Below are 57,265 nucleotides of genomic sequence, written 5' to 3' on the forward strand. Positions count from 1 at the left end.
CAGTACGCCCATGCCTACCAGGTTGGCGCGGTGGATGCGCTCGAAGCTTTCTGCGATAACAGCCTTGATGCCGAGCAGGAAGGTGCCTTTTGCCGCCCAGTCGCGGGAAGACCCTGTACCGTACTCTTTACCGGCCAGAACAACCAGTGGAGTACCGTCTGCTTGATATTTCATGCACGCATCGTAGATGGACATGACTTCGCCCGTCGGCAGGTATTTGGTTACCCCGCCCTCGGTGCCAGGTGCCACTTGGTTGCGGATACGGATGTTGGCAAACGTACCGCGCATCATGACATCGTGGCTTCCGCGACGAGCGCCGTAGGAGTTGAAGTCTTTGCGTTCTACGCCGTTTTCTTGCAGATAGCGGCCAGCCGGGCTGGTCGGCGAGATGTTTCCGGCAGGGGAGATGTGGTCAGTTGTGACAGAATCACCGAACAGCGCGATGGTGCGTGCTTTCAGTACTTCGTCGATGTGACCTGCGTCTCCAGCCAGGTTTTTGAAGAATGGAGGCTCCTGGATGTAGGTGGATTTTTCATCCCACTCGTACAGATCGCCTGTCGGAGCGTCGATTTTGTTCCACTCTTCGTTCTGTGTGAATACTTTTGCGTATTGCGCACGGAACAGCTCCGGATTCATCGCTTTGCCCATTGCTTCGTTGAGCTCTTGCGGAGTTGGCCAGATGTCTTTCAGGTAAACGGGTTGACCGTCGTTGCCGATGCCGATCGGATCTTTGGTCAGGTCGATGTTCACGTTGCCAGCCAGCGCGTATGCGATAACGAGCGGAGGAGAAGCGAGGTAGTTCGCTTTCACCTGGGCGTGAATACGGCCTTCAAAGTTGCGGTTACCGGACAGGACAGCCGCTACGGTCAGATCGTTGTCAGCGATTGCCTTGCTGGTTTCTTCCGGCAGCGGACCGGAGTTACCGATACAAGTGGTGCAGCCGTAGCCGACGACGTTGAAGCCGATGGCGTTCAGAGAGTCGATCAGACCAGCGTCGATCAGGTATTGGGTAACGACACGGGAACCTGGAGCCAGGGAGCTCTTCACGAACGGAGGCTTTTTCAGGCCTTTTTCAACCGCTTTCTTCGCCAGAATACCTGCGCCCAGCATAACGCTCGGGTTGGAGGTGTTGGTACAAGAAGTGATTGCCGCGATAACGACGGAGCCTGTTTTCAGGGTCGCAGTTTCACCGGTCGGATAGGTTACTTGCGCTTCAGCAGCGATTTTCTCTTCGGACAGACCGAAGCCGCCTTTTTCGATTGGCGTACGCAGGCTTTCGTTGAAGGATTCCTTCATGGAAGTCAGCTCTACGCGGTCTTGCGGGCGCTTCGGACCAGCCAGGCTCGGTACGACGGTGGACAGATCCAGTTCCAGTGTTTCGGAGAAGACAGGATCTGGCGTGTCGTCTGTACGGAACAGGCCTTGTGCTTTGGTGTAGGTTTCCACCAGATTGATCAAGGACTCTTCACGGCCGGTTTGACGCAGGTAGTTGAGCGTTTCCGCGTCTACCGGGAAGAAGCCCATGGTCGCGCCGTATTCAGGAGCCATGTTGGCAACCGTAGCGCGGTCAGCCAGCGAGATGTTGGACAGGCCAGGACCGTAGAACTCTACGAATTTGCCGACAACGCCTTTTTTGCGCAGCATTTGTGTTACAGTCAGTGCCAGGTCGGTAGCGGTAGAGCCTTCTTTGAGGGTACCGGTCAGCTTGAAGCCGACGACCTCTGGCGTTACGAAATAAAGCGGTTGGCCGAGCATTCCTGCTTCTGCCTCGATACCGCCAACGCCCCAGCCGAGTACGCCCAGACCGTTGATCATCGTGGTGTGGGAGTCGGTACCTACGAGGGAGTCAGGGAAAGCGACGAGCTCGCCGTTTACTTCGCGGGTAGCGATTACCGATGCGAGGTACTCCAGGTTTACCTGGTGAACGATACCGGTCGCAGGAGGAACCGCACGGAAATTGTCAAAAGCGGTTTGAGCCCAGCGCAGGAAGCGGTAGCGCTCCTGGTTGCGTTCAAATTCCAGCTTCATGTTGTTATCGAGAGCTTTGTCGTTTCCGAAATCGTCAACCATGACGGAGTGGTCGATAACGAGATCAACCGGTACGAGCGGGTTGATGCGCTTCGGATCTCCACCGGCGCGCTTCATGGCGATGCGCATAGCGGCGAGGTCTACGACAGCAGGAACACCAGTAAAGTCTTGCAGGACAATACGGGCAGGCATGAGCGGCACTTCTTGATTGCCGTCGCGTCCTTTTGTCCAGTTTGCCAGTTGTTGTACGTGTTCTTTGGTAATGGCGCGGCCGTCAAACTGACGAACTGCCGCCTCCAACAGGACTTTGATCGAGAATGGCAGCTTGGAGATCTCGCCGATTCCTTGTTCTTCCAGGCCTTGCAGGCGGTAGTATGCGTACGCTTTATCGCCCACTTGCAGGGAAGACTTCACGTTGTAAGCATCGTGTGTAGCCAATGTGCATAACCTCCCTAATTATTTCGGGGTTTCATCTGGTGAAACATAGTTTCGTTTCTTCATTACGAACCTATTATACTCGATTTGTTTCCCCGCTTCTACCCCAAATTTCATCCTTTATACACAAAATCACTCGGAAAAAACACGATGCCGCTTTGACGGTAGAGCTAGGAAAAATAACCAGACTCCATGTATTATCCCGTTTACATTCCGTTTACATTCATGCGGTATCGTTTCTCCATGCATAAAACCGGATGGGAAGTGAAACGAACGGGAAAATCGCCGCATTGCCAAAGAAATGGTGCAAGGGTGTTGGGGGAATCAAGCGGAAAGCTTTAGGAGAGGAGAAATCATTATTTATGGAACAGACACATACGCAAACGAAGACAAAAACAGGAAACTGGCGCTCTTTTTACGAGCTGATCAAACAGACCAACCCGTCCAAGCTGAAGTTGGGCGTGGCCTTGTTCATGAGCATCGCCACGACGCTTGTCAGTCTGGTGATCCCGCTGTTTACGCGAAATCTTGTGGACAGCTTTACGCTCGCTTCGATCACCACCGGACAGATTGTGCTGCTGGCCGTGGCCTTCATCGCCCAGGTCATCGCAGGAGGGCTGACCATCTATCTTTTGAATCACGTGGGGCAAAGCATCGTCGCCGCTCTCCGGGACAGGCTGTGGAAAAAGCTGCTCGTCCTGCCCGTAAGCTATTATGACAACCACCGGACCGGGGAAACGATCAGCCGGATGACGAATGATACCGGAGTCGTAAAAGGGCTGATCACGGATCACCTGTCCAGCTTTTTCACCGGGATCATCTCCATCATCGGTTCGGTAGCGACGCTTCTCTACCTCGACTGGCAGATGACGCTGACGATGCTGATTGCCGTTCCGCTGTCACTGCTCATTTTGGTCCCGCTGGGGCGGCAGATGTACAAAATATCGAAGGGACTGCAAGACGAGACCGCCAGCTTCACCACCATCATGAATCAGGTGCTGTCGGAAATCCGTCTCGTCAAGGCATCCAATGCCGAGCCGCACGAGTACCAAAGCGGCAAGCGGGGAATAGAGAACCTGTTCCGTTTCGGATTAAAGGAAGGCAGAGTACAGGCGCTGATCGGTCCGCTCATTTCGTTTGTCCTGATGGTGCTTTTGGTCGTCATCATGGGATATGGAGGAATGCGCGTTTCCACGGGCGCTTTGACGGCAGGAGAGCTTGTCGCGTTTATTCTTTATCTGGTTCAAATCATCATGCCGCTCGGGCAGTTCACCCAGTTCTTTACCCAGCTGCAAAAAGCGATGGGTGCGACAGAGCGGATCATCTCCACGCTGGAAGCCGATGAAGAAGACCACGCTTCGGGACGGCCGCTGGAGGATGCGGGGCTGCCGATCCATATCGACCGGGTGACGTTTGCCTACGAAAACGGGGAGACCATTCTCGACGATGTAAGCTTTCGGGTCGAGCCGGGGAAAGTGACGGCGATCGTCGGACCGAGCGGCAGCGGGAAGACGACTTTGTTCTCCCTGATCGAAAGGTATTATCAGCCGACTGGCGGAACGATCCGGCTCGGCGACAGCCCGATCAGCGACTATACGCTGTCGTCGTGGCGGAGCAAAATCGGTTACGTGTCCCAGGAAAGCCCGTTGATAGCAGGGACCATCCGGGATAACATCTGCTACGGAATCTCGCGTCCTGTCAGCGAGCAGGAGTTGAGGCAAGCTGCTTCGATGGCATACGCCGATCAATTCATCGACGAGCTGCCGGAAGGATATGACACACAGGTCGGCGAAAGAGGCATGAAGCTGTCGGGCGGACAGCGTCAGCGCATCGGCATCGCCCGGGCGCTGCTGCGCAACCCGCAAATTCTGATGCTGGACGAAGCGACCTCCAGTCTGGACAGCAAATCCGAGATCATCGTGCAGCAGGCGCTCAACAATTTGATGAAGGGACGCACGACACTCGTCATCGCCCATCGCCTGTCTACGGTCGTAGATGCCGATCAGATTGTCTTTCTGGAAAAAGGAAGGATTACCGGAAAAGGAACGCACGAAGAGCTGCTTGAAACACATGCGATGTATCGCGAATTTGCCACGCAGCAGCTGCGAATGAAACAGGAGGTGTAGGCAAATGGCCAAACTGCTGGTTGTCGATGACGATCCGCATATTCGCGAACTGGTCAGGGTCTTTTTGCAAAACGAAGGCTTCGATATCCTGGAGGCAGCCGACGGTCAGGAAGCCATGGCTATCATGGAGACGGACCAGGCGGATCTGGTTATCCTCGACATCATGATGCCCCGTATGGATGGATGGGAGCTATGCCGCGAGCTCAGGAAGCATTACGACATCCCGCTGCTCATGCTGACAGCCAAGGGAGAGACTGCGCAAAAAATCAAAGGCTTCGAGCTGGGAACGGACGACTACCTCGTCAAGCCGTTCGAACCGGCGGAGCTCGTTGTTCGCGTCAAGGCGCTGTTAAAGCGGTACCGGATCGCAGCCTCGCACACGGTACAGGCCGGTTCGCTGCAATTGAACCGGAAGACATTTGAAATCGGGATGGGCGGCCAAAAGCTGACGATTCCTCCCAAAGAGTTCGAGCTGCTGTTCAAGCTGGCCAGCTATCCGGGGCAGACCATCTCCCGCGAGCAGCTGATCGAGCAGATTTGGGGCTTTGACTTCGAGGGCAATGAGCGAACCGTCGATGTGCACATCAACCGCCTGCGGGAACGCTTTCCCGAGTCGGAGTGCGGCTTTCAGATTCGAACCGTTCGGGGGCTCGGGTACCGACTGGAGATCAGGCCATGAGAGTTCATCCGCACAGGAAGGTGATATGGCTCAGAGTCCTTGGCGTCATCGGCTTTGTCATCTACATCAATCTTTGCTGGTCTGCTGCGTATTGGATTACGCAAGGCCTGTACCCGAAAATCGGGATCGAGCCTTCCGAGTTTGTCAGGGGACTGGTCAACTCCTTTTTGGGCTTTCTCATCTTTTTTTGCTCTATGTTTCTTCTTTCACGGCTTGTCAGGCCGCGGCATGTGGAGCTTTTCCAACTGCTGATCGACGCATTGAAACGGATCGCCAAAGGGGATTTCAGCGTCAAGCTCGATATCAAAATGGAGCACCAGTGGGGGCAGCTCGTCGAGAACATCAACCATATGGCGGAGCAGCTGAACGAAATGGAGCAGATGCGCCAGGAGTTCATCTCCAACGTCTCTCACGAAATCCAATCTCCGCTGACCTCGATCAGCGGCTTCGCCCGCGCCTTGCGAAGCGAGCATCTCACCCGCGAGGAACAGCTCCATTATCTGGATATTATTGAAACGGAAAGCAAGCGCCTGTCAAAGCTGAGCGACAATCTGCTGAAGCTCACATCGCTGGAAGCGAGGCAGCATCCGATGGAGCGGAAGCGCTACCGTCTCGACGACCAGCTTCGGAGCATCATCCTGGCATGTGAGCCGCAGTGGCTGGAGAAAGGCATCGAGCTGGACGCAGAGCTGGAAAAAGTGGAGCTCGTCGCGGACGAGGACATGATGAGCCAGGTTTGGACCAACCTGCTCGGCAACAGCATCAAATTTACTCCCCCGGGCGGTACGATCAGCGTCCGTGCCCAGAGAATAGGGGGAGAGGTGGTCGTGCAGATTTCCGATACCGGCATCGGCATTTCAAGGGAGGATCAGGAGCGGATATTCGAGCGGTTTTTCAAGGCGGACAGATCGCGGAATCGGGCCGTTGGGGGCAGCGGACTTGGCCTTTCCATCGTAAAAAAGATTGTCGATTTGCATCAGGGAAAGATTGCCGTACAGAGCCGGCCAGGCGAAGGAACAACCTTTATCATCACATTCGCGGAGGACAAGAAAGTCCCCTCTCTTCCTTAAAAAGAAGGGGACTTTTTGCAATGCTCGCCGTGCGCTCAAGCTCCGATATACCTGGCATGGAGAGTGCGGGCCAGACTGACGTCATCCGTTCCTTGCACGAGCACCCGCCCGTCTGGAAAGACGACCAGCGTGTGCGGGTCTACGTGGAAGCGCAGGAGAAACTTGTTGCGTTCCACCTGGCCCAGCGGGGAAAGCCGTTCAGCGACCACATCCAGATCAAGCGACATATTGCCGGCAGGGGAGATTTGCACCGTATCCCGGCCGCACAGGGAGACGGCTTGGCCCTCTTGCGAATCCGGCTGCAAAAAGGAGAACTGCCGCTGGCCGCATGTCGGACAGTCATCGCGACGCCCGTTCGCCACCTTGATCTGGTGGTGGCGATTGTTCCACAAGTCGAAATGCTCCAGATTGGGGTTTAGCGCATCGGTGTCCCCGACCAGGATTTTGAGCGCTTCTGTCGCCTGATAAGAGGCCACGATGTGAATGATCGGGCCAATTACCCCGGCCGTATCGCAGGTCGCCATTTCACCCGGATTGGGCGGCTCCGGAAAGAGACACCGCAGGCAAGGCGTCACGCCCGGGCGAATGGAGGCAAACGTGCCGGTCGCGCTGACCGCTCCGCCGTACACCCAGGGAATGCCGTGTTTGACACAGACGTCGTTTACGAGATAGCGCACCTGGAAGTTGTCGGTGGCATCCAGCACGAGATCGACATCGGCGAGCAGAGACTCCGCATTGTAGGCGGTCAAGTCAGCCACGACAGGCTCGATCGCGACTTCGGAATTGATCCGCGTCAGCTTGGCGTGGGCTGCGATGGCCTTGGGCAAATGCTGCCGGGCATCGTCCTCGTCGTAGAGCATTTGCCGCTGGAGGTTGCTCGGTTCCACAAAATCGCGGTCGATGAGCCGGACAAAACCGACGCCTGCGCGAACCATGTGATTGGCGGACACCGTACCCAGCGCTCCCATGCCGACAATCGCTACACGGCTTTGCGACAGCCGCTCTTGTCCCGCGCGGCCGATAGGAGGAAACAGGATTTGACGGGAATAACGCGTATTCACGGTAGGTTAGCTCCTTTCCACGTCATCCGGAAGCGCTGTCGGGTTCCAAGGTCCTTGCTGATGGCCCTTCCACTCGCTGCCGTCCTCCCAGATTTCCTTCTTCCAGATCGGTACGATCTGCTTCAACCGCTCGATCGCGTATTCGCCAGCCTCGAAAGCCGCTTTTCGATGCGGCGTCGCTACGGCAGCGACCACCGCGATCTCCTCGATGGCAAGCTCGCCGATCCGGTGATGCATCGCCAGCTTCGTACCCGGCCACCGCTCTTCAACCTCGGACGCGATCTGCTTCATTTTTTCCACTGCCATTGGCTCGTAGGCTTCATAGGCAAGCAATACGGTACGCTGGCCGTGCGTGAACTCCCGGACGGTTCCGACAAAAGCGAGGACAGCGCCGGCATGCGGATTGGACACGAGCTTGACCAGTTTGTCAGCGCTCAGCGGTTCGGTCGTGATGGCAAAACGAGGGTCCTGACCGCCGCTCACAGGTGGCAATATGGCGATTTCGTCTCCGGCCCGGATGGCCGTATCCGGCTTGGCATACTCTTGATTGACGGAGATAAAGCAGCTGCCGAGCAGGGAGGACAGCGCAGGGTATTGGCTGGATGCGGCTTGCAGCAGGTCCTGTACGGTTGCTCCCTCCGGCAGTGTCAGTTGTATCGTTCGCTCGCCGGCCAGCTCGGCCAAACCGGCAAATAAAAGGACAGATATTTGCATGTAGCACTCCTCGTTTCCCAAGGGTTATTTATAGGAAGGAAAAGCTTCTCTCTACTTGTGACGATAACATAATTGCGCCTAACTGCCAAATCAGAGAGCGACTTCTTGCAGATTCCCGATTGATTTTCTACAGTGCTGAATGTAAGGTTAGATTATCGAAAAAGAAGGGCATTCCCAGGCGGAAAGCAAATGGGAGGAAGAAATGAACGACGAATTAACGCATTTTAACGATCAACAACGGGCCAAAATGGTGGACGTCTCCGAAAAAGAGGTAACCAAGCGGGTAGCGGTGGCTGTCAGCAAAATCACGATGAAGCCGGAAACGCTGCTGCGCATTCGCGAGGGGCAGATTGCCAAGGGGGATGTATTGGCTGTCGCACAGGTAGCCGGAGTAATGGCTGCGAAAAAGACGTGGGAGATCATCCCGATGTGTCATCCGCTGCCGCTGACGGGCATTGACATCCGCTTTTCGTATGCGGACAAAGCGACATTGGATATCGAGGCAACCGTCAAAACGACCGGCAAGACCGGCGTGGAGATGGAGGCACTGACAGCCGCAAGCGCAGCCGCGCTCACCGTTTATGACATGTGCAAGGCCATGGACAAGGAAATGGTAATCGGGCCGACGTATCTCCAGAGCAAAACCGGCGGGAAAAGCGGAGATTTTTATCGGAGCGAGGCGTAAACATCAGATGAGTCGACTATGGAATTCCTATCCGCGCAGCATCCGGCTTCTGGCCGTTGCTGCCGTTATTCATTCTACGGGCATGGCCTGTATCTGGCCGCTGGTGACGATCTACATCCACGATTTTCTCGGGAAGCCGCTCACCGTAGCGGGTGTTCTTTTGATGCTGAATCAGGGAGCGTACCTGATCGGCAGTCTGACAGGCGGGGTTCTCTTTGACCGCTGGGGGAAAATGCGCACAGTATACGCCGCGACAGCGGGAGCGGTAGCCGTAGCTGTGGCACTGGGCTTCACAACCAGCTTTCATACGTATACGGTCTTGCTGCTTTTGAACGGATTTTTCTCCGGCATCATGTTTCCTGTGCTCAATGCCCTGATCGGCCTCTTGTGGCCTGACGGCGGCCGCAAGGGCTTGAATACGGTTTATGTGGCACTCAATATCGGGGTAGCGATCGGTTCCGCCTCGGCGGGAATGCTGGCGAGCATTTCCTTTGCCTGGACTTTCTTTGGAAATGCGGCGCTGCAGCTGGCAGTTCTGTTTCTCTTTATCTTTTTGAGCCGCACGGTCGATCTTGAGCGCGGTCAGGAAAAAGAAGGCCGGCTCGTGGCAGCGTCGGCGAAGCACACAGAGGAAGGTGAGGGGGCACAGCTGCCTGCCGCGGGATTGGCGGAGAAGGCCGGCGGATCAAAAGGGGCCGCGGCGGCAATGGCGACGGATGCCGCTCAAGCTGCCGGTCGCCCGATGGCATGGCTAGCGCTCGGTCTGTTGTCGGCAGGGTTGTTGGTCTGCTGGATTATTTACTCGCAGTGGACGACTGTGCTGTCGGCGTATATGCAGTCGCTGGGCATCACGCTCAGGGAGTACAGCCTGCTGTGGACGCTGAATGGTGCTTTGATCCTGTTCGGGCAGCCGTTTATCTCCTGGGTGATCAGGCACTTCGCCCGTACGCTGAAAGCGCAGTTGCTGTTAGGCGCCTACGTCTTTTCGCTCTCCATGCTGATCTTGTCTCAGACGACGGTGTACGCCGGTTTTTTCGTGGCCATGTTTGTCATTACACTGGGTGAAATGCTGGTGTGGCCTGCCGTCCCGACCATCGCTGCCGAGTTGTCTCCACCGGGACGTGAAGGGTTCATTCAAGGCCTCATCGGGGGCGTAGGCTCAGGAGGACGCATGGTCGGCCCGCTGATGGGCGCCGTGATCTTTGAAGCGCTCGGAGCAAATGGGATGGTCTACTTCATGGCTGCTTTGGCTTTGGTCGCTGTCGCTTGCTTTACCGTGTACACGTCCTTTGTAAAGCGTCCTGAGATGAAGGCAGCTCTGCCTGCTCCGGAGAAGCTCGGGTCATGACAAGCAATGCTTGGACGGATACTCGTAGCTGTCAGGCGAAGACCAGCAGGCTTTCAGCCGAGGCCGCTCAGGCTGTCAGTCGAGGCCCCTCAGCCTGTCAGTGAGGCTCCTCAGTTTGTCAGTTGAGGACCGCCAGGCTGACAGTTGAGGACTGCCAGGCTGTCTAACGAGGCCCTGCAGGCTGCCGGGCCAGCAACAGCAAAGCAGCCCGGGCCATGGTTCGGGATATTGTATTGACACTCCCAACCTGCTCAAGTAGTATAGTAGACATTCAAAGTAAATAGGTTGCTGTTAACTTATCCAGAGAGGTGGAGGGACTGGCCCGATGAAGCCCGGCAGCGGATCTTGCAGGATATTCTGCAGATGCTGTGCCAATTCCAGCAGGAGCGATCCTGACAGATAAGAACGTGGAGACGCACGATCCGCCCCTTTTTCTGTTCAGGAAAAGGGGCTTTTTGCATGCCTGCTTCGATGTCTGGATTATTTTTGCGAAAGAAAGGATAGAAAGCCAATGCGCATCCAACCATCTGCCATGGTGGACCGACTGCCGACGCAGTTTTTTGCCACGCTGGTAGCGAAAACAAACAAGGCCATCGCGGCCGGACATGACATTATCAATCTTGGACAGGGCAATCCCGATCTCCCGACACCGCAGCATATCGTGGAAGAGCTGAGCGAGCAGGCCAAGCGCCCTGTCCATCACAAATACCCGCCGTTCAGCGGCAGGCTGGAGCTGAAGCAGGCCGTCGCCCACTGGTACAAGGAAGAGTTCGGCGTGGAGCTGGACGCGGAGGAAGAGGTAGCCATCCTGTTTGGCAGCAAGACAGGTCTGGTTGAGATTTGTCAGGTGCTGCTGAACCCCGGGGACGTCGCTTTGGTGCCCGATCCAGGTTATCCGGATTACTGGTCCGGCGTGGCTGTAGCTGACGGCCGCATGGTCATGATGCCGCTCAAGGCTGAAAACGCGTTTCTTCCGGATTACGGCCAGTTGAAGCCGGAAGATTTGGAAAAAGCCAAGCTGATGTTCCTCAATTACCCGAACAATCCGACGGCGGTCAACGCTCCGGTGGAATTTTTTGAAGAGACCATCCGCTTTGCCCGCAAGCACGAGATCGTCGTCTGCCATGATTTCGCCTATGGTGCGATCAGCTTTGACGGCAAAAAGCCGGTCAGCTTCATGCAGGTGCCGGGGGCAAAAGAAGTAGGAGTGGAGTTTTACACCCTGTCGAAAACGTACAACATGGCCGGCTGGCGCGTCGGGGCTATGGTCGGAAACAAGGAGCTCGTACGGCTGGTCAATTTGATTCAGGACCATTACTTTGTCAGTCTCTTCGGCGCTGTGCAGATGGCGGCGGCAAAAGCGATGACCGGCTCGCAGCAATGCGTACATGATCTCGTCTCCGTCTACCAAAGCAGGCGGGATGTGCTGTTCGCCGAGCTCCACCGGATCGGTTGGCAGGCCAAGCCTTCAGAGGGCTCGTTTTTCAGCTGGCTGCCTGTTCCCGAAGGGTTTACATCGGTCGAGTTTTCCGATTTGCTGCTGGAAAAGGCTCATGTGGTGGTTGCGCCTGGCGTCGGTTTTGGACCGACGGGCGAGGGGTATGTGCGCGCGGCGCTTCTTTCCAGCGAAGAAAGGCTGGCGGAGGCAGTGCGAAGGATTGAGAAGCTGGGGCTGTTTGCTCGGTAAGCTTGTTGGCGGGCTTCGGGTTATCTTGCTCCTTGTCCAGGGGCCGCGGTGGGGAGAAGCCTGGAAACAGGCTTCTCCTGCGATTCGGGGTGGCACAACAGGCTGAATCAAGCAGGATACTCACGGATAAAGCAGGCTTGATTCGAAATGATACTCACGGATGCCAAAACATAATGACGGCAATCTTTTCAAGAAAGACAGCCTTATTTTTCGTGAATAGCGGAAGCCATACTTGCAACATAAAGCATGGCTTCCCAAGCAAAAGGCCCGGAGCTATGATCGCTCAGGGCCTTTATGATGGCTTGATGGAATCAGGTGATACCCCAGGCCAGCTTTATGGACTGGGCGGGATCGGCGGTTGCCAGTTCAAGTCTATGTACCGTGTTTCGATGGTTTGCAAAGCGAGCTTCAGCTTTTGCGGAGGCTGCTCCATTCCTTTGACAATCAGGGTTTGGACCAATACGACTCCCTTGTCTGAATTCTCCATATACGTCTTGGCAAAATCGGTCCGAACGTCGAAACGCTTGCCGTTTTCGTCATACAGATTCCAGTAAGGGAAGCTCTCCAGTTTTCCCAAGCCCTTCAACTCGATTATCCAGACGGGCTCGAATTTGCCTACAAAAACCCGTCCCACCGTACTTTTGCTTTTTCTCCTGTTTCTTACCTCTACAGCCCGGTTTACCACCAAAAGAAAAGCAGGAAACATCTGCACAAGCATCGATACCCCCAACCAAAGTAGTCGCGAGTAAAATCCGACGATTTCGACCGAGCCATCGCTCGACATAGCTAAAACCTATTCCGCCGATAGATTTGTGAGATTGGACTTATGACGGCCGCAGTGATAAAACAGGTATAAGCGAAATCTAGGGGGAACCGAACATGGAATATTCATTTTCCAAATCAACCAGCGCACTCAGCTCCTCGGCCGTGCGCGAAATCCTGAAGCTGACACAGGGCAATCAAGTATTGTCTTTGGCAGGCGGCCTGCCGGCAGAGGATTCTTTTCCAATCGAAGAAATGAGAGAAGCCTTCAATCGCGCTCTGGATCACGGAGCAAAATCGCTGCAATACGGCTTGACTGACGGGTACATTCCGCTTCGGGAATGGGTTTCGTCCCGCATGAAACAAAAGCATATGAATGTTGGCGTAGAAAACATGCTGATCACTACCGGCTCCCAGCAGGCCGTCGACTTGCTCTGCCGTGTCTATCTGGACGAAGGCGACGTCGTGCTGGTAGAAAATCCAACGTATCTCGCGGCCGTGCAACTGTTCCAATTTCGCGGCATTCGAGCTATTCCGGTGGATGGAGATGCGGAAGGCATGGATATGGAGGACCTTGCCAGAAAAATCGCACAATATCGCCCGAAGATGGCCTATGTCATTCCGACGTTTGCAAACCCGACAGGAAAGGTTTGGAGTCTGGAAAAACGCTTGGGACTGCTGAAACAATGCCGGGAAAACAACATTTTGATTCTGGAAGACGATCCGTACGGGGAAATCCAGTTCGACGGCGAGGCGCCTTATCGCAGCATTTTTTCTCTCGATGAGCATCCGGACGGATCGGCTGTCGTCTACACCAGCACCTTCTCCAAAATCGTCGCTCCGGGTCTTCGAACGGGGTGGGCGATTGGAGACAGCCAGGTGATTCAGATGATGGTAAAAGCCAAGCAGGCAATCGACTTGCAGTCCAGCACAATCGACCAATTTGCTCTGTATGAGCTGCTGTCCCGGTTTGATTTGGAAAGCCATATTCAAAAAATCCGCGACTCGTACAAAGAGCGGATGGAGTGGATGCACGAGCTGCTCTGTCGTCAAACCAGCGGCATGAAGTGGAATAAACCGAGAGGCGGAATGTTCCTCTGGGTAGAGCTGCCGGAGCATGTACACTCCGAGAAGCTGCTGGCGCAGGCTGTCAAGGAAGGCGTCGCGTTTGTTCCCGGTATCCCGTTCTACGCGGACCAGCCTCAAACGAATACGATGCGCCTCAACTATACGCTGCTGGATCGGGAACATACCGAACTGGCGATCAACCGCTTGGGCAAAGCGTTTGCGGAGTACAGCCAGCTAGTCGCTCACTAGCGATAAATGAATACGTGGATCGAATAAAACAGGGTGTCCCGAAGTCTTTGACGACGGGGGCACCCTGTTTTTTGCAGCCTCGGTTATTATTCTTCTGTTTCCTCCAACGTGCAGATCGCACTCGGCCGCTTGATGCGGAGCACGACACACTCATAGACGCGGAACAGGCTGTTCATTTGCTCGTCTCCGAGGAAGGACGTATCGAAGTCTTCCGCAATAGCCAGGTCAAGGTTGTGACGGCCGGTTGCGACCAGGACGCCGGATCGGCCCTTGATGGTCGGGGATTGGAAGACGCCGTCGGTGACCAGATTGCGGACGTGCTCGATTTCCAGTACATTCGTTCCCTTGTGTACGCGGTGCAGAAGCGAGTACAGCTCAGGGGAGACGACCAATGCGTATGGACCGCTGTGTCCCATCTTCAACAGCTTGTTGCGCGCTTCCACGATGTCGGCAAAGGCATTGCCCGACTCCATCCAGTCGCTCTTCAAGTGGGTGAGACGCCCCTTCACATTCATCAAGCCCGGCAGGTCCAGACCCGGGGAGCCGTTGAAGATCAGGTCATCCTCCATGAGAGCACAGCCGGCTGCCGCATTCGCAGCGGCACTCATATCCAGCGGCATACCCAATGTCCGGGCTTGGGCCACATCCCGCCAGTACAGCATGAAGTCTTTGTACAGGATGGGAATGGTCAGGCTGACCCGTTTGCTGGGCTGGGTCATTTCCAGCGATTCGCCGCGCAGGTTCAATCCGCCAAAGCGGGACTCGTCGTAAATATCGTTGGTAATCGTCTGAATGCCCTCACCGAGCGGGCCGTAAATATCGAGAAAGCGGCGGCCAACCAGCTGGCGTCGCGCCATATCAACAACGGTTTCATCCAGTTGCTTCCATTCATCGTGAGTCAAAGGGGAATCGGGATATTTGCGGAGCTTGTCCATTCCACATACCTCCAAATCGTTTCTGTTTACCTGCCGGAATCTGCAAGCAAAGTTTAAAACATGCCTTTTAAGCTGCCTACAGTCAGGCCCTTTCTGCCTGTTTTGGCTGCTGGGGCGGCAGCAGTCTTGCCGGTATTGGCAACTGCCGGAGAAGAGGAGGCTTTCAGATGATCCACCTGGTGGATATCGTATCCCTCGTCATGATCGGTCAGATCAGGCCGGTGCACATCCGAGAAACGCTCGCTTAGCGCTGCCATGATTTCCTTTACGCGGAGGTAGTCCTCCTGGGTGGATTCGCGCATGCTGTTTAGGAGCTGGCGGGTTTCCTCGTCTTTGAACTCATACAAAGATAGCTCCAGATGCTCGCGAAAATTGTGCAAGCCGAACCGTTCGAGATTGATGTCGGATAAAAGGCGGGACAGTTCGCGGTCGCTGAGCTGTTCCGCTTTTTTTGCCTCGTCGAGCGAGCCTATGTAGGGAATCAGCTCCTGCAAACGGCCGAGGCGCTGTTCTTCTTCCTCCAGGATGTGGTGGTAGTAGAGTCGCGTATGCTCGTCCTGTGCAGCATCGATAATGGGCTGGATAATCTCCGCAAAGCGGTCGATATAGCCCCTGGTTCGAGAAAATATGGCGTGCAGTTGTGACATTTCTTGCACCCGACGCCACCTCCTTGCAGGTGATTTGTTTCATTATAACGTTGGAAAAATAAACCGGGCAACCTTTATCTGCATGTATCTCCTAGTTTGTGTCAGTCTGAAAAACTTATCATGGAGAGTATTGTCAAAGCTAAATGGGAATGATAATATTTATCAATAAGAGTGATATTCATTATCAATTAGAAATGAAAGCCATAGATATACACAACAAAAGTCGATAAACCAGGTTAGGAGGAAAAAACATGTCATCTATTCTCGTCATTGGCGGAGACCGCCTCGGAAATATTGTAGACTTTTTGGAGGAGCAGGGTTTTACCAATATTCATCATGTGACGGGGCGGAAAAACTCCCAGACCGGCGTAAAAATCCCTACTGGCATTCACATGATTTTGGTGCTGACGGATTTCGTCAACCACAATCTGGCCAAGACCGTAAAAAGTCAGGCAAAGGACAGGGAGCTGCCGATTCTCTTTTGCAAACGTTCCTGCTCGGCGATCGCGAAGGCTTTGGTTCAGGGAGCATAAATACATACCCCCCGCTGTGGAAAGACTACAGACTGATATGTACACCAAACGGGGGAATGAAAGGTGAAGCAAAACAAGCTTGACGAATTGCCGATTGCCAAACTGTCCGAGCAGCAGCTTCAGCATCTGCGAGCAGCGGAAGAAGAGATCACCAAAGAAGGCACAGATGTCTACCTGATCGCTTTTGAAAAACAGGCCCCGTCCCAGTGACGGGGTTTTGCTTTGAAATTGGCTCCGCCAGGCCGAGGGCTCCGACGGAACGGAGCCGGGGACTTGGCGGGACCTTTCCTCTAAAACACAAATTGATCCAACTGCTGTTTCAATGCATCGATTCCGATGGCAAATCCAAGGCATTGGCTGGACTGGATGATAAACGCGTTTAGCCCTACGACTTCTCCATTCAGATTGATCAAGGGACCTCCACTGTTGCCGGGATTGATGGCGGCATCGGTCTGGAAAATTTCGTCATACATTCGTTTGGCGACATGGAGACGGCGATTTTTTGCACTGATGATGCCCGCTGTGACGGAGTTTTCCAAACCGAGCGGTGAACCGTCTGTTCCTGTAGGAGCAAACATCTTTGCCGTTACCGGTAAAAAATGGCCCGCACTTTCACCGTACGCTGCTTCTTTTTTCCTTGGGTCGTCCAAGCCTCTGCCTCCACTCGCTCCAACAACAGCAGGGCCAAATGCCGGCGTTCTTCACGCGCAGCCTGCTGCCATATCCATTTCCAATCTGTCCATTGCCGCCAGTCGATTGCTCCGGGAGCAAAGAAAGCCTCATTTCCACCCGAAGACATCTCCTGCTCCAACCGCCTCAAGTCCTGCTGCCTTGCTGCGAGCTCCTCCAGCGTAATCACGCCTGCCTCATACGCTTTCATCCAGCGCTGCCGTTTTTTGGTAATCTGCTTGCGATCATCGGCAGCCGCTGTAGAGGACCTGCACCTCTCCTGAACGATGCGGCGAAAGACCGAGCCCATTTCCTCTTGTGCAGAAGAAAGCTGCCCAAGCACCTCGTCCTCCAGCCGGTCTTCCCGGAGTGCAGGCGCCTGACAAATGCCGTTGGCTCTGTTTTTGCACAGGTAATAGATGTGACGATACCGCTTTCCGCCGCCTTTGCGGATATCTGCTGTTTTCCCGCGCATCTCGGCTTTGCAGCGGGCACAGTATAACAAGCCGGAAAAAACAAACGGAGAGGAAAGGACTCTCGGATGCGTTCTCTGCCGCAGCCCCATCCGTTCCTGTACCTTGAGGAACGTTTCCCGATCGACAATCGCCGGATGGGCGTCTTCAACCAGAATCCATTCGTCCCGCTTGTTCTGCTGTCCGCCAGCTTCCGCGTAGTTCCAGCGAAGCGCTCCGTAGTACACCGGATTGCGCAGCAGGCGAGTCACCGTGCTGCCGCTCCATTTTCCGCCATGCTTGCCCAAATGTCCGTCCCGATTGGCTTTCTCTGCAATCTGGCCGGGCGTATAACCGGAAAGGTATTGCTGATACATGCGGCTGACCACTTTGGCTTCCTCGGGATGGGGTATGAGCTGATGGTGATGCAGCATGTAGCCGTAGGGAGGAGGACCGCCCGGGCGTTTTCGTTCCCGCGCCATTTGCTCCATGCCCAATTTGACCCGCTCTCCGAGGTTTTCCCGCTCCCACTGGGCCAGGGCGGCTACCAGTGTGATAAACAGTCTGCCGATGGCTGTTGTCGTATCGTACACCTCTGTACAGCTTTTAAAGCGGACACCGTATTTCTCAAAATCCTGAAGCAACCGGTACAAGTCGAGAACAGACCGGGTGAGCCGATCCAGCCGGTAGACCAGGACGACATCGATGCTTCCGGAACGAATGTCGCCGAGCATTCGCTGCAGGGCCGGCCTTTTCGTATCCTTGGCGCTGAAGCCCTCGTCAGCATAGATGTTGGAAAGCGTCCAGCCCTGCGAGCTGATGTAGGCAGTCAGCCGTTCTTTCTGAGCAGCCATGGAAAACCCGTCGGAAGCCTGTTCTTCCGTACTGACGCGAATGTACACAGCTGTCCTCATGGCATCAACCTCCCGGATAACGGATTGCTAGAGTTTACAAGCAGGCCGGGTTTCCTATGCCTGGACAGCTGAAAGTTTTTGCCGGGGAAAATAAAAAGCCCGCTGCGATTCGTGACGAAAACGCAGCAGGCGAGAGGGATCTGTTGGGGAGGCTACATCCACTTTTGCCCCCATTCGTGAATGGAGTCGATCACTGGCCGAAGATCCTTCCCCTTGTCGGTCAGCTCGTACTCGATACGGACGGGTATTTCCGGATACACTTTGCGTTCCAGAATGCCCTGCTCCTCCAATTCCTTCAATCGCTCGGAAAGCATTTTATCGCTCATGTGCGGAACCATTTCCCGGATATCCTTGAATCGGACAGCCCCGCGCAACAGCACGTTGATAATCAAACCGGTCCATCTCTTACCGAGAATATTGATAGCTCCTTCGTATTTGGGGCACGTCTGTTCATTCCCAAATTCTTGACCCACGATGGTGTCACCTCTGTGGTACATCTTGTTTTCCTCTTTATTGTAGCATATCAACTTGAATAAAGTAAGTAACACAATGAGACCTGGTGCCTATATTGTTTTGTCCAGAGTGTCCGGACTTATGCAAGCGCTGGCGATAAAAAGGGCGATGGCCCGTTTCCAGCCCATGGGTCTCCACTTTTTTCATTTCAACATAGACTATTCGAGAACATAGACGGAGGGTGGGTCTTGATGTCAAAAAAACCGGTAATCGGTATTCTTACGTGGAGAGAAGGGAAACGGTTTGGCGAGCCGGGATACTTGCGAAGGCTGGTGACGGCAGGAAAGCGAATGGGGGCAGAGACGTTCCTGTTTTCCCATCAGGATGTGAATACGGCTGAGAAAAAGATCAGGGGATTCGTTCCGGCAAAGGGAGGCGGGTGGGAAAGCCGCCTGTTTCCGTGGCCAGAGGTCGTCATTGACCGGTACCGAAAAAGGGAAGACGCGTACATGCGGCTGCGTCATGGCGGGGTGTTTCAGTTTGCCAACAGTCCGTTTGGAAAGAAATGGAGGGTGACTGAGCTTTTGGCCAAAGACGATCGGGTCAAAAGATGGATTCCCGAGACGTACGTGTACGCGAAAGGAAAAGTAAAGGCGATGCTGGACCGCTATCCGATCGTCTATGTAAAACCGGGCAATGGGACAGGGGGACGCAGCATCGTCAAGATCTCGCAGGCAGGGAAACACTTCCTCATTCAGGGGAGAGATCGCCGGCTGCAAAGACGGAAGGCTAGCTTTGCGACCAGGGATGGCGTGGAGAGCTGGATTCAAAAGTGGGTGCGGGAGCAGCGGATTCGAGACGGGAACTTTCTCGTGCAGCAGGGGCTCGATCTTTCGCTGGTGCCGGGCCGCGTCGCTGATGTACGCCTTTTGATCCAAAAAAACAGCGCTGGAGAGTGGGAGGTGACTGGCTCTGGAGTACGCCTCGGGGAGACGGGCAGCTCCATTTCCAATCTGCACGGAGGGGGGAAGGCCATTTCATTCCAGTCGTTCGTGGGCAAGCGGTTCGGTCCGGAGCGGACAAAGCTTATCCAGCAGGAGTGCCACCGGATGGCCCACGAGATAGCGTCTGTCCTGGAGGAAAAATTTGGGCGGATGATGGAGTTTGGTCTGGACGTAGGGGTGGATGTAGCCGGAAGAGTCTGGTTGATCGAAGTAAACCCCAAGCCGGGCCGGGAAATCTTCAGGCAGATGGGGGATACGCGCACGTATGAAGAAGCGATCGCCCGCCCCGTCTCCTTTGCGCTTCATCTGATCAACTCCGGACAGGTGCAGACGAAAGGCGGTCGAAAAACGGGGGCTTGAAGAGGCGGGAGCCAAACCCGGAACGAAGCGGTGGAGACCCCCCATGACGGTTTGCCGCTATAGCAACAGGCGGTGAACCAATGCTGATGACCCATTCACCTACTTTTGTCTCCGAAGAGTCACCGAGCCGCAATGGATGCAGCTTGCAATCCGCATCAATCTTGATAACAGCATAATCGCGGACGCGATCAGCCAGTACCCGCTTCGCCTCAAAGACACGCCCATTGTATAGTTTGACAAGGATGGTGCGCGATTTTCCGATGACGTGTTCGCTGGTCAGGATATACCCTTTGGGATGAAAGAGAAAGCCGGAACCGTAACTCCGCTCGGAAGCAAAGGGCGGATCATCGGAGACCAGACTGCGAATCAGGTCTTCTACGTTGTTGGTCTGATGATTATCTTCTGTGACGATGGAAACAACGCCGTCCCTTACCCGTTCGATAATGGGAACGAAGAAGTTGAAGGGGTGCAAACTGTTGCTCGCGGGGTATTTGGCTCTGGCATAGTTGTTCCACTTTTTACTTTTCACGTCTCTCTCCCCCTAAAGCAGATAGGTATGTATCATCTTATGGCGAGTGCGGAGGTATGGGACGCCCAAATATAATCAGTGGGATATATCAATATTTTTAATTGATATAATAAAGAATTAGCATTGGTATATTTATAAAGGAACACTTATAATTGGGTAAAGAATATTTCGAACAATACAAGCGATTTCGCAATATACGGAAACCTTCGTTTCCAGAATTGACGATTTCGCGGCGGAAACATGGAGATGCTTAGGGTATTGGAGGATGTAGAGAGATGGACGTAAAAACAATCATACTCGGTTTTCTGAATTATGGTGAAATGAGCGGCTATGACATAAAGCAGGCTTTTTCAAGCAGCATCGGCTTTTTCTACGATGCCAGCTTCGGCGCGATCTATCCGGCTCTGCGCAAGCTGGAGGAAGAGGGCTATGTGACCAAGCAGGAAATCATTCAATCGGGCAAGCCGAACAAGATTTTGTACCGGATTACAGAAGCGGGCAAGGCGACATTCAACCAGGAGATTCAGTCTGCAATTTTGCCGCCCGTTCTTCGTTCCGATATGCTGGTAAAAATTTTCTTCGGAAACAGCCGCACCGAGGCAGAGCAGAAAGAGCTGATGGAGAGCTGTCTGGAGCTTCAGCATAACATGCTGAAGCAAAGCCGGGACTCGTACGCGAAATTGCAGGACACTTTTGACGATTATCAAAAGTTTTGTTGGGAATATACGATTCATCACCTGGAAATGACGATTTCTTTCCTGGAAGAAAAAATGCCGGCTCTATTGAAAAAGGAGCATGCGTACATGGCTTAAAAGCCAGGAACCCAAGTGAAGGACCCCCAATGATGCGTGCTCAGAACAAATAAAAAAAGCGAAAGGGCCGTATAGACGCCTTTCGCTTTTTCGTGTTTTATTTCAGGTTTTCCGGATTGAGGCACTCCAGCTCAGGTACGACAAAACGGCCGTCCTTGCGAATCAGGCGGTCATCAAACCAGATTTCACCGCCACCCCACTCAGGGCGTTGGATGCAGACCAGATCCCAGTGAATGGAGGACTTGTTGCCGTTAAACGCTTCGTCATAGGCTTGACCCGGCGTAAAGTGGAAGCTGCCGTCGATTTTTTCGTCAAACAGGATGTCCTTCATCGGATTTTGGATATAAGGATTGACGCCAATGGCAAATTCCCCGATGAAACGGGCGCCCTCGTCTGTGTCGAATACTTCGTTGATCTTTTTCGTATCGTTGGCGGTCGCTTCGACGATTTTGCCATCCTTGAAGGTCAGCTTGATATTGTCGTATGTAAAGCCTTGGTAAGGAGACGGCGTATTGTAGGAGATGACGCCGTTGACAGAGTCGCGAACAGGTGCGGTAAACACTTCCCCGTCCGGAATATTGGCTTCCCCGGCGCATTTGATCGCAGGAATGCCTTTGATGGAAAAGCTCAGATCGGTGCCAGGACCTACGATGCGGACCTTGTCGGTTTTCTCCATCAGTTCGACGAGGCTGTCCATCGCCTTATCCATTTTTCCGTAATCCAGCGTGCAGACATCGAAATAGAAATCTTCAAAGGCTGCCGTGCTCATGTTGGCCAACTGGGCCATCGAAGCGTTCGGGTAGCGGAGGACGACCCATTTTGTTTCAGGAACACGCACATCCAGTACCGGGCGCGTGTGCAGTCTGGAACTCAACTGGATCTTGTCGCCGGGAACATCAGCGTATTCATTGATGTTGTCGCCGCCGCGAATGCCGATGTAGACGTCCATCTTCTTCATGAAGGACACGTCAGCCTCGCGCATGATTTCCAGTTGCTTTTCATTGGTGTGAAGAAGCAGTTCACGCTGAATCGTAGGATCGATCAGCTGTACGAAAGGATTGCCTCCTGCTGCATACACTTCCCTGATGACGGCGCGAGTCAGTTCGGAAACAGAACCGACGGCATAGATGAGAACGTTTTCACCGCTTTGTACGCGGGTCGAGTAATTGACCAGAACATTGGCCAGTTTTTCCAAACGGGGATCTTTCATGGGTGAGTGTACCTCGCTTTCAGTAGCGTTCATACAGTATTGTAACATGAGAAAATCTGGCTTTGCCAGAAACCGCTATGCAAGCGATAAAAAATTTTTTTCTAACTCGTGAAGAAAAGAAAAAAGCTACCCGTCGACAGGGCAGCATGCGTATGAAACGCGCTATTCAGGATCCGGTCCTAATATATATGCAATCATTGGCCCTTATGTTCCACTAGTGCTGATTAATTGTCACAAGAGCAGCCGACAATTACCAACAGGATAAACAGGATCAACACCAGAGTGAAGTCGTCAAGGTTGCCGTTAAAGATGCTACTCATTAAACATCCTCCTTTGTTTGTTAAGCGTCAGTGCTTACATCCATAACATATGGGTTTTCGCACAATGCCGTAACAAGGGCAAACGCCCATTTTTCCGAAGTATATTATTCTGAAAACATGGAAAAGCTAGAGGATACGAAAGTACGACGCGAAACGAAAGGATGGCATTTGTCATGCGCAAAGCCTTGTCCGGCATGGACCATTATTTTTTGGAACCCGTTTTGATCAACGTGGGAGAAGACTTCAAATCGATTGTGTGGAAAGCGCAATACGATATGGATTTTAATACGGAGTGTCTGTTCTGTTTTTCCGAAAAGATTACCGGGTACCGGGTCGAAGATGAAGCAGGACGCTCCGGAAAAGTCGCAGTCTGTCCCCATTGCGAAAAAGTGAACGCCATTTACGCTTGAGTAATCCAGGTAACTTTTCCCGCTGCCGCTAAGAAAAAAGGGGGAAAGGTTTAGCCGGGGGGACCATGCTCGCAGAAGGGCATGGCGAAATGGCGGCAACAACAGGTTTCATCGAAGATCCGGGAGCATCAGCCCCTGATCGGGCAAAAGCGATGTCTCTTACAGGGGCATCGCTTTTGCTTGTGTCTGCCACTCTATCCACCATGTACCACCCCTGTTTTAGCAGGATTGAACCCTGTTAAATCGAATACGTAAGGGAGCATACATAAGGCAGGATAGAGGTGAACACATGCACAAGAAATGCAGCCGCTGTGGGAGAGACATGGAGATCATGCTGCGAAATGTCGTGTACCGGAAAAGGGTCAAAATCTTGAATGTACCGGTGCAAGTCTGTCAGAATGATCACTGCTCCCATTCCCAGGTCGTCGACGTAGTCAAGGAAGACCTGAAAGAATTGATGGAGAACCTGGGCCAGTATCCGGAGCGGCAGAACATCGAATTTGAAGACGTGTCAGAACTCTCTCATTTGCTGGTATTGATTGCGAACCAAGAAGAGGATGCTACGGTTCGGCAGGCTTTGGAAGAGCGGGTAAATGAACTGTTGGACCTGTTTTTGCTTGCGCAATCGCTTGGGGATCAGGAGTGGATGCGAGAGCTCCGGCAGCGTTTGACCAAAATCATGATTTGACTGTGGAGAGTTGTCCTGTTTGCTAGGACGGCTCTTTTTGTTATCGCTTCAAAATGCGGAAAGAATGCTTTTCGATACGGAAAGAATGCATCGCGATTGTGGGCTGGCGGGTGCACCGGAAGCATGGACTTCCGCATTTCTTTTCCGTATACTATGAACCACATAGGAGTGATGAGAGGAGCGATACGCCAATGTCAGTAAATCAGCTTCATTCCCTGGAGGAATTGGACCAGTTTGTGTCGGAAACAGGCAAGCGCCTGCTGTTCAAGCATAGTACGGTCTGCCCGATCAGCACGACTGCCTACGAGGAATTTCAAGCATTTTTGCGTGAACAGGACGTGCCGTCAGCGGTTATTCTCGTGCGGGAGGATCGTCCCGTATCCAATGCCGTTGCCGAGCGTTTCGCGATTACGCACGAGTCCCCGCAGATTTTTCTGCTGGAGGACGGCCAGGTCAAATGGCACACATCGCACTGGAAAATCACCAAAGCTGCGATAGCCGAAGCGATTAACGGGTAAACCAAAAACGGGTTGGCATATGGCGCCAGCCCGTTTTTCTATTCGGTCAAACGTTTCTCTCAAAAGCTATTCCCAGTACAATTCCAGTTTGTCGCCCGCCTGCAGCTCGCTATGAAAAGAAGCGGGCTCTCCGTTTATCAGCATGACGAGCCTGGTGAGGCCATCCGTCGCCGGTTTTTCCAGCGAGACGTCAACATAGCGGAAGACATCGCTGAATACGGGCGCGGCAGGCTGTGTCGCCTTTACGGTAATGATCGCACCGTCCTCTACCCGTTCGTGCTGCTCGGCAGGGCGGCCATTCATCGTAATCGACAGGGAAGAAAGCGCGATCGATACGGGAGTGCCGTTGAAGTGGACGGTCATCGACTCCTGCACCCATTCCTCCGGCGGAATGACGTCGCGGATCGCCGGCAGCTCGAGCGGCTCCTCCCGGAAGATCAGCTCATCTCCAGGTCTGACAAAGTCGCTGAGAGAAGCTGCCTTGCCGTTTATCTCCACGACTGTCTGTCGGGATGACAAGGAATACTCACGGCCGTTTACGCTGAATTGAACGGTTTCGGCGGCCGCGTCGGCAGATGCCGCAGAAAGCATGCCGGATTCGCGCAAAACCTCTTCTACCGTTCGCGGCAAACGGATGACAACCTCGCTCCGGTCAGCCAGCTCGGCGTCTAGCGGATGGGGCTGGCCATTCACCAGCGCGATTGGGCCCAAGGAAAGCGGCTGGCTGTTTACGGTCAGCTCCAGCGTATCCAGCTTGTCCATCAAATCGATCACTTGAGCCTTGGCGTCTTCTCCGTCTGATCCCGCCTCTGCCACGATCCGGTCGCCTTCCATGATCGGTGCGTCCAGACCGCTAGCCTCTCCGTTTTTCATGATGACAGGAGCGGTTCCATGCCCGCCGGGGATCATCTTCATCCGGCCGTTGACGGTCAGGGTGATCGCCATTCCCGGACGGCCATGCAGACGGCGAATATCCAGACCGGCAGCGATCAAAGCGTCACCGACGGTCATTTTCCGCAGATCGAAGATGCGGATGGGACTGTCGTTGACGGTGACGGTTACGTACTTCACCGGATGCCGCTGTGCAGCGACCGCAATCCCTACTGGCGTTACGAATTCCGGTCCGTTCAGCAGCGGATGCTCGCCGACAAATTGGCGGATGGCATCCGCTCCTCTGACCGCGACTCGCGCTGCCGGCAGCCCGAGTGCCTCTGCGACCCGTTCCGTCAGCTTGGGTGTCAGGCTGCCGCCGCCGATCAGCATCACGGCTTGCGGAGGCTTGCCGTTGAGCTCGAGGATCTTCATCGCGATTTTTCCGGCGAGATGGTTGATCTCCTTGTCGATTGCTTTTACGATCTCTTCGCTCGGCAGCGTCTGTTCAAGTCCGAGAATATCCGTGAACGTAATCATCTCGGAGCCGGTGAGGGCGCGCTTTACTTCCTCGGCCATCGGGAAGTCGAGCAGGAATGCGTTCATGAGAGCATCGGTAATTTCGTCACCGGCGACGGGCACCATCCCGTACGCGGTAATCGCTCCCTCCTCGGTCAAGGCGACGTCAGATGTGCCGGCGCCGATGTCGACAAGCGCGATGTTCAGCCTGCGCATCGTGACCGGGATGAGGACGTTGATGGCAGCGATCGGCTCCAGCGTGAGCGCCTGCATGTCCAGTCCGCAGCGGTTCAAGGCAGCCAGCAGAGAATCCACGACGACACGTGGCAAAAACGTCGCAATCACGTCTGCACTGGCTGTTTCACCGCGCTGGTCGATCAGGTTGCCGATCAATTCTCCATCCAGAAAGTAATTGACCACGCTGTACCCGACACAGTAATAGCGAGTCACGTCCTGTTCGTTCAGCTCCTGGGCCAACTGTGCCTGTGCCTCCTGTACGGCGGAAAACTCCAATGTCAGGACATCGTCACGGGCAATGGCTGCGTGACGCGACAGATGAATGTCCATCCTCACGCGCTTTGTCCGAAGCGAGCGGCCCGCCGCAGCGACAGCTACCCGCTTGAGCGGCCCGTGCTTTATTTCCAACTCTTCTTTTATTTTTCCGATGACTTTGGAAACGGCGATCACATCGTGTATTTGACCGTCCAGCATCGAGCGTTCGTCGTGCTCGCGGACGGTGCAGTCAATCACGCGAAATTGTTCTCCACAGGGTTCCACGATCAGCCCTACTACGCTGCGGGTTCCGATATCCAAAGCAAAAATCAGCTCTTCTGACGATGATTGTTCATGGTCTGACAATGGGATGTCACTCCTCTTACCGGTGGAAATTCCGGGAAATGAATGTGTATGTTATTCGACTCGAAACGGGGAGAATCCTGTCGAATCAAGGAATCTTCTTATTCCTACAAGAAAATTTTGAAAACGCTATAAAATACTTTACAATTTACTTTCGCGCTTTTTGGCGCTAAACTGCTGACAAAGGGGTTTCGATCCATTATAATAAGCCTAATTTATTTCAAAAAGCCTACAAACTAGAAGAGAAGAGGAGAGTGGAGACGAATGGCACATGATCCAATCGAAACCATGCGCAAACAGATAGACGAGATCAACCTGGAGATTCTCGCCTTAATCAACAAACGGGCAGCTCTTGTCCAAGACTTGGGGAAGGAAAAGCTGAAGCAGGGGATCAATCGTTTTGATCCGGAGCGCGAGCGCGAAATGTTGAACCTACTGGTGGAAAACAACAACGGACCTTTTACCGACAATACCATCCGTCACCTCTTCAAACAGATTTTCCAGGCTTCTCTCGACTTGCAAAAGGACGACAACAAGAAAGTCCTGCTTGTGAGCCGCAAGAAGCAGCCGGAGGACACCGTACTTACCATCAAAGGAGTAGTGTTTGGCGGAGGCGAACCGCTTCTGATCGCCGGACCGTGTTCGGTCGAAAGCTATGAGCAAGTCCGGGCTGTGGCGGAAAACCACGTCAAACGGGGACTTCGCGTATTGCGCGGCGGCGCGTTCAAGCCTCGCACATCGCCTTACGACTTCCAAGGCCTGGGCGAAGAAGGCCTGCAGATTCTCAAGCGCATCGGCGACGAATTCAACCTCGTCACCATCAGCGAGATCGTGACGCCTGCCGACCTGGAGATGGCAACCAAATACATCGACGTGATCCAGATCGGCGCCCGCAACATGCAAAACTTCGAGCTGCTGAAAGCTGTGGGACGCCTCAATCATCCGGTTTTGCTGAAGCGCGGCTTGTCTGCGACGATCGAGGAATTTATCTACGCTGCCGAGTACATCTTGTCCGAAGGCAATACCCAAGTCATGCTCTGCGAACGCGGTATTCGCACGTACGAAAAAGCGACCCGCAACACGCTGGACATCTCCGCAGTGCCGCTTTTGAAGCAGGAGACGCATCTTCCTGTTTTCGTAGACGTCACTCACTCTACCGGCCGCCGCGATCTGCTCCTCCCTACGGCCAAGGCAGGTCTCGCTGTGGGAGCAGACGGTGTCATGCTGGAAGTCCATCCTGACCCGGATGTGGCCCTCTCCGACGCCAAGCAGCAGGTCAACATTCCGCAGTTCAACGAAATCGTGGATCAATTGCTTGCTTCGGGATTATATAAGGAAGCAAAGATTGCCGTAGAAAGATAAACCGCAAGCGGATAACTGAAACTGGATGCACCAAAAGAGCTTTCCCGATTGCGGGAAAGCTCTTTTTGAAAGCCGACACGCTCGAAAGCAGCTATAATGGAAACCTCCCCGCTAAAAAAGCGTATAACTAAGAGAAACAAAGGGGGGACGAGAAATGCTTGCAATGAATGCAGCCATGATTGTTTTTACGCTTTTGATTCTCGCATCTCTCGCTATAGCCGGCTACAAGGCATTTGTCCGCAAGCAAAGCATTTCTCACAGCTACACCCCGTTTGATTATATTGCCGGCCAGACGAACGTGGAGTTTCATGAGGAAAAGGAAGAGCAGGAAGAACACGCCGGTCAGGGAGACGGCTTCGATAAAAATGAACGTTCCAGGCGGTTCCGGGTGTAGCTGGGACATCCTTTCATTTGACGAAAAACCTCGCAACCAGTAAGCTAAAACATAACAGATGGACTTCGGGGGAAGGAGCATGTTTATGAGTGAGCAGGGCCATTGCTGTTCGTCAGAGCGGTCGACGCCGCGGGCAGACAAGATCAAGGCAAATATGATCTCCCGTCTGAACAGAGTTGAGGGACAGGTTCGCGGCATTCGCGGCATGGTGGAAAAGGATGTCTACTGCGACGATATCCTCAACCAGATCGCCGCCGTTCAATCTGCGCTGAATGCCGTCGGAAAAATACTGCTGGAAGGGCACATGAAAAGCTGTGTCATGGAGCGGATCCAACAAGGCGACAACGAAGTGATCGACGAGCTTTTGAAAACGATGAATAAATTGATGAAATGACGGGGAGCCGTGTCCGGAAAACAATTGCAACCGGACACTGCTTGTCGTATCATAGGTGCATACATTTATGAAAACACTATGAAAACCATAAAATGGGGAAAGTGAGGGTGTGTGATGCCGGTAACTATCTATGACGTGGCTCGGGAAGCAGGGGTCTCCATGGCGACAGTGTCCCGAGTCGTTAACGGAAATCCGAACGTAAAACCGCTGACAAGGAAAAAGGTCTTGGCTGCCATTGAGCGCCTCGGATACCGTCCCAATGCAGTCGCACGCGGTTTGGCGAGCAAGAAGACAACTACGGTCGGTGTCATCATTCCGGATATCTCCAGTTTGTTCTTTTCCGAATTGGCACGCGGGATCGAAGACATCGCGACGATGTACAAATACAATATTATTTTGTGCAACTCTGACCAGCGCCTGGAGAAAGAGCTTCAATTGATCAACACCCTGTTGGAAAAGCAGGTGGACGGGTTGTTGTTCATGGGAGCGGAGATTAAAGAGGATCACCTGCAAGCTCTGACTTCTTCCTCCGTCCCTACGGTGCTGGCAGCTACGAGAGACGCCGACAACACGCTGCCTTCGGTCACGATCGATCACTTCCAGGCTGCTTACGATGCCACCAAGGAATTGATCGAGCACGGACATGAGCGGATCGCCATGATTACCGGGCCGATGAACGACCCGCTTGGCGGCTTGATGCGCTATCAGGGCTACAAGCGTGCGCTCGAAGATGCGGGTCTGCCGGTTGATGACGCATTGGTCACGCAAGGCAATCTGTTTTATGAGTCCGGCTTGCAGGCAACAGGCCAATTCCTCACACTGGAGAAACGGCCTACGGCTGTGTTTGCGGCCAACGATGAGATGGCCATCGGGGCAATTCACGCGGCGCAGGATGCCGGCCTGAACGTTCCCGAAGACCTCGAGGTGATCGGTCACGACAACATTCGATTGGTCGAAATGGTGCGTCCTCGCCTGACCTCGGTCGTACAGCCGATGTATGATATCGGTGCCGTTGCGATGCGACTGCTCACCAAATACATGAACAACGAACAAGTCGACGAGCATGTCGTTTTGCTGCCGCACCGGATTGAGTATCGGGAAAGCACCAGGCCGCGAGTGACCGCTACGAGCTAAGGCTGCATCACTGCAGCAAGAGGAGGACAGCAATGAGAATCGGAATAATCGGCGCCATGGATGAAGAAATCGCCTTGTACATGGAGAACATGACAGGGACGACTGCTTCTGAAAAGGCGGGGATCACATATTACGAAGGCGAATGGGAAGGCAGTACAATCGTCCTGTGCAAATCAGGCGTGGGAAAAGTAAACGCTGCTGTTACCACGCAAATCCTGATCGACCAGTACAAGGTGGACAGCGTCATTTTTACCGGGGTAGCGGGCGCGCTGCATCCGGAGCTGAACATCGGCGACATTGTCGTTTCGACAGACTGTATCCAGCATGATATCGATGTGACGCCGCTCGGGTTTGCGCCAGGGCAAATTCCGTTTACCGAGAAATCCGTCTGGGAGGCAGACCCGGGCTTGATCCATCTGGCAGTCAAAGCGGGCAAGGAGCTCGAAGCCGGTGTTCAAGTCACGACCGGCCGTATCCTCTCCGGCGACCAGTTCGTGGCCGACCGCGAAAAGGTACAGCAGCTCCATCAGCAGTTTGCTGCCCATTGCACCGAGATGGAGGGGGCTGCGGTCGGACAAGTATGCTCGATGAACGGCATTCCCTTTGTCGTCGTTCGGTCGATGTCGGATAAGGCAGATGGCTCTGCACACGTCAATTTTCCGGAGTTTACCAAGCTAGCATCCGAGCGCTCCTACTCTATGGTCCAGCGTATGCTGAGAGCGATGACACCCGCAGTCATTGTGTACTCGACGAAAAACTGCATCGACTGCGATATGGTGAAAAATTGGCTGACCGCGAAGGGAATTGCCTTTGAGGTGCGCGATGTCATGACCAGCCGGACGTTCCAGGAGGAAGTAGAACGTTTTGGCTTCATGGGAGTGCCGGTCACCGTAGTCGGGGACAAGGCAGTAAAAGGCTTCCAGCCAGCAGAGCTGGAAAAATTGGTGGACGGACGTTCATAATCGTTTCGACAGTGAAAAAACCGGTCTCTGAGAGGCCGGTTTTTTGTATATGCGAAGGTAAAATTCCTCATTATTCTTGCGATTTGGTCAAATTCAGTCTCCATCTGTGATCGGCGCGTACATTTTGGCTCTCTCCAGCGTCACCCGATTTTTCTCGGTGATTTCGGCTCGGCGGGGGATCGGCGGAAACGGGGTGTCGAACAGCCTGTCCGGAAGCTTTTCTTCACTCAGAGGCTGCCAGCGGGCAAGCCAATTAACCGGCAAAGGCCCGTCTGCAAGTGGTTGATCGCTCATCTCGCTCCACAACAAGGTCCAGGCCCTGGGAACGACCCGCCAGATATCATAGCCGCCGCCGCCGACTGCGATCCATTTTCCGTCGCAATACTCATGGGCGAGTTGATGGGCCAGACGCGGGATTTCCTGATAAATCCTCATGGAGCAGGAAAGGTGCGTAAGCGGATCGTAAGCATGGGCGTCACAGCCGTTTTGTGTCAGAATGACATCCGGTTGAAAGCCTCTGGCCAGCTTCGGAAGCAAATCCCGATAAACATCGAGGAACGAATCGTCCTCTGTAAACGCATCCAAAGGGACGTTTACCGAATAGCCGTATCCGCTTCCATCTCCGCGTTCCGTCAGGTTGCCGGTACCGGGAAACAAGTACTTTCCCGTTTCGTGAATCGAGACGGTCAGGACGTTGGGATCGTCGTAAAAAGCCCATTGCACCCCGTCGCCATGATGGGCGTCCGTGTCGATATAGAGGACGCGCGCATTCCAATGCTTGCGCATATAAGCGATTGCCACGGAGCAGTCGTTGTAGATGCAAAACCCGGAAGCCCGGCCGCGGAAAGCGTGGTGCAGACCGCCAGCGGGATTGAACGCATGCTCGGCACGGCCGGTCATGACAGCGTCTACCGCTTGCAGCGTACCGCCGACGATCCGGGCGGAAGCTTCATGCATTTGCGGAAAACAGGGAACATCCTCCGTCCCCAGACCATAGCTGGCTGCTGCAGGCAGTTCTTTGTCGCTATGTCCCTGGTCGCGAACAAAATCGATGTAGCGCCGGTCGTGCACCAGCGCCAGTTCATCATCCGTGGCCATCCGCGGAGGCAGGATATCGGCGTCAGTCAGTAAGCCATAAGCGCTCATCAGATCATGGGTCAACAGAAGACGGCGCTGGTTGAAAGGGTGTTCATCATTGAAGTAATACTGGGTGTAGTCCGGAGAGTAGATCAGACGAGCGTTGCGGCTCAATGGCTGGTCCCTCCTTCCCCGGGCGCGATGACGGTGAAGCCATGGTCGCGCAGCTTTTGGACGATCGGGCGGGGGTCAATGGTTTGAGCGCGAAAGACGAGACTTTTCTTCGCCGGCTTGGACCCGGGGAAAACGACGATGCTGGATACATTGACCTGGGCTTCCCGGAACACCTGGCTTACTTCCGCAAGCATTCCCACGCGGTCGTCCACCTCCACCTCGATGTGCGAGCTCGGCTTGTTTACGCCAAAAAGCTCGATCAAGCTGTTGAACAAATCCGATTCCGTGATGATGCCAACCAAGCGGTTTCCTTCCACGACGGGAAGCGACCCAACTTTGGATTCGTAGATCTGCACGGCCGCATCCTCGATGAAATCCAGCGGATGGGCAGTGAGGACCTGGCGCTTCATAATCTCGGAAACGGGCTTGCCAAAAATGGTCTCGTCGTCTTTTTTCGGCAACAGAATGGAAGGGAGGGCTTCCCGCAGGTCGCGGTCGGAAAGAATGCCGACGAGACGTTCCTGTTCTACTACGGGCAGGTGTCGAATCTTATTTTCACGGAGCAGCTGCAAGGCTTCGCCGATCGTGGTCGTCGGACTTGCGGTGATGACCTGTCTACGCATAATGCTTTCGATACGCATGAAAGATTATCTCTCCATTCGTAATTGAGATCAAAGCTGACAGAATCTCGTAAAGCAGTGATGCCAGGAGCTAAAATAAGAAACGATTCTGAAACCGCATGGCGTCAAAGGCAGCCACGCTCTCCGGCGGGACGCGCTTGCCGATGCGGGCCATCAAACAGTTTGCCGGATGCGAGCAGATTTCCGGATCATCCGTAGCCATCCAGACCATTCCGGCGCTGCCCATCACTTTCTCCATCACTTTACGGTACTGCCACACATCTAGGCCGGTTCCTTTCAAATCCCAATGCCAGTAGTACTCCGTCGTAATGACGATATAATCCTCCAACGCGTCATCCGAGAAAGCCACCTCCAGCAGGGCTTTGGCCACGCCTCCCGCACGGATGCTCTGGCTCACTTCAATCGCTCCGAGCTCCAGCAGATCAGGGAGCCTGGCCTGGGACCACCTCTCCATCGGGTCCGGATAGAGAAAGGTAGCATAACCGAGCACGAGATCCCCGTCCCGGACGAGTACGATGCGACCTTCAGGCAGTGCCGCGATCTCCACCAGCGCTTTGTGCTGTTCTTCCGGTATCCGAAACGCCTTCAGGCCATCGTCAAATCGCATAGCCGCCAAACGATCCGCTGGAACGGGGCCCTCCACCAGCAGGCTTTTGCCGTTTATTGCGACATGCTTGGAGTAGTATCTCTTGATGTGTTCCATTCGGTCACCTCCCGTAGTAGGAAAACAGAGATGGCAAGCAAGCTACCATCTCTGTTGTGTGTTTCTCATCTCTAGCTGTATTCAGTTTAGTTCGCTGTTACGCTGTTGGATTGTGACGATTCTCCGTAACTATTTACGGCTGTGACATAGTATGAGCCGGCCACATCTCCGGATTTGTTGATATAGCTGGTACCCGTCACCGTGTCGATCAAAAGGAATCCGCTCGCAGGATCGGGACTGTAGTACACGTTGTAGGCAATGACCTGTTCACTGCTGCGGTTTGCCTTCCATTGCAGCTTCCAACCATCGGACGAGGTGGACATCGTCAAGGATTGGGGAGCAGAGGGCGGAGCATTGGAAGGCTGCTGGCCACCATTGCCTTCGTTCGTCTCGCCGGTTGGCGGTACCTGTACATCCGGCGGAATAGCATCAGGCTGTCCGATACCGTTTGGCGGCACGGGAACCTCCCATGTACCGGCAGAGGAGTCGGCAGAAGCGATCGCAGAAGGCGATGATTCTTGTCCGCTGATATCCACAGATGTGATGTAGTACCCGTTCAAGCCGCTGCCGCCTGCGTCTGTATAGGTAACGATTGCAGGATCCTTGACGGTAGCGATCTGCACGAAGCCCACTTGCGGATCGGCCCGATAGACCCGATAGCCGAGGAGATCAGCTTCTCCGCCGGATTGCCAGCTGAGAACCGTCTGATTGCCCGATTTGGAAGCCTTGACGTTGCTCGGCGGAGCGGGCGGACCACCCGTTTCCGTCCGGGGGTCTTCTTTCTCAGGCAGCCGCTGATCCCAATCCGGCGGCTTGGCTGAAGTCTTCCTGTTCTTGTCCGTGACCTCGAGCACTTGCTTGCCGTCTGGTGCCGGGTCTGGTGAACGGAAGAAAATTCCTTCTGTCACGAAATCGTCCGGCGTCCCTTCCTTGGCCAGATAGCGGACATTGTTGTATTCAACGATTCGTGCCCGTTGATGGGCATCGTCCACTTTTGTCGGGACAAACTGGCGATTAAACAGATCGGTTATCAGATGCCCGGCTTCTTTCGACAGCTCGCTCGGCAAAAGGCCCGACTTGCTGTCTATCGTAGCGCTGACGATCCCGGCCGGTTTTTTGAAAGTGGCATCCGGCGGCGACAGCTCGGGATACTTTTCGCCGATTTCTTTAATGATTTTGCCCCAGACGACCATCGGCACGTACTTGTCCTTGTCAGGCATCGGATACGGCTCATCGTAGCCGACCCATACGCCCAAGGAGACCTCAGGGGTATACCCGACAAACCAGAGGTCATTGGAATTGTTGGTCGTTCCCGTCTTGCCTGCTACATCTACCTTGCGCGGCACGTATTTGCGAATGTGGTTGCCCGTCCCGGCATTGACGACGGTGCGGAGCATATCAGTGATCAGGTATGCTGTTTGTTCACTGTACACCTGCACGGGCTGGCTTTCGTGACGATAGACGATTTTGCCCTGGCTGTCCTCGATCCGGTCGATGAGGTAGGCATCGACAAACGAACCGTGATTCGCAAAGGTAGCATAAGCATTGGTAATTTCTTCGACGGTCAAACCGTAGCTCAGACCGCCGATAACCCCGGTGGCTGCGTAATTGTCATTTTCCACCAGTGTGGTTACGCCCATTTTTTTTACGTACTCCAGAGCGGTCGGGATTCCGACTTTCAGGTAAGTCTTGATCGCCGGGATATTCCACGATTGGCGCAGCGCTTCTCTGGCGCTTACCACGCCCTGGTATTTGTTGTTCCAGTTCATGGGCATGTGCGATCCGTTGCGCCCGTCAGCGAGGACGAGCGGCGAGTCGTCGATCGGTGATCCAGGCTGCAGGATTCCCAGCTCAAAGGCGGGGGCATAGGCAGCCAAAGGCTTCATCGCCGACCCCGGTTGACGCTGAGCAGTCGCGTGATTGGTCTGCTCTACCTTGAAGTCGCGCCCCCCGATCATCCCCAGAATGGCGCCGGTTTTGTTGTGGATGAGCATTGCACCCACTTCTTCCAGCGCGTTTTCAATCTTTTCTGTCTTCCCGTTGGAACGGCGGATGGTGTAGGTCCGGTTTTGGCCGAAATTTTTCGGATCGGCTGCGATTTGCTGCATGAACTTGTATACATCCTTGTGAATCGTGGTATATACCTTGTAGCCCCGTGTCAGGATGTCGCGCCGTTTTTCTTCGACCAACTGGCGGTATTCATTGCGGCCGACTGTTTCCTTGTCGCGCCCTTTTTCTTTCAGATCGGCATCCACCAGTGCCCGTGCTGCGCGTTCCTCGATGTCCATCATCAGGAACGGGACCTCCCTGTAGGCCTGCTTTGTGGGCGCGGCCAGGCGGGGAGTGAGATCAGTCTTGAGGGCCTCGTCGAACTGTGCCTGTGTTATGTAGCCGTTCTCCTGCATGCGCTCGAGCACCATTTTCTGGCGGTCCTTGCCGCGCTGGTATCCTTCGCTCGTAAACGGTGTATACATCCCGGGGTTTTGAATCATTCCCGCCAGGTAAGAGGCCTCTGCCAAATCGAGGTCCTTCACATCCTTGTTGAAAATCCCTTTGGCAGCTGCCTGAACGCCGTAAACAACAGAGCCGTTCACGTTTTTGCCGAGATAGATTTCATTCAGGTAGGCTTCCAGAATCTGATCCTTGGAAAACATGCGCTCGATGCGGATCGCGGTGAAGATTTCGCGAACCTTCCGGGAATGGCTTACTTCCTGGGAGAGGATCGTGTTTTTGACCAGCTGTTGGGTGAGCGTGCTGCCTCCGGTTACGACCGGCTGGTTGGTAAAGTCCTGATAGGCTCCCCGCAGCGTGGATTGCAAGACCACTCCTTTGTGGTGAAAGAAATTTTTGTCTTCCGTCGCAATGACCGCATTGATCAGATGAGGCGATACTTCCGACTTTTTCACCAAACGCCGGTCGCCCTCGGCTGCACGGAGCGGACCGATCAGCGTACCGTCATTGTAGTAGGCAAAGCCGGTCAAATAGTTGGTGAAAATTTTCTCGGCCAACTCTGCTTTGCTGCGTACAGGCTCGTCCTTCACAAGGGCGGCAACGTAGCCTGCCAGAATTCCTCCTGCCAAAACGCCACCCATGAGTCCTAAGAGAAACAGGCCCGAGACGATCAGCGTCACCATTCGTCTGCGGCCTCGTCGGCGTTTTTTCTTTGTCGATTCAGAGGAAGAAGTGTGGTTGTTCGACATGATCTACGACCCCCTAGCATCCTGATTATACCATAGGAGGAACCGCGAGGATAGCGGGTCTGAGTTGACACCGTCGGGGCGTTATGCCAAAATAGCCTTATAATTTTTTGCGAGTAAAATGCAAAACAGCGTCGAACGGCGACAGTAGCAAGTGACAAGCGGATGAAAGGGAAAGTGGCATGGATCAGCCGGACGAAAGTGGCGGAGGATTCGGGCCGATTCCTGCAGAGAGCTGGTGGTCGGTGAAAATCAGCCCCTTGCACGTTGCGAATTACACGTCGGGAGCTTGCCGGTTATGCCGGACGGTGCAGGCCGTTATCCTGTATTCGAGCGGAAAAAATGAGCATTCTTCATTTTTTCAACTAGGGTGGTACCGCGGGTTCAATCTCGTCCCTATTTTGGGGCGGGATTTTTTTGTTTTTCACAAACTTATTTGAATAGGAGCTGTAACAGTGATGAGCAGTGAGCAAATCAATCAAACCAACGAAAAATTCACGCTGACGGAAGCGCAAAAGCAAGAGGTGGAGCGTCAGTTGGCGATCATTCGCCGCGGCGCGATGGAGATCATCCCGGAGGAGGACCTGCGCCGCAAGCTGGAGCGTTTCGTCGTTACGGGCCAGCCGCTGAAGGTGAAGCTCGGGCTCGATCCGTCCGCCCCTGACATTCACGTGGGCCATACGGTTGTCCTGCAAAAAATGCGCCAGTTCCAGGAGCTGGGCCATACGATCCAGCTCGTGATCGGCGACTTTACCGGCCGGATTGGCGACCCCACCGGAAAATCCGAGACCCGCAAACCGCTCACCGAGGAACAAGTAAAGGAAAACGCGAGAAGCTATGTGGAGCAATTCGGAAAGGTGCTCGATGCCAGCCGTGTCGAGGTCAACTACAATTCCAGCTGGCTGGCTCCGCTGACATTCTCCGAGGTTGTGGAACTGGCAGCCAAGACGACGGTTGCCCGCATGCTGGAGCGGGATGATTTTGAAAAACGGTACAAAAGTGAACAGCCGATTTCCCTGCATGAATTTTTTTACCCGCTGATGCAGGGATACGATTCCGTAGCGCTTCAAAGCGACGTCGAGCTGGGCGGTACGGACCAGAAGTTCAACCTTTTGATGGGACGCAACCTGCAAAAGGAATACGGTCAGGAACAGCAAGTGATTCTGACGATGCCGCTCCTTGAGGGCCTGGACGGCGTGCAAAAAATGTCCAAAAGCTTGGGGAACTACATCGGCGTCAACGAACCGGCCAACGAAATATACGGGAAAGCGATGTCTGTGCCGGATGAGCTCATGCTTCGCTACTACGAGCTGGCTACGGACATGAGCAATGAGGATCTGGAGGCGCTCCGGGCAGGGCTGGCAGACGGCAGCGTTCACCCGCGCGATGCGAAAATGAATCTCGCCAAGACCTTTGTCCGGATGTACCACGGAGAGGAAGCGGCGGAAGCGGCGGAGAACTACTTCAAAACCGTATTCCAGCAGCGGGCGCTGCCGACGGACATTCCGGAAGTAAAACTGGACGCAGCCGCGTATGAAAATGGCGAAGCGGGTATCGTCAACCTCGTCTTTGATCTCGGACTGGCAGACTCCAAAGGGGAGGCACGCCGGATGGTTCAGCAAGGAGCTGTCAAAATCAACGAGGAAAAAGTGGCGGACATCAACGCCAGTGTGAAGCTTGCAGACGAGATGGTCGTTCAGGTCGGCAAGCGGAAGTTTGCCAAAGTGAAGCTGGGGTAGTTGAAGCGTATCATAGAATGGTTAGAGAGCTCCTGCGTTGTATTCCAAAGCACAGCGCCGGGGCTTTTTTCTTCGGGTCAGCTAAAACGAGGAATCGGCAAGGTCGCCGTGGAAGAGAAAAAGGGGAGTCCGAAGACTGTCGGAAATGGGAGTGGAAACGCATGGTGAAACGGCTGATCGAAGACTACGCAAATGGAAGTGAAAAGCTCCGCAGGTCCATCCACGGACTGACTACAGAGGAAATGAGCTTCAAGCCGGGGCCGGAAAAATGGAGCATCCACGAGATCATCGTACATATTTGCGATGCGGAGATCGTAGGCGTGCAGCGGATGAAGAAGGTATTGGCAGAAGACCGGCCGCTCCTGACCGGGTATGATCAGGATGCCTGGGCGCGTTCTTTGGGTTATTCGCAGCAGAATGCCGAGCGGGCCTTGCAGCTGTTCCAGTTGCTGCGTGAGGAAATGGCGTCTGTACTGCAGCGGGTGAAGGATGAAGAGTGGGGGAGAGAAGGCATTCACACCGAAGCGGGTCCGCTTTCGCTGCTGCAGTTGTTGGAGCGCTATGTCAACCATGTCCATGACCATCTGGCACAAATTGAGCGGGTAAAAGCGGCATATGCCGCCCGTTAGCCCTTAAATTCGGAAAGCACTTCTGTAAAGGCTGCGGAGAAAACAAAAAGAGCAGGCCAGTAATGGCACTGCTCTTTTTTTATCCGAAAGATTAACGGCTGTAGAACTCAACGATCAGAACTTCGTTGATTTCAGCAGGCATTTCTTCGCGGTCTGGCAGGCGGTTGAACGTACCTTCCAGTTTGTTGTCGTCGAACGTGATGTAGTTCGGCAGGAAGTTGCGTGCTTCCACAGCATCCTTGATGATTTGCAGGTTGCTGGATTTCTCGCGAACGGAGATCACGTCGCCTGGTTGTACGCGGTAAGAAGGAATGTTAACTTTTTTACCGTTTACCAGGAAGTGGCCGTGGTTAACGAGCTGACGAGCAGCAGGGCGAGTTGGAGCCAGGCCCATGCGGTATACCACGTTATCCAAACGGGATTCCAGCAGTTTCATGAAGTTTTCGCCCAATACGCCAGCCATTTTACCGGCTTGCTCGAATGTGCGGCGGAATTGCTTCTCGCTAACACCAAACATGTGGCGCAGCTTTTGCTTTTCTTGCAGCTGGATACCGTATTCGCTCAGTTTACGACGGTTGTTGTGACCGTGTTGACCTGGAGGAAAGTTGCGTTTAATGTCTTTGCCTGTACCATCCAGGGAAATGCCCAGACGACGAGCCAGTTTGTGACGAGGACCTGTGTAACGTGCCATGTTTTCATTCTCCTTTAAGTTGGATTCGCAGGTGTTTACTTCCGCGAGGCTAGTTTCGTCTTTAGCTACACGAACTTCGGACGGTAGCATTTCCGCATCGTGCTCCTTGGCAGGAGTTCAGCCGCAGCCTGCAAGGGACGAAACTAAGAGGGTCTACCTCCCGTTTTTACCTACAATCAATGCCACCCTGTACACATACAATCAATATTATCTTTTCTTTTAGGAGAATGTCAAGAAAAAATGGGGAGTTGCCTTGTTTGCAGCACGCGGCTGTCTGTCTCTTTTGCCTCTATTTTCTTCTCGCCATGTCCTCTTTCAGTGGCTCTCAGAATCGGGGATTCTCGTCCAGCTTGCTGCGCACCTCCAGGAATCGCGAAAAGGCGATGGCCGCATCGGCCCGGGAAACGGTGTCCTCCGGATGGAATTCCTGGCCGCTTTTCATGATGCCCAGCGAAGTGACAATCACGATGGCCCCACGATTTTTTGACTTGGCGATATCGGTTAGGTCGGACTGGAACATGTCCGAGTAATCCGCCAGCTTGCGATATCCAAGCGCCCGTACCAGCATGTCGGCCAGCTCTTCACGGGTGATTTTCTCGTCCGGCCGCAGCGAGCTTACATTTCTGTCCAGAAGCCCGCGGTCAACCGCAGCCTCTACGGCAGCAAAATACCTGGATGTATTGGCCACATCGGCAAAGCTTGCCTTGCGTTCCAGTGAGATGCCAAACATCCGTCCCTGGTTCAGGCTGATCATCAGCATTTCGATCATTTCACCGCGCGTAATCTCTTTTTCCGGCATAATCTTTCCGTCAACAAGGGAGAGCGCATCGTACTCGTACATCAACAGCAGTTCCTTCTCGGCCTTGTGTCCATCCAGATCGGAAGGCGGAGTGCGATGCAGTTCAATCGTTTTCCCCGTCGCCGTGCTGCGCCATTCCCCGGATAAGGCATCGAGGAAGTACCCTTGCTCAAGCGGAGTGGTCGTCATGCGGTAGACCAGTTTGGCCTTTCGCTCCGGCAGAGGGGCGATTTCGACACCACCCTTTTGTTCCAGCGGTTTTACCGGGAGCTGCTCCAGCATGTAAACAGCTTCCGGCTTCGCTTCTTTCAGCCAGGCTTCTGCTGCTTTGTCGGCTGAGATGTGATCGCCGAGCCGGGATGGATAGCTTTCCCGTCCAAAGTCGAGGTTGAATGACATCAGCTCGCCGCTTTTTTTGTCGTAGGTAAGATGGGCCGATCCCGAAGCTGCCGCTATGCCGTTTACCAAGCGGAGGAAGCGTACGGTGTAGGACGTGTCCGGCTGCTGTTCGCCCGTTTCTTCTTGCGGCGGATCGAGATAAAGCCGGTTGGCCCAGGTGGGCGCGAATTTTTTCAAGTCCTCAATCGCTCTCTTTTCGATTGCTTTTGGATTCGTCTCTTGTTTTGTAGCGGCCGCCTTCAGGGTATCAGGCAAATTGGTGTAAAAGCTGTACACATCGCCGGTGATGGCATCGACCGCAGCCGAAGCAAAAACCTGCTTCTCTTTATTTTCAAAATCGAGATTCCAGACTGGCCTGTTGCTGCGGTGGTCGCTTTCGCTGTAATTGGCAGAGCGAAGTGCATAGCCTTTCAGCCCAAATACCTGATCGACCAGAGAGACGGCTGCATCCTGACTGAGCGGTTTTCCGGCATTGCGAGGCGACAACGGCTTGCTGCTGGCCGGAACAGGCTCTTCTTCTGGCTTTGCCGGTTTCAGCTGGGGCGTCAAGAGAGTGCCGTCCGATCCGTCCAGAAACAGTTTGAAGGGATTGTCGTAGGCCAGGATCGGCTTATCCCTGTTTTCCCCTTGGGCTTCCCAAGGCACTACGTAGGACAGTGTGGGCTTCAGCGCTTTTTGGAAAAGCTCGGCCGCCTCTTCGGAAGATATCATTTTGCCAGGGCTTTCAAAGGTGACGTCATCGTTCCAGGAAACCGAGTAATTGGTCACCTTTCCAGAGGAGTCAACGGTAATATCCACAGAGTTGTCCGGGAACGGAATATCGTCCACGAGACGGACAAAGCGAAACGCATAGGAAGCGTCTGCATTCAGCGGAGTTTTTTGCACCGGCTGATCGTCATGGTACAGTCTCGTCTCCTTCCATTTCGACGGAACGTTGGCGGAGAAAAACTCCTCTGCTTTTTTCCGGGCGTCGTCATACGAAATGCGGTTGGCGTAATCAGGCTTGGATGCGTTCCTGTTGTACGATGAAAAGGACGTCAATTCTCCCGTGTCGGCGTTGATGCCCACACTGTAGGAGTGTTCGATTTCCGCATCGTTCTTTGATTTTTTTACCCAGTAAAACGTCCATTCCGGAAATGCCCGCCAGGGATCGGCAGAGCGGAAGGAGACGTTGTTGAGCTCCAGGCCGGCGGTCGAGACAAATTTGCCGGCAATTTTCATAGCCGCGTCTTTCGAGATTTTTGCCTTGCCTGATTGCGCCGAAGCAGGCTGGCCAGCCGACCCTTTGGAAGCAGGCATGGCAGGAGAGGCTGCGCTGGCCGCGTTTGCGTCTGCGGGCAAAGCTGCTCTCGTCTCCCCGTAAGCAAGCGACCCGGGAGCCAGCAGGCTGGCGGTCAAGAGAATCGATCCGGAACGGACCAACAGTGTTTTCATAATTTATCCCCCCAAGTTGTATCTGACATCTTGCCACTACAACTTCTGACGCAGGGAAGAGAAGCGGCGTTTCAATAGATTGGAAGAAAAACAAACGGAGGAGGGGAAAAATGGGAATTTTGTCCTGGTGCAAAAGCGAATCGTTATGGAATTGCAAACATTCATCTTATATAATAAATAAAGAGTTGTGAATACAAGCAGTACGGCTGAGGAGGAAACGCATTGCATACTGTCATCTACCTCGTTCGCCACGGAGAAACAGATTGGAATCTGGCTCGCCGAATTCAAGGCCACAGTGATATTGCCCTTAATGAATCAGGGAGGAGCCAGGCTCAGAAGGTAGGTGTCCGCTTTCGCGGTGAGACGATTCACGCCGTTTACGCCAGTGATTTGGCCCGCGCACGGGAAACAGCCCAGTGCATCGCCGAGAATGTCGGCTGCACCGTTTCCACTCTGACTACCTTGCGCGAGCGTTGCTATGGAGAGTGGGAAGGGCTGACCTATGAAGAAATCAAGGTCCGTTTTGCAAATATGGACGAGACAGCGTGTGGAATAGAGACGTTTGAGGATATGCAGCAGCGCGCGGCTGCCGCGTTGACCGAACTGGCCGACCGCCATGCGGGAAAAGCGATTGTCGTCGTTTCTCACGGCGGGCTGATTAACAGCTTCCTGCACGGTGTGACAGGCGGCCAGCAGGGAACAGGAATCACCCGAATCGACAATACGGGGATCAACGTGTTTCATTACGTTGACCGGCGATGGGAAGTAGTTACAGTAAATGATACGGACCATTTGGAAGACTGACAAAAAGTGGAGAGAGGGAGTATTGCGTGTCAAGTAAAATGTTGGGGAAGTTGGAAACGGTCTTTTCCTACATGGCCCACTTCATGCTGCTATCCTGGCCGGAAAAGCGCCCGGGCATTCTATTCTTGACAGATTCAGCCGGAATCCTGGTATCGTTCATGGAAATGCAGGTCGGCCAATCCTGGAATCCCAACAAACTCTGCCTCCAGGCGGGCAATAAGCTCATCGACGAACCCCACTCTCCTGTCTCCCAAGCGTTGCGTACAGGAGAGATTTCCGTACAGAAATCCGGAGACGGCGATTTGGTTTGGGGAGCGTTTCCGTTAAAGGAGCATGACGGCCGTATCAGAGCGGTGATTGGCATGGTCGCGCCTCAACAGGAGATCGAGTTCGAGCTGGCTTCGTACATGAGGGGGCTGGAAGCGTTGATTCGGATGGGCTATGACGCATATATTCAGCATGCGACGAGCGACATCATCATGAAGCTGAACCGCCATGAGAGTACGAAGGACCTGCTGGAATGCTTGATTCATCAAATTGCCGAAATCATCCAAAAAGGCAGCGTATCCGCTGTAAAGCTGACCGAGGTCGGCACCCTGATCGTGCCGGAGTATTTTACGACGCAGGCAGTGGATGGAAAGGGATGCCACATTACGCAGTTGGCTGCGCGTTTTGCGGGAGTGCCGCTGACCCCCTCGGTGGAGGATGGCTATCGCACCGTCATCCTGCCGATTACTTGTGAAGGAAGACCGCTGTACGCCCTGTTTTTACATCTATCTCCCGAAGAACGAGAAACGTATGACGAGCGGGACGTAGCATTTCTGCAAGAGGTAGGCGAAAAGGCGAGCTACGCCCTCAAAAGAACGATGGTAGCCGACGACTTGCGAAGGGATGCGAGCAAAAAAGATCTGCTCTATCAATTGATGACCAAGATCCAGGCGTCAATCGATGTAAATGACGTACTGAACGAAATCATCAGCAGCATCCGATCCTTGTATCCGCACGCCGTTGTTGACCTGTTCCTCACCGTCGAAACGAATGCGACGACACCGGTTAAGCCGCTCTCCTTCCAAGACGAGGATTGTTCCACAAGCACACGCGCCTATCTGGAAGGAAGCCTGGTCATGGACTACGAGGAGCGGGATGGAGTCACGGTAGCCGTGCTTGCCGCACCACTGCTAGGCAAACAGGGCATTTACGGGGTATTGCAGTTGACTACGGACAGGACCGTTTTCTTAAGTCCACATGAGACGGAGTATATCTCGATTTTGGCTGAGACGGCGGGAAAAGCTTTTGAAAACGCCCAGTTGTATCAGCAATCCCGCAATCTTATCAGAGAATTGCGTTTGATTAATGAGATGGCCAGACAGCTGAATCGAAGTCTGAATTTGCAGGAAATCCTCGACTTTGTAACCAAGATGCTGCTGGAGACCTTTTCTACCGAATTTTGCGCCATTTTACGCAAGGAGCAGGGAAAGGAAACCTTTGAAGTGATTTCTTCTTCCCATCCCGAGTGTCAGGGGCGGATTATCCAAGCCGGAGAAAAGCCGATTTCCGAAATACTATCAAGCAAGCAGGCCCTGCTGCTCGTACAACCTGGCTCCGGGCCGCTGTCCTTCTCCTTGCTGCCTTGTTCATCCGTGACGCCGATTGCGTCCCTGATGGGTGTTCCGCTGGTCGTTGAAGGCGAACTGGGAGGCGTCCTGATCGTTGCTGATTCTCGCCATCATTTCTTTAGTTTTGACGATTATAAGCTTTTGGAAATTTTCGGACAGCACGCCAGTTTAGCCATGACCAATGCCATGCTGCATAACGAAGTGGAGCGGATGGTCATCACAGACAATTTGACCGGGCTGTACACGCGGCGCTATCTGAATGAACGCGTCCGGGCCTCTCTAGAAAAGGACGGCTTTGGCTCGTTGATTCTGATGGATATTGACTATTTTAAAGTCGTCAATGATACATACGGCCATCAGGTAGGGGATGAGGTTTTGATCCAGGTCGCCAATCAGATCAAAAGCCATATCAGGGAAAGCGACATCCCCGCGCGCTGGGGAGGAGAAGAGCTGGCGGTCTATCTGCCCCGGGTAGACAAGCTCACTGCACAAGCGATCGCAGAGAGGATTCGCTCTTTTGTTGAAAAAGAGACTTCTCCAAAAGTTACGATCTCTTGCGGTCTGGCCAAGTGGAGCAAGGAACGAAACAGCGATATCAGTGTGGAGTCCCTGTTTTATCAGGCGGATATCGCTTTATACGAGGCAAAAAACAAAGGGAGAAACCAGGTTATATTAGCGTAGGAGCCGTCTGGGCTCTTTTCTTTTGGAGAGACGACGGGAAACAGGAGGGCTACAATGACGACAGAACGTCCAAACAGACAAGCGGCGGAGGTGGCAAAGGGGGTCTATTTATTGGAAATCCCCACCCCGTTTTCCGTTGGTCCGGTGAATCTATACGTGATCAAGGGAGAGCGTCTGACTTTGGTTGACACAGGTCCGCTGACGGATGAGGCGTGGGAGACTTTCGTAGCGGGTCTGAAGTCAATCGGCATCCGACCGGAAGAGATCGAGCAAATCGTCCTGACGCATCATCACGTGGATCATTGCGGACAACTGGAGCGGATTCGCCGGGTATCGGGCGCATCTACTCTCGCTCATCCGCTGGCCATTCCGTATGTAGAGATGGACGAGGACTTTTTATCCTTTCACGACCGCTTTTTTTATGATCTGTACAAAGAGAGCGGCGTACCGAACGACAAGCTGATCATCATTCAAAAGTACCAAAAGCTGATGATGACCTTCTCGGAGCGAAGCCGCATTGATGTACCGCTCAAGCACGAACAAACCGTTCCCGGCCTTCCCGGGTGGCGCGTTTTATACACGCCGGGCCACTCCCAAAGCCATCTTTCCCTGTACAGGGCGGAAGATCGGGTCATGATCGCAGGCGATCACATCATCAAGCGAATCTCGTCCAATGCGTTTATCGAACCGCCCCGCGATCAGTCGGCGGCGCGTCCGCTGACCCTCGTCCAGTATCGGACTGCTCTGCAGATGTGCGCGGATATGGAGATTGATTTGGCATTGTCCGGACACGGGGAGCCGGTTGTGGGCCACCGCGAGCTGATCTTGCAGCGCCTGCAGAGAAATTGGGAGCGGACCGATATGCTGCGGCACTTGCTCGCTGAAGGGGAAAAGACCGCGTATGAGCTGACCGCCATGCTATTCCCCATCCTGTATGAAAAGGAACTCCCTTTGACGCTATCCGAGACGTTGGGACATATTGATTTGCTGACGATCCTGCATCAAGTGGAATGCAGAAAAAAAGAGGGGGTTCTCTATTACTCGTTGTGAGTGAATGAAGGTAAAGGGACGCTCTCCGGCTGCCGGATCTCTCAAGCAGAATATCAAGCAGAATAAGCCTTTTCTTCCTCGGAAACCCTAATGGCGACGAAGAGGAGGGACGAAGATGCGCAAAGGATGGAGCATCGTGATGCTTGCCCTGCTTTGTGGAGGCCTGACCGGCTGCAATCAGATGGGGGTCAAGCAAAATGCGGATTCCGCTTTTGAACAGGTCCGTGACCGTTTTTCAGAGCAGCAGGCTTTTGCTTTTCACGGCACGACCAAGCTCGTGACAGGCGATACCGCCAACGGCAACGTAGTCAGTTTTTCCGGACGCAAAACAGGCGATGACATGCTGATGAGAGTCGATTTTGCCGTTCCCGAGCAAAAACAGGCGAAAAGCGTGTCGCTGCTGAGCAAAAATGAACAGATTTACGTTCGGACAGAAGGAAGCGCCGGTTGGAAAAATACAAGCGGCCAAGACACGGTCTTTCGCCAGGAAATGAACAACTGGGATCCAGTGTTCGCTATGGAGCAGATCAATCAAATGAAGAAAAGCGTACTGCCCCTGCAGGATCGCGCCCCAGAGGATGACATCGAAGCAGTGCGGATTTTGATGGACTCGACGAAACTGAAAAGCTGGCTGGCGGAGCAGATGAAAAGTCAGGCGAGCGCCCGGACCCAGTCTCATGCCGGCGGCGCTGCTGTCTTGCAGACAGAGGCAATTCACCAGCCTCGTTTGAAATACGCGTTGACGCTCTCGGACGGAACATGGAACCGGCCGCGGACGGGAGCCACGATACAGGCGACCGAACCGCCAGTGGACGAGATCATTGACCAGATGGAGCTGGAAGCGGAATACACCATTTACTACAACAAAAATACGAAGCTCCCGACCAACATGACGATGTCCATACGCTCGGAATACGATATGAATGACCAGCGAGTCCGCGAGTATACGCAGGTGGAGACATACCTCCAAAACTACGGACAGGCCATTCCGGTACCAGACCCGACTGCGGCGGGGGCCACAGGGTAATTGGCTTTATGCGGGCAGCTTTCCGTATACGTTCACTCTTGTGCAAGAAGGGAGAGTGGACGTTTTTTTATGCGGACAAAAAGATATTCAGCCGGTAGTGTCATACGATCGCAGCTGTTGCAATAGGGATGGCATAGTTTAGCTCGCCACCGCCTTCGGGAATATCGTATGTAACGATTGACGGGACTTCAGCGTATTTCTTCATGGAAAAGCTTTTGGTCCTTTCCTTCGAGGTTGAAAATCTTGTGCCCTCTGCTCTATAAGGACTGCGAAAAGAAGGGCGGCAGGGAAAGTGTGACCAACCAGAACTGTCGGATAAATCGTTGTAGTGCATGCAGGTTTCCTCTGTCATACTTTTATCATACTTGAAATTTCTGCAGGAGGAATCCTGGAAAACTTTGTCGAACTACTAACAAGACTATCTTTTTATGGCGAATGGTCTGTAAAATGAAGTAAGATACCTCCTCTGCGACCTTCATCGGAATGGCGGAGCGAGGAAAGGGGCAGGCAGAATGGACCAGACCAAATTGCGCATTTTGTCTGCAGCAGCAACCCTTTTTGACCAAAAGGGGTACCATGGAACCAGTGTCAGACAAATTGCTGAAGCAGCCGAAGTGAATGCCGCCCTGATTTCGTATCACTTCAAAGGGAAACAGGGTGTTCTCGAAAGGCTGATTTCTTACTACTTTGAAACCTTGTTTCAACAGCTGGAACAGCTCGAGGAGAGCGAGAAAGACCTTCTCCCGATGGAAAGACTGGAAGGGGTCATCCGGCTTTATGTCACATTTCAAAGCGAGCACGCGGCAACGACAAGGCTGATCCAGCGAGAGCTGAGCGTGGAGTCGATGTTGGCCCGTGAAGTGATGACGCTGTATATTAGCCGCTGGAAACACGGAATCGCAAAACCGATCGAAGAAGGGATTGCGGCCGGCGTTTTTATGCCTGTGTCTGTGGAACACGTCCTCTTGATGACAGCAAGCCAATTGATATATCCTTTTCTCCATCCCCAAACAGTGCGGGAGGTTTACTATCTGGAGCCTGCTTCGGCAGAATTTGCAGAGTGGCTGCTTGCCGAAATCATGCGTTCTTTGCATGGATGGCTCTGTTTGCCTTACAATCAGCAAAAGTAAAAACAGCTTTGCCTACAGGGAATTTTGACGCTAAGGGGTTGTCCTAACCGTGAAGAAGAAATGGATCCTGCTCTGCCTTGCAGGAATGATGTTATATAGCCAACCGGCATTGGCCGCGCCTTTCCCGGATAAAACGGATGCAGTCGTACAGGACGCAGGAAAATATACGAAACCAGAGGATCAGAAGAAACTTACAGAGGCAATCAAGCAGCTGCCGGGTACATACAAGGTCGTCGTCGTCGAAAGCACGCAGCCAGAGGCGCAAAGCCCAGACGAGTATGCACAGAAGCTGTACGACAACTACAATTTGCCGGAAGATGCGATGATGATTGTGCTGGATATCAATACCGAACAGCTCGGTGTTTATGCCGGTCCTGCGCTCCAGGCGAAGGGTGCCAGCATGACGATGCTGCATGACAAGGTGACGGCTTACTATGAGCCCTTTCGGAATCAAAAGGATTACTTGTCCGGCATCCAGACGTTTCTCGATGAGGTTGCCGCTGAACTAGACAGACAGCAAAATCAAACGCAGCCTGCCAATAACCCTGCTGCAGATGAAAGCACGCAGGAGGAAAAAGCCGAAAAGCCTGCTTGGGCCAAGCTTCCTTGGTGGTTGTACGCCATTGGGGCCGTCTTTGCAGCTTTGTCTGTCGGTCTGATCTACGCGATGATCAGACGCCGGGCCATTTTTGCCCAAGTGGATGATGTAGAGGATTGGAAAGACGAGCTTGTCGAGAAAATCAACGTAATGGAGATGGACAAGCCGCTTCGCCGGGCTTCCGGAAAGACGGAAGAGAAGTACATGTTCCTGGCAGACCGCAAAGAAAATCTGCTGCGAAATCGCATACCGGATGTCGATATGATGATACTTGACGCGGAGGAAGCATGCGACCGCTTCCGCTTCAAGCTGGCCTTGGGACTGCTGGACGAGGCGAGAGAGACGTTGACCTCCATCGAGCAGGAGCTCAATGACTTAAAACAAGACACCGTCAAAGTGGTAACGACAAAAAAAGAAAGCAAGCTCGCTATCCCGGAAATCGGCAAACAACTGGAGCAGGTGGAGCGCCGCCTGTCCGATCTGCGTCTGGAGTACGGATTGTCGTTCCATGAGCTCAAGGCCGGACTGGATGAGGCCTACGCCATTCGCACCCGAATTAAAGAAGTGCGGGCAGACGGCGACGATGTCGCTGCGTACGATCTTACCTTGAAAGCGCAAAAGATTTTGGGCAGGATCACAGATGCGATCGATAGCATTCCGAAATGGAACGAGCGTATCCGCAAAGAGCTTCCCGAAGAGTACCGCCAGTTGGAGGAAGGAATTGCACAAGCGGCAAGGGACGGATACGATTTGAACCGAAGTGTGCTGGACAACTCTCTCCTGCAGGCAAAGCAGCTCATGATGGCTGCCAAGGCTGCTTTGGAGGAAGGGAATCTGGAGATGCTGGAGACCCACGTGAAGGCATTTGAGGTTCTGCTTGACTCGACCTGTCAAAGTATCGAAGAGGCCATCCTGACCGAGCGAAATGGAGCCGCCTCCGCTCAAGTGGCAGCGGCTGCTTCCCCGACTGCTTACCCGGCTGAAGCAGAGTCGATGGAACCGGAGATTATCGGTTTTGACATAGAGAGATCTGCTGTCTCTACTGGTCACCAAGAGAAGGCCGGCCAAGAGAATACGATCGAAGAACATTCAGAGAGGGAAGGCAGTACACAAGCGGCTCCTCCAATCAGCCAGGAAGCACTTGAGACGATGGCTGCAGCAGCACCTTCTGTCGAACCGGATGTGGCCCGTTTGCAAACGGAGCCGGAGATCATCGGTCAGGTTTTGCCTCCGGTACAAGAGATGCGGGAAGAACGGCCTTTTGCAGGGGCTGCCAATGAAATAAGCGGCGCGGAGCGGGCAGAGCTGTTGAACAGTGCCGTTGACAGGAAAAAGGACAACGCCGCAGCTCCCAAGCGTCAAGAACCGGACTATGACGAGGACGACGAGGAATACGAGCTCGTGATCCCGAAAATGGCTTCGGATTGGCAGGAAGAAGAAGCGGAAGAAGAGGCGGAGCGCCTGGTGATCGAGACCGAAGACGAGGCGTTGGATGAGCTGGAACGCATCTCCAATGCATTGGTCCGGATTCGCCAGCAGATTAAGCGAAGCTATTTGCCGGGTGTACCGGAGCATTTGAAGTACTTGTTTGAAGACATTGTGCAAATTTTGGCCCGCATCCAGGCAGTTATGGAAACGTATCGCTATGACATCGAGGAAGTCGCGATGCTGATCAACGATGCCAATGAGTTGCTGCTGGAAACGGAGCGTTTGGCCGAGCGGACGATTTCCGACTGCCAGCAGGCGGAGGGGGCCATCCAGTACACCAATCGCTACAGAAGGCAAAATCGGCAGGTAAACGAACTTTTGACAAAGGCCGAACAGGCATTTCGCCAGCTGTTGTTTGCCGAAGCGTTCCAATTGGCTGAAGAAGCCCGCCTGATCGTGGAAGGCGATCCGGAAGAGACGGAAACGCGCTGGCTGCTGCGGCGCAAGAAGAAGGGGTGAAGCAGCTTGCTCCTGCCCATTTTCCTCCTCGCCGGCGGGATCTTGCTGATGATCCAGCCGCGAACCAAGCGGTGGCAAGCGCGTTTGCTCGCCCACTTCAACGGAAATGAACAAAAGGTCAAACAGAGAGCAAACACCTTCTTTTTGTTAGGGTTCGCGTTTATCATGGCAGGACTCGCCTTATTGTATCGTGTGACAACATGATAATCGCAAGAAACACGGCTTCGCCTTTCAGTGGCGAAGCTTTTTTTGCGCGGTGCCCATATTCTCAATGCGTACAAGCGGAAAAGAGCGGTTTGCACACAAAAAAAAGAACGTCGACTGTTGGATCGACGCCCATCTAGAAAGATAAAGGGAGTAGAGGTGTGAGAATCGGAATCCTACTGCTAGGGGGAGTAGAAATCCATTCACTCTTCTTCGAAAAAGAGTACCCACAAGCTAGTTTCCCCGTATAGAAAAAGCCTAAACCTCTTCGAGAAAAAATTGTAGAAATTTTATCCGCGTTTCTCCAGCGCAGCTTGGGCACTATGCGTACCAGCGACATATCCCGAGGAAAAAGCGATGGTAATGTTGTATCCGCCCGTATGAGCATGGACGTCCATCACCTCTCCCGCGAAGAAGAGTCCCGGCATCAGCTTGGATTGCATCGTCCGTGGATCGATTTCCTTGACGCTGACACCTCCACCGGTAATAAACGCTTCCTGCAAAGAAAGCGTGCCGGTGATCGTCAACGGAAACGCTTTGATCAACTGGGCGAACTCTCTCCACTGCTGTTTGCGCATGTGGCTCAGCGTCGTTTCTTCGGAAATGCCCGCCATGGACAAAAGAATCGGGATCAGTCTGTCCGGCAGATAGCCTTTGCAGACGTTTTTCACAGCCTTTTTGGGCTGCTCCTCCAACAAGCGCCAGCTCTCTTCGGCAACTTCGTCAAGATGCTTGTGAGGCATCAGGTCAATCGTCAGAGGGAGCGGGACCTGGCCGTGTTTCTTCTGGGTGACGGAGACATAGTGTCCCAGACGCAGGGCAGCAGGGCCGGAAATGCCAAAATGGGTAAAAATCATGTCGCCTTCCTGCGTACTGACCTTCTTTTTCTTTTTCGGATCATACAAAGTCAATTCCACTTCGCGAAGCGACAAGCCCTGCAGCGATTTGTCCCGGATAAAGGAATCGGCAGCAATCAGCGGCACTTCGGTAGGATACAGGTCGGTAATGGTGTGACCGGCATCCCGCGCCCATTCGTAGCCATCTCCAGTAGAACCTGTCTGCGGAACGGAGCATCCGCCTACCGCGATTACCACACAGGGTGCTTTCAGATGCTCGCCGCTTTTCAATAGCACGCCGTCCGTATGGCCGTTCTCGTACAGCACTTTCTCCACGGGACTGTTTAAGCGAAGCTCGACACCCTGGTTTTTGATCCGCTCGATCAGAGCGTTCGCCACCGTCACAGCTTTATCGGTGACGGGAAACATGCGCCCGCGGTCCTCTTCTTTTAAGGCAACGCCCAGCTCTTCAAAGTACCGGATAATGTCCTGATTGTTAAATTGAGAGAGTGCGCTGAACAGAAAGCGTCCGTTTCCGGGCATTTGCTTGATCAGCTCGTCCAGCTCCTTGGCATTCGTAACATTGCAGCGGCCGCCTCCGGAAATGATCAATTTGCGTCCGAGCTTGTTGCCCTTCTCCACCAGACAGACACGGGCCCCCTGGGAAGAAGCGGCAATGGAAGTCATCAGTCCGGCGGGACCGCCGCCAATGACGATGACATCGTAGTGACTAGCCTTCATCAGTTCTCGTCCTTTTTTCTTAGGGTATGATTGTACGTCTATTGTAGCACAGGAAAAGGAGCGAGCCTATTTTGCCCCGGCAAGCCTCTCACCTTGCAGCACGTCTTCAAGGGAACGCTTTTCCAGAATGTAAGAGGCGGTCGACTGCTGCCGGCAAATCCCGGTTACGATGTACCCTTTGGAAAAGTAGTGAGTGAACAGCTCGCGCGTGGCTTCCCGCCAGGCAGCGGCTGCTCCCATATCCGCCTGTTTGACGGCCTGGAAGTGCGCAGGAACAGGAAGCGACAAGCGCTCCTCCGATTGATCCAGATGTATTCCTGCTGGCTGCACGACACCGTTTTTCTCCTGATAGAAAAGGACGGCCGGAAGCCCGCTGGCGTCAGGTCGAACGCTTTTGCCGGCGTGGTGCTGCATGACGCGGTCGCTTGCGATATGCCAATCCAGTAAAAAACGGTCGGTCGGCAGACCCCGGTTCATATCATCTGCCAGTTCTCCGTAGCAGTTTGGAATATAGCGATGAACCACGCCGCCCAACTTGACCAGATTCAGGTAGGCATTGACCGTCTCAAGCGGGTCGTAGGTCCAGGTAATCCTTCGGTAGCCCTCCGCCAGTGCTTCGCTGCGCTGCATCCATTTCATCTGCACCCCCAGGCCTTGCTTCCGGTATTCAGGCAAAAAGCCGAGCATATGCGAGCAGAGATGCAGCTCCTGATCCGTGTAGCCGGGAAAGCTGTAGAGAAAGCCGATCATGCGGTCGCCGTCGAAGGCGCCAAGAAACAATCCGCCGAATTTGGCCAGTGTCAAGGTCATATGGCTAGGAACGACAGATGATTCGCTCCAGACTGCACTCTCCAGTTCCTCCAGCTTTTCCAGATCCGTTTTCTCTGCCAATTTTCGAAAGGTAATATTCATCGGCGTGCCTTCCTTTCCATTCCGTATCCATAGCATGTGACAGTTAACCATTCGCTCCGGGAATTCGGGATTCCTGCACATCGGGTGTTGCAGTACGGGATGGCAGGTTGCATCCCGGCAGTCCCTGATCAATAATAAAAGGGATGTACGAGAGAAGGGGGTACTGGTATGGAAAACCAGTTTCAATGGAACCTATGGAAGCGACTGACGGAAGCACCGGGCGTATCCGGCTTTGAAGGGCCTGTGCGCGCGATTATGCGGGAATACATAGGAGCATATACGGATGAGATTGTTCATGATCGTCTGGGAAGCATGTTTGGAGTCATGCGCGGCAACGAAAATGGACCGAAAATTATGGTCGCCGGACATATGGATGAGGTCGGGTTTATGGTCACCCGCATTTCGGAAAAAGGATTTCTGTCGTTCCAGACCGTTGGCGGCTGGTGGGGACAGGTTCTGCTTGCTCAGCGGGTACAGGTGATTACGCCGCAGGGAGCGATCGAAGGGGTCATCAGCTCGATCCCGCCGCATGTACTGAGCGACGACCAGCGCAATCGCCCGATGGATGTCCGCAACATGTACATTGACATCGGGGCCGATTCCCGCGAGGAGGCGGAAAAAGCGGGAGTTCGTCCGGGGCAGCAGATCGTTCCGGTATGCCCGCTCACCCAGATGGCCAACCCGCGACGGATCATGGCAAAGGCGTGGGACAATCGCTACGGCTGCAGCCTCGCTGTCGAGCTGGCCAAAGAGCTTCACGAGCATCGCGATCATCCCAATGTAGTCTATGTCGGAGCGACCGTGCAAGAGGAAGTCGCGGGTACACGGGGGGCCAAGACCGCGGCCGGCATGATTGACCCGGACCTGTTCCTGGCGGTGGACGCCAGTCCGGCGGGCGACATTCCCGGAGTAAGAGAAGGCGGAGGAAAACTAGGCGGCGGCGTTCTGATGCGGCTGTATGATCCGATGTACATCATGTCGCCCAACCTGCGCGATTTCCTCATCTCTGTCTGTGAAGAAGAAAACATCCCTTACCAGATCTACATCGCCAAAGGGGGCACCGATGCGGGCGTCGTCCAATATCATGGCACAGGGGTACCGTCTGCGGTGATCGGCATTCCGTCCCGCTACATTCACAGTCATGCGGCAATCATCGACCGGGATGACTATGAGGCAGCGAGGAAGCTTCTCTTTGCCGCTGTAAAGAGGCTTGATAAAGCGACATATGAAAGCATCCTGCCGCGATAGGGAAGGAGGAACAGGACGATGCAGGCCATAACCCTTTATGTAAAACAGCAGGGTGAACAGACCTCGTACGAGTACAACATTTACGATAACAAGTTTTCGCCGAGCAATCTGGCTGTGCGGAAAGTGTTGATGGCCATGCTGGAAAGCGTCCGTCAACGCCTGACCCATCTGGAAATCGAGTACAATGATCAGATGCTCGCTGACAATTGGGGGGCAAAGCGTTCTGCGGAGTGGCTGGTTTTTTTGGGGGCGACGCGAGACAGCATACGCGAAAACCGGAGCGGCGATGTGATTGTCAGCAGACAATTTCGGGCTCCGATGACGGCTGAGCGGTATGATTTCTTTTATACGCTGACCGATATTTCCACGTTTCCGCATTATCGGCTGCAGGAGAACGAGACAGACCGGATTGTGTTCTACTTCTCCCGCTATCTGCAGCTCATCGCGCCGCAGGAGGAAGCCGAAGCTTTTCTCGCAAAGTTGGAGGAGCTTCATCTTCCTTATAAATTAGTTCGTTTGGATTAAAAATTCCCGATTGCCAGCCCGGCGTCGAAAAACAAAAGCCATTTAGCCGTTTCCTTTGGCCAAATGGCTTTCTTTATGCTCAAAGCAGCAAAAGAGTATGGATTTCGCACATCCATTCAACTGCTGACGCGATGGATATAGGGCATTCCGTTTTTATCATGAATCCGGTCAATCATTTCAGTGACTCGCGAGATGTGGTGAGCATGGAAGAAGGTTTCTTCTGTCATGCACCGAAAAAAGGCAGCCACTACTTCCGGGCAAAATTGTGTACCGGCATTGCGAATAATCTCGTCGCAAGCTTTGGAATAGGAGAGCCCTTTTCGGTATGCGCGGGAGGATGTCATGGCATCAAACGAGTCTGCGACTGCGGCCACCCTTGCCAGCAGCGGAATTTCCTCGCCCGCGAGCTGATCAGGATACCCTTTTCCATCGTAGCGCTCATGATGATGGCGTGTTATGCATAAAATGGCGTCAATTTCAGCGGAGTTTTGCCTGCCTGCATCGGCGTACAGCCTTTTCAACAAAGCCTCGCCGCGTATCGGATGAGATCTGATAATTTCATACTCTTCATCTGTCAGGCGGCCCGGTTTTAGCAGTATGCTGTCCTCAATGCCGATTTTGCCAATATCGTGAAGAAGTCCGCCTGTGTACATCGTATCCAACGTTTTTTCATCCAGGTTCATGCTTTGGCCGATGACCCGCATGTAAAAAGCGACTCGCTGGGAGTGGCCCGATGTATACGAATCCCTTTCCTCCAAGGCGACGGCCAATGTTTTCAAAATGCCTTGATTGGTCTCCGCGAGCTGTTGGCCGCGCAGAGTGGAGCTGAGCAGCGCCTTGTCCTTCCGCTTCGTGTTATAAAAAAGAAATGCGGTGATCAGATAGCTGCCAAGAACCAATAAAACCAGTAAAGATTTCAACAAGGAAAGCTGATGGTAGAAGTCCGACTCGGCTGTGGTCAGGCTTACATGCCAGTCCCACTCGGGAAAATACCGTGCTACGGCGATTTTCGTGTCGCGCGTCTCGGTAGTCGGGTCCAATGACGGGTATGTAATAACGGTTTTTCCTTTATGCAGCACTTCACGAACAAGTGTCCGCCCATCAGCATCGGACAATTGAAACATGTTTTGCCCTTCCAGATGCGGGTGCACGAGCAAGTTGCCTTGCGAATTAAAGACGATAAAGGCATCTCCCGAACTCAAGGTCAGCTCCACATCGTTGGTATTGCGGGTTCCGTCCGGGAGCCTGGTTCCGGCCAACAATTTCTTGGCACTCTCTTGAGCCTCTGTGCGAGTTATCGAGTTGTCTTTGACCCGTTTGTCAAACAAGCTCAGTATCTGGAAGACGGAGTTCAACTGTCGGTCCATCGCCTGTACTTCGTTCTGGTAGTAGAGAAGCTTTGTCTGGGAGTAACCGAAGAACACGATTACGGAAAAGATGATAGGAAGCAACATAAGGAACAATGGATAAAGGCGCGTTATGGTCGTTTGCGTCGTTTTCGAAGGCAAGGCGCTACGTCCTTTCCGCAATTTGGTATTCTTCCTCCTCATAATAGGCGAAATCGCTTTAACCTTCAATAAATTCACGAATAATGTCGAAAAAAATAG

At 53.6% G+C, this 57,265-nt stretch carries 52 protein-coding genes and 1 riboswitch (1 of these 53 only partly in view); of the genes, 30 read left to right on the forward strand and 22 right to left on the reverse strand.

Annotated features, from left to right (window positions below; all coding sequences use genetic code 11):
• A protein-coding gene (gene acnA / locus EDM54_RS05925; RefSeq protein WP_003389136.1) for an aconitate hydratase AcnA crosses the window boundary here: on the reverse strand, positions 1 to 2,466 show its 5' portion. Its footprint begins 264 nt before the window's first position; only the first 2,466 of its 2,730 coding nucleotides appear in the window; its start codon is at positions 2,464 to 2,466; its stop codon lies off the left edge, out of view.
• Positions 2,467 to 2,825: 359 nt separating this feature from the next.
• On the opposite strand from acnA, the gene EDM54_RS05930 reads away from it, so the two are divergent.
• Genes EDM54_RS05930 through EDM54_RS05940 form a run of 3 tightly spaced genes read left to right on the forward strand, consistent with a single transcriptional unit; the run spans position 2,826 to position 6,338 of the window.
• A complete protein-coding gene (locus EDM54_RS05930; RefSeq protein ID WP_122957922.1) occupies positions 2,826 to 4,589 on the forward strand; it encodes an ABC transporter ATP-binding protein in 1,764 nt (587 codons plus the stop codon).
• A 4-nt stretch (positions 4,590 to 4,593) separates the two neighbouring features.
• Complete coding sequence (locus EDM54_RS05935; protein ID WP_003389138.1) at positions 4,594 to 5,268, forward strand: response regulator transcription factor; 675 nt, start codon at positions 4,594 to 4,596, stop codon at positions 5,266 to 5,268.
• Positions 5,265 to 6,338: a sensor histidine kinase gene (locus EDM54_RS05940; protein WP_122957923.1), complete on the forward strand. Its 1,074-nt coding sequence runs from the start codon at positions 5,265 to 5,267 to the stop codon at positions 6,336 to 6,338. Before EDM54_RS05935 ends, EDM54_RS05940 begins: the two co-directional genes overlap by 4 nt.
• Positions 6,339 to 6,373: 35 nt before the next feature.
• Here EDM54_RS05940 and EDM54_RS05945 read toward each other — a convergent pair whose 3' ends face one another.
• Together EDM54_RS05945 and moaD are read right to left on the reverse strand one after the other, a co-directional pair.
• On the reverse strand, positions 6,374 to 7,399 hold the full coding sequence (locus EDM54_RS05945) for a ThiF family adenylyltransferase (RefSeq protein ID WP_024982875.1): 1,026 nt from the start codon (positions 7,397 to 7,399) through the stop codon (positions 6,374 to 6,376).
• A 6-nt stretch (positions 7,400 to 7,405) separates the two neighbouring features.
• Positions 7,406 to 8,113: a molybdopterin converting factor subunit 1 gene (gene moaD, locus EDM54_RS05950; RefSeq protein ID WP_003389141.1), complete on the reverse strand. Its 708-nt coding sequence runs from the start codon at positions 8,111 to 8,113 to the stop codon at positions 7,406 to 7,408.
• Between the two features lie 202 nt (positions 8,114 to 8,315).
• Between moaD and moaC the strand changes: the two genes are divergently transcribed.
• The 3 genes from moaC (at position 8,316) to EDM54_RS05965 (ending at position 11,833) form a co-directional block, all read left to right on the forward strand.
• Positions 8,316 to 8,798, forward strand: coding sequence for a cyclic pyranopterin monophosphate synthase MoaC (moaC, locus tag EDM54_RS05955; protein WP_003389143.1), 483 nt, complete (start codon positions 8,316 to 8,318; stop codon positions 8,796 to 8,798).
• A 7-nt stretch (positions 8,799 to 8,805) separates the two neighbouring features.
• Positions 8,806 to 10,146: an MFS transporter gene (locus EDM54_RS05960; RefSeq protein ID WP_003389145.1), complete on the forward strand. Its 1,341-nt coding sequence runs from the start codon at positions 8,806 to 8,808 to the stop codon at positions 10,144 to 10,146.
• A 293-nt stretch (positions 10,147 to 10,439) separates the two neighbouring features.
• A riboswitch (SAM riboswitch) is annotated at positions 10,440 to 10,552 on the forward strand.
• A 105-nt stretch (positions 10,553 to 10,657) separates the two neighbouring features.
• Positions 10,658 to 11,833: a pyridoxal phosphate-dependent aminotransferase gene (locus tag EDM54_RS05965; protein WP_003389147.1), complete on the forward strand. Its 1,176-nt coding sequence runs from the start codon at positions 10,658 to 10,660 to the stop codon at positions 11,831 to 11,833.
• A gap of 334 nt (positions 11,834 to 12,167) precedes the next feature.
• On the opposite strand, the gene EDM54_RS05970 is transcribed toward EDM54_RS05965, so the two are convergent.
• Complete coding sequence (locus tag EDM54_RS05970) at positions 12,168 to 12,551, reverse strand: hypothetical protein (protein ID WP_003389149.1); 384 nt, start codon at positions 12,549 to 12,551, stop codon at positions 12,168 to 12,170.
• 161 nt (positions 12,552 to 12,712) lie between these two features.
• Here EDM54_RS05970 and EDM54_RS05975 point away from each other — a divergent pair, with 161 nt between their 5' ends.
• A complete protein-coding gene (locus EDM54_RS05975) occupies positions 12,713 to 13,912 on the forward strand; it encodes an aminotransferase-like domain-containing protein (protein ID WP_003389151.1) in 1,200 nt (399 codons plus the stop codon).
• 86 nt (positions 13,913 to 13,998) lie between these two features.
• On the opposite strand, the gene EDM54_RS05980 is transcribed toward EDM54_RS05975, so the two are convergent.
• Positions 13,999 to 14,847, reverse strand: a complete 849-nt coding sequence (locus tag EDM54_RS05980; protein WP_003389152.1) for a family 1 encapsulin nanocompartment shell protein — start codon at positions 14,845 to 14,847, stop codon at positions 13,999 to 14,001.
• 53 nt (positions 14,848 to 14,900) lie between these two features.
• Positions 14,901 to 15,503 carry an IMEF encapsulin system ferritin-like cargo protein gene (locus EDM54_RS05985; RefSeq protein WP_003389153.1) on the reverse strand — a complete coding sequence of 201 codons (603 nt, stop codon included), beginning with the start codon at positions 15,501 to 15,503 and terminating at the stop codon, positions 14,901 to 14,903.
• A gap of 242 nt (positions 15,504 to 15,745) precedes the next feature.
• Here EDM54_RS05985 and EDM54_RS05990 point away from each other — a divergent pair, with 242 nt between their 5' ends.
• Entirely contained in the window at positions 15,746 to 16,027 is a 282-nt protein-coding gene (locus tag EDM54_RS05990; protein WP_003389154.1) for a DUF2325 domain-containing protein, read from the forward strand.
• Between the two features lie 63 nt (positions 16,028 to 16,090).
• Positions 16,091 to 16,237 (forward strand): hypothetical protein, encoded by a 147-nt coding sequence (locus tag EDM54_RS26385; protein WP_003389155.1) that lies wholly within the window; start codon positions 16,091 to 16,093, stop codon positions 16,235 to 16,237.
• Between the two features lie 80 nt (positions 16,238 to 16,317).
• On the opposite strand, the gene EDM54_RS05995 is transcribed toward EDM54_RS26385, so the two are convergent.
• From EDM54_RS05995 to EDM54_RS06005, 3 genes are all read right to left on the reverse strand, one after another.
• On the reverse strand, positions 16,318 to 16,677 hold the full coding sequence (locus EDM54_RS05995) for a S1C family serine protease (protein ID WP_269320786.1): 360 nt from the start codon (positions 16,675 to 16,677) through the stop codon (positions 16,318 to 16,320).
• Complete coding sequence (locus tag EDM54_RS06000; RefSeq protein WP_122957924.1) at positions 16,614 to 18,062, reverse strand: recombinase family protein; 1,449 nt, start codon at positions 18,060 to 18,062, stop codon at positions 16,614 to 16,616. Before EDM54_RS06000 ends, EDM54_RS05995 begins: the two co-directional genes overlap by 64 nt.
• A 152-nt stretch (positions 18,063 to 18,214) precedes the next feature.
• Positions 18,215 to 18,559, reverse strand: a complete 345-nt coding sequence (locus tag EDM54_RS06005; protein WP_003389158.1) for a winged helix-turn-helix transcriptional regulator — start codon at positions 18,557 to 18,559, stop codon at positions 18,215 to 18,217.
• Positions 18,560 to 18,766: 207 nt separating this feature from the next.
• On the opposite strand from EDM54_RS06005, the gene EDM54_RS06010 reads away from it, so the two are divergent.
• Positions 18,767 to 19,879, forward strand: a complete 1,113-nt coding sequence (locus EDM54_RS06010) for a YheC/YheD family endospore coat-associated protein (protein ID WP_003389159.1) — start codon at positions 18,767 to 18,769, stop codon at positions 19,877 to 19,879.
• Here EDM54_RS06010 and EDM54_RS06015 read toward each other — a convergent pair.
• Positions 19,830 to 20,408, reverse strand: a complete 579-nt coding sequence (locus EDM54_RS06015) for a S1C family serine protease (RefSeq protein WP_003389160.1) — start codon at positions 20,406 to 20,408, stop codon at positions 19,830 to 19,832. The genes EDM54_RS06010 and EDM54_RS06015 overlap by 50 nt on opposite strands.
• A 275-nt stretch (positions 20,409 to 20,683) precedes the next feature.
• On the opposite strand from EDM54_RS06015, the gene EDM54_RS06020 reads away from it, so the two are divergent.
• The gene (locus tag EDM54_RS06020) at positions 20,684 to 21,220 is read left to right on the forward strand and encodes a PadR family transcriptional regulator (protein ID WP_003389161.1); all 537 of its coding nucleotides are present in this window, start codon (positions 20,684 to 20,686) and stop codon (positions 21,218 to 21,220) included.
• A 97-nt stretch (positions 21,221 to 21,317) separates the two neighbouring features.
• Here the strand turns inward: EDM54_RS06020 and EDM54_RS06025 are convergent, their stop codons facing one another.
• Both EDM54_RS06025 and EDM54_RS06030 read right to left on the reverse strand, forming a co-directional pair.
• Positions 21,318 to 22,430, reverse strand: a complete 1,113-nt coding sequence (locus EDM54_RS06025; protein ID WP_003389162.1) for an aminopeptidase — start codon at positions 22,428 to 22,430, stop codon at positions 21,318 to 21,320.
• A gap of 224 nt (positions 22,431 to 22,654) precedes the next feature.
• Entirely contained in the window at positions 22,655 to 22,750 is a 96-nt protein-coding gene (locus EDM54_RS06030; RefSeq protein ID WP_024982869.1) for a YjcZ family sporulation protein, read from the reverse strand.
• A gap of 173 nt (positions 22,751 to 22,923) precedes the next feature.
• On the opposite strand from EDM54_RS06030, the gene EDM54_RS06035 reads away from it, so the two are divergent.
• The 3 genes from EDM54_RS06035 (at position 22,924) to ytxJ (ending at position 24,366) form a co-directional block, all read left to right on the forward strand.
• Positions 22,924 to 23,160 (forward strand): hypothetical protein, encoded by a 237-nt coding sequence (locus EDM54_RS06035; protein WP_003389164.1) that lies wholly within the window; start codon positions 22,924 to 22,926, stop codon positions 23,158 to 23,160.
• A gap of 289 nt (positions 23,161 to 23,449) precedes the next feature.
• The gene (locus EDM54_RS06040; RefSeq protein ID WP_024982868.1) at positions 23,450 to 23,848 is read left to right on the forward strand and encodes a hypothetical protein; all 399 of its coding nucleotides are present in this window, start codon (positions 23,450 to 23,452) and stop codon (positions 23,846 to 23,848) included.
• Positions 23,849 to 24,039: 191 nt separating this feature from the next.
• A complete protein-coding gene (gene ytxJ / locus EDM54_RS06045; RefSeq protein ID WP_003389166.1) occupies positions 24,040 to 24,366 on the forward strand; it encodes a bacillithiol system redox-active protein YtxJ in 327 nt (108 codons plus the stop codon).
• A gap of 66 nt (positions 24,367 to 24,432) precedes the next feature.
• Here ytxJ and EDM54_RS06050 read toward each other — a convergent pair whose 3' ends face one another.
• Positions 24,433 to 26,613 carry a cell division protein FtsA gene (locus EDM54_RS06050; protein ID WP_024982867.1) on the reverse strand — a complete coding sequence of 727 codons (2,181 nt, stop codon included), beginning with the start codon at positions 26,611 to 26,613 and terminating at the stop codon, positions 24,433 to 24,435.
• A 261-nt stretch (positions 26,614 to 26,874) separates the two neighbouring features.
• Between EDM54_RS06050 and EDM54_RS06055 the strand changes: the two genes are divergently transcribed.
• The 5 genes from EDM54_RS06055 to EDM54_RS06075 all read left to right on the forward strand — a co-directional run bounded on the left by EDM54_RS06055 (position 26,875) and on the right by EDM54_RS06075 (position 30,856).
• The gene (locus EDM54_RS06055; protein WP_031933116.1) at positions 26,875 to 27,972 is read left to right on the forward strand and encodes a bifunctional 3-deoxy-7-phosphoheptulonate synthase/chorismate mutase; all 1,098 of its coding nucleotides are present in this window, start codon (positions 26,875 to 26,877) and stop codon (positions 27,970 to 27,972) included.
• A gap of 154 nt (positions 27,973 to 28,126) precedes the next feature.
• Positions 28,127 to 28,366 carry a DUF3951 domain-containing protein gene (locus tag EDM54_RS06060; protein ID WP_003389169.1) on the forward strand — a complete coding sequence of 80 codons (240 nt, stop codon included), beginning with the start codon at positions 28,127 to 28,129 and terminating at the stop codon, positions 28,364 to 28,366.
• A gap of 85 nt (positions 28,367 to 28,451) precedes the next feature.
• A complete protein-coding gene (locus EDM54_RS06065; protein ID WP_003389170.1) occupies positions 28,452 to 28,760 on the forward strand; it encodes a metal-sensitive transcriptional regulator in 309 nt (102 codons plus the stop codon).
• A 114-nt stretch (positions 28,761 to 28,874) separates the two neighbouring features.
• Positions 28,875 to 29,894: a catabolite control protein A gene (ccpA, locus tag EDM54_RS06070; protein WP_122957925.1), complete on the forward strand. Its 1,020-nt coding sequence runs from the start codon at positions 28,875 to 28,877 to the stop codon at positions 29,892 to 29,894.
• A gap of 32 nt (positions 29,895 to 29,926) precedes the next feature.
• Positions 29,927 to 30,856: a 5'-methylthioadenosine/adenosylhomocysteine nucleosidase gene (locus tag EDM54_RS06075; protein WP_039071302.1), complete on the forward strand. Its 930-nt coding sequence runs from the start codon at positions 29,927 to 29,929 to the stop codon at positions 30,854 to 30,856.
• A 93-nt stretch (positions 30,857 to 30,949) separates the two neighbouring features.
• Here EDM54_RS06075 and EDM54_RS06080 read toward each other — a convergent pair whose 3' ends face one another.
• From EDM54_RS06080 to EDM54_RS06095, 4 genes are all read right to left on the reverse strand, one after another.
• The gene (locus EDM54_RS06080; protein WP_122957926.1) at positions 30,950 to 32,107 is read right to left on the reverse strand and encodes an acetoin utilization protein AcuC; all 1,158 of its coding nucleotides are present in this window, start codon (positions 32,105 to 32,107) and stop codon (positions 30,950 to 30,952) included.
• Positions 32,104 to 32,748, reverse strand: a complete 645-nt coding sequence (locus tag EDM54_RS06085) for a CBS and ACT domain-containing protein (protein ID WP_003389175.1) — start codon at positions 32,746 to 32,748, stop codon at positions 32,104 to 32,106. Before EDM54_RS06085 ends, EDM54_RS06080 begins: the two co-directional genes overlap by 4 nt.
• Before the next feature lie 70 nt (positions 32,749 to 32,818).
• Entirely contained in the window at positions 32,819 to 33,451 is a 633-nt protein-coding gene (locus EDM54_RS06090) for a hypothetical protein (protein ID WP_003389176.1), read from the reverse strand.
• A gap of 86 nt (positions 33,452 to 33,537) precedes the next feature.
• On the reverse strand, positions 33,538 to 36,651 hold the full coding sequence (locus EDM54_RS06095; protein ID WP_122957927.1) for a penicillin-binding protein 1A: 3,114 nt from the start codon (positions 36,649 to 36,651) through the stop codon (positions 33,538 to 33,540).
• Positions 36,652 to 37,106: 455 nt separating this feature from the next.
• Between EDM54_RS06095 and tyrS the strand changes: the two genes are divergently transcribed.
• Both tyrS and EDM54_RS06110 read left to right on the forward strand, forming a co-directional pair.
• Positions 37,107 to 38,387 carry a tyrosine--tRNA ligase gene (gene tyrS / locus EDM54_RS06105; RefSeq protein ID WP_003389179.1) on the forward strand — a complete coding sequence of 427 codons (1,281 nt, stop codon included), beginning with the start codon at positions 37,107 to 37,109 and terminating at the stop codon, positions 38,385 to 38,387.
• A 161-nt stretch (positions 38,388 to 38,548) separates the two neighbouring features.
• The gene (locus tag EDM54_RS06110; protein WP_003389180.1) at positions 38,549 to 39,016 is read left to right on the forward strand and encodes a DinB family protein; all 468 of its coding nucleotides are present in this window, start codon (positions 38,549 to 38,551) and stop codon (positions 39,014 to 39,016) included.
• 91 nt (positions 39,017 to 39,107) lie between these two features.
• Here EDM54_RS06110 and rpsD read toward each other — a convergent pair whose 3' ends face one another.
• Together rpsD and EDM54_RS06120 are read right to left on the reverse strand one after the other, a co-directional pair.
• Positions 39,108 to 39,707 (reverse strand): 30S ribosomal protein S4, encoded by a 600-nt coding sequence (gene rpsD / locus EDM54_RS06115; RefSeq protein ID WP_003389184.1) that lies wholly within the window; start codon positions 39,705 to 39,707, stop codon positions 39,108 to 39,110.
• A 325-nt stretch (positions 39,708 to 40,032) separates the two neighbouring features.
• Positions 40,033 to 42,339, reverse strand: coding sequence for an S-layer homology domain-containing protein (locus EDM54_RS06120; protein WP_122957928.1), 2,307 nt, complete (start codon positions 42,337 to 42,339; stop codon positions 40,033 to 40,035).
• A gap of 222 nt (positions 42,340 to 42,561) precedes the next feature.
• Between EDM54_RS06120 and EDM54_RS06125 the strand changes: the two genes are divergently transcribed.
• From EDM54_RS06125 to EDM54_RS06155, 7 genes are all read left to right on the forward strand, one after another.
• Positions 42,562 to 43,143: a histidine phosphatase family protein gene (locus EDM54_RS06125; RefSeq protein ID WP_003389186.1), complete on the forward strand. Its 582-nt coding sequence runs from the start codon at positions 42,562 to 42,564 to the stop codon at positions 43,141 to 43,143.
• 26 nt (positions 43,144 to 43,169) lie between these two features.
• Positions 43,170 to 45,440 (forward strand): sensor domain-containing diguanylate cyclase, encoded by a 2,271-nt coding sequence (locus EDM54_RS06130; RefSeq protein WP_227277971.1) that lies wholly within the window; start codon positions 43,170 to 43,172, stop codon positions 45,438 to 45,440.
• A 54-nt stretch (positions 45,441 to 45,494) separates the two neighbouring features.
• Entirely contained in the window at positions 45,495 to 46,490 is a 996-nt protein-coding gene (locus tag EDM54_RS06135; RefSeq protein WP_031933111.1) for an MBL fold metallo-hydrolase, read from the forward strand.
• Positions 46,491 to 46,605: 115 nt separating this feature from the next.
• Positions 46,606 to 47,517, forward strand: coding sequence for a hypothetical protein (locus EDM54_RS06140; protein ID WP_031933110.1), 912 nt, complete (start codon positions 46,606 to 46,608; stop codon positions 47,515 to 47,517).
• A 512-nt stretch (positions 47,518 to 48,029) separates the two neighbouring features.
• Positions 48,030 to 48,647 carry a forespore capture DNA-binding protein RefZ gene (gene refZ / locus EDM54_RS06145; protein ID WP_024982858.1) on the forward strand — a complete coding sequence of 206 codons (618 nt, stop codon included), beginning with the start codon at positions 48,030 to 48,032 and terminating at the stop codon, positions 48,645 to 48,647.
• 49 nt (positions 48,648 to 48,696) lie between these two features.
• Positions 48,697 to 51,192 carry a septation ring formation regulator EzrA gene (locus EDM54_RS06150; protein ID WP_122957929.1) on the forward strand — a complete coding sequence of 832 codons (2,496 nt, stop codon included), beginning with the start codon at positions 48,697 to 48,699 and terminating at the stop codon, positions 51,190 to 51,192.
• Between the two features lie 6 nt (positions 51,193 to 51,198).
• Positions 51,199 to 51,396 (forward strand): hypothetical protein, encoded by a 198-nt coding sequence (locus EDM54_RS06155; protein WP_003389193.1) that lies wholly within the window; start codon positions 51,199 to 51,201, stop codon positions 51,394 to 51,396.
• Between the two features lie 290 nt (positions 51,397 to 51,686).
• On the opposite strand, the gene EDM54_RS06160 is transcribed toward EDM54_RS06155, so the two are convergent.
• Together EDM54_RS06160 and EDM54_RS06165 are read right to left on the reverse strand one after the other, a co-directional pair.
• A complete protein-coding gene (locus tag EDM54_RS06160; RefSeq protein WP_003389195.1) occupies positions 51,687 to 52,973 on the reverse strand; it encodes a BaiN/RdsA family NAD(P)/FAD-dependent oxidoreductase in 1,287 nt (428 codons plus the stop codon).
• 66 nt (positions 52,974 to 53,039) lie between these two features.
• Positions 53,040 to 53,885, reverse strand: coding sequence for a GNAT family N-acetyltransferase (locus tag EDM54_RS06165; RefSeq protein ID WP_003389196.1), 846 nt, complete (start codon positions 53,883 to 53,885; stop codon positions 53,040 to 53,042).
• A gap of 168 nt (positions 53,886 to 54,053) precedes the next feature.
• Between EDM54_RS06165 and EDM54_RS06170 the strand changes: the two genes are divergently transcribed.
• Both EDM54_RS06170 and EDM54_RS06175 read left to right on the forward strand, forming a co-directional pair.
• Positions 54,054 to 55,133 carry a M42 family metallopeptidase gene (locus tag EDM54_RS06170; protein ID WP_003389197.1) on the forward strand — a complete coding sequence of 360 codons (1,080 nt, stop codon included), beginning with the start codon at positions 54,054 to 54,056 and terminating at the stop codon, positions 55,131 to 55,133.
• A gap of 18 nt (positions 55,134 to 55,151) precedes the next feature.
• Positions 55,152 to 55,658: a hypothetical protein gene (locus tag EDM54_RS06175; protein WP_003389198.1), complete on the forward strand. Its 507-nt coding sequence runs from the start codon at positions 55,152 to 55,154 to the stop codon at positions 55,656 to 55,658.
• Between the two features lie 116 nt (positions 55,659 to 55,774).
• Here the strand turns inward: EDM54_RS06175 and EDM54_RS06180 are convergent, their stop codons facing one another.
• Positions 55,775 to 57,187 carry an HD domain-containing phosphohydrolase gene (locus EDM54_RS06180; protein ID WP_003389199.1) on the reverse strand — a complete coding sequence of 471 codons (1,413 nt, stop codon included), beginning with the start codon at positions 57,185 to 57,187 and terminating at the stop codon, positions 55,775 to 55,777.
• Between the last annotated feature and the right edge of the window lie 78 nt (positions 57,188 to 57,265).

It is taken from the genome of Brevibacillus borstelensis, from assembly GCF_003710865.1.
Lineage (GTDB): Bacteria > Bacillota > Bacilli > Brevibacillales > Brevibacillaceae > Brevibacillus > Brevibacillus borstelensis.

Bases quoted from the DNA above. Each gene is read 5' to 3' on its own strand.
- EDM54_RS05930 (WP_122957922.1), top strand. From the start codon at position 2,826: ATGGAACAGACACATACGCAAACGAAGACAAAAACAGGAAACTGGCGC.
- EDM54_RS05935 (WP_003389138.1), top strand. From the start codon at position 4,594: ATGGCCAAACTGCTGGTTGTCGATGACGATCCGCATATTCGCGAACTG.
- EDM54_RS05940 (WP_122957923.1), top strand. From the start codon at position 5,265: ATGAGAGTTCATCCGCACAGGAAGGTGATATGGCTCAGAGTCCTTGGC.
- moaD (WP_003389141.1), bottom strand. From the start codon at position 8,113: ATGCAAATATCTGTCCTTTTATTTGCCGGTTTGGCCGAGCTGGCCGGC.
- moaC (WP_003389143.1), top strand. From the start codon at position 8,316: ATGAACGACGAATTAACGCATTTTAACGATCAACAACGGGCCAAAATG.
- EDM54_RS05960 (WP_003389145.1), top strand. From the start codon at position 8,806: ATGAGTCGACTATGGAATTCCTATCCGCGCAGCATCCGGCTTCTGGCC.
- EDM54_RS05965 (WP_003389147.1), top strand. From the start codon at position 10,658: ATGCGCATCCAACCATCTGCCATGGTGGACCGACTGCCGACGCAGTTT.
- EDM54_RS05970 (WP_003389149.1), bottom strand. From the start codon at position 12,551: ATGCTTGTGCAGATGTTTCCTGCTTTTCTTTTGGTGGTAAACCGGGCT.
- EDM54_RS05975 (WP_003389151.1), top strand. From the start codon at position 12,713: ATGGAATATTCATTTTCCAAATCAACCAGCGCACTCAGCTCCTCGGCC.
- EDM54_RS05980 (WP_003389152.1), bottom strand. From the start codon at position 14,847: ATGGACAAGCTCCGCAAATATCCCGATTCCCCTTTGACTCACGATGAA.
- EDM54_RS05990 (WP_003389154.1), top strand. From the start codon at position 15,746: ATGTCATCTATTCTCGTCATTGGCGGAGACCGCCTCGGAAATATTGTA.
- EDM54_RS06000 (WP_122957924.1), bottom strand. From the start codon at position 18,062: ATGAGGACAGCTGTGTACATTCGCGTCAGTACGGAAGAACAGGCTTCC.
- EDM54_RS06005 (WP_003389158.1), bottom strand. From the start codon at position 18,559: ATGTACCACAGAGGTGACACCATCGTGGGTCAAGAATTTGGGAATGAA.
- EDM54_RS06010 (WP_003389159.1), top strand. From the start codon at position 18,767: ATGTCAAAAAAACCGGTAATCGGTATTCTTACGTGGAGAGAAGGGAAA.
- EDM54_RS06020 (WP_003389161.1), top strand. From the start codon at position 20,684: ATGGACGTAAAAACAATCATACTCGGTTTTCTGAATTATGGTGAAATG.
- EDM54_RS06025 (WP_003389162.1), bottom strand. From the start codon at position 22,430: ATGAAAGATCCCCGTTTGGAAAAACTGGCCAATGTTCTGGTCAATTAC.
- EDM54_RS06030 (WP_024982869.1), bottom strand. From the start codon at position 22,750: ATGAGTAGCATCTTTAACGGCAACCTTGACGACTTCACTCTGGTGTTG.
- EDM54_RS06035 (WP_003389164.1), top strand. From the start codon at position 22,924: ATGCGCAAAGCCTTGTCCGGCATGGACCATTATTTTTTGGAACCCGTT.
- EDM54_RS06040 (WP_024982868.1), top strand. From the start codon at position 23,450: ATGCACAAGAAATGCAGCCGCTGTGGGAGAGACATGGAGATCATGCTG.
- ytxJ (WP_003389166.1), top strand. From the start codon at position 24,040: ATGTCAGTAAATCAGCTTCATTCCCTGGAGGAATTGGACCAGTTTGTG.
- EDM54_RS06055 (WP_031933116.1), top strand. From the start codon at position 26,875: ATGGCACATGATCCAATCGAAACCATGCGCAAACAGATAGACGAGATC.
- EDM54_RS06060 (WP_003389169.1), top strand. From the start codon at position 28,127: ATGCTTGCAATGAATGCAGCCATGATTGTTTTTACGCTTTTGATTCTC.
- EDM54_RS06065 (WP_003389170.1), top strand. From the start codon at position 28,452: ATGAGTGAGCAGGGCCATTGCTGTTCGTCAGAGCGGTCGACGCCGCGG.
- ccpA (WP_122957925.1), top strand. From the start codon at position 28,875: ATGCCGGTAACTATCTATGACGTGGCTCGGGAAGCAGGGGTCTCCATG.
- EDM54_RS06075 (WP_039071302.1), top strand. From the start codon at position 29,927: ATGAGAATCGGAATAATCGGCGCCATGGATGAAGAAATCGCCTTGTAC.
- EDM54_RS06085 (WP_003389175.1), bottom strand. From the start codon at position 32,748: ATGCGTATCGAAAGCATTATGCGTAGACAGGTCATCACCGCAAGTCCG.
- EDM54_RS06090 (WP_003389176.1), bottom strand. From the start codon at position 33,451: ATGGAACACATCAAGAGATACTACTCCAAGCATGTCGCAATAAACGGC.
- EDM54_RS06095 (WP_122957927.1), bottom strand. From the start codon at position 36,651: ATGTCGAACAACCACACTTCTTCCTCTGAATCGACAAAGAAAAAACGC.
- tyrS (WP_003389179.1), top strand. From the start codon at position 37,107: ATGAGCAGTGAGCAAATCAATCAAACCAACGAAAAATTCACGCTGACG.
- EDM54_RS06110 (WP_003389180.1), top strand. From the start codon at position 38,549: ATGGTGAAACGGCTGATCGAAGACTACGCAAATGGAAGTGAAAAGCTC.
- rpsD (WP_003389184.1), bottom strand. From the start codon at position 39,707: ATGGCACGTTACACAGGTCCTCGTCACAAACTGGCTCGTCGTCTGGGC.
- EDM54_RS06120 (WP_122957928.1), bottom strand. From the start codon at position 42,339: ATGAAAACACTGTTGGTCCGTTCCGGATCGATTCTCTTGACCGCCAGC.
- EDM54_RS06135 (WP_031933111.1), top strand. From the start codon at position 45,495: ATGACGACAGAACGTCCAAACAGACAAGCGGCGGAGGTGGCAAAGGGG.
- EDM54_RS06140 (WP_031933110.1), top strand. From the start codon at position 46,606: ATGCGCAAAGGATGGAGCATCGTGATGCTTGCCCTGCTTTGTGGAGGC.
- refZ (WP_024982858.1), top strand. From the start codon at position 48,030: ATGGACCAGACCAAATTGCGCATTTTGTCTGCAGCAGCAACCCTTTTT.
- EDM54_RS06160 (WP_003389195.1), bottom strand. From the start codon at position 52,973: ATGAAGGCTAGTCACTACGATGTCATCGTCATTGGCGGCGGTCCCGCC.
- EDM54_RS06165 (WP_003389196.1), bottom strand. From the start codon at position 53,885: ATGAATATTACCTTTCGAAAATTGGCAGAGAAAACGGATCTGGAAAAG.
- EDM54_RS06170 (WP_003389197.1), top strand. From the start codon at position 54,054: ATGGAAAACCAGTTTCAATGGAACCTATGGAAGCGACTGACGGAAGCA.
- EDM54_RS06175 (WP_003389198.1), top strand. From the start codon at position 55,152: ATGCAGGCCATAACCCTTTATGTAAAACAGCAGGGTGAACAGACCTCG.